This window comes from Kineococcus sp. NPDC059986, from assembly GCF_040702905.1.
In the GTDB taxonomy this organism is placed as follows: Bacteria; Actinomycetota; Actinomycetes; order Actinomycetales; family Kineococcaceae; genus Kineococcus.
In genome coordinates, this window is the sequence record NZ_JBFBND010000038.1 from 1 (window position 1) to 43,649 (window position 43,649).

Here is a 43,649-nt window from a genome sequence, read left to right on the forward strand (position 1 = left end):
GCCTCCGCCGTGCGCCGCAACGTCATCGCCTCCGTCGAGCGCATGACCGGCCTGCAGGTCACCGAGGTCAACCTCGAGATCTCCGACGTCCACCTCCCCGAGGACGACGAGGCCGACGCCGAGAAGAACACCGTCCGGGTGCAGTGAGACCGACCCGTCCACAGCACCACACGGCACAGCACCACCCCGCCGCGCACCGCAGTGGTCGGACCCGTCAGACCACCACCGGCGACCGCCGGTGGGCCACGAGAGAACCCGAGAAGAGGAGATTCCCATGAGCATCGCCGACAAGGCCAAGAACGCCGCCGAGAAGCTGGCCGGCCAGGCCAAGGAAGCCGTCGGGAAGGCCACGGACAACGAGAAGCTCGAGGCCGAGGGCCAGAAGGACCAGGCCGCGGCGTCCACCAAGCAGTTCGGCGAGGACGTCAAGGACGTCTTCAAGCGCTGACGTCTTCGAGCGCTGAGACACCAGCAGCAGCACGGGGGGCCGGACGGGGACGTCCGGCCCCCCGCGGCGTTCCGGTGGGGTCGTGCGGTGGACGATCGGGCGGTGGAAGGTCAGGCGGTGAACGACTCGCCGGTGAGCCGTTCGTACGCCTCGACGTACCGTTCCCGCGTCCGCTCGACGACCTCCGCGGGCAGCGCCGGCGGTTCGTGCGAAGCCTTCCGGTCCCAGCCCGAAGCGGGTGAGGTCAGCCAGTCGCGCAGGAACTGCTTGTCGAAGCTGGGCTGGGCCCGCCCGGGTTCCCACGTCTCGGCAGGCCAGAACCGCGACGAGTCCGGCGTCAGGACCTCGTCGCCCAGCACCGTCACCCCGTCGGCCCGACCGAACTCGAACTTGGTGTCGGCCAGCACGATCCCGCGCTCCCGGGCGATGCCTTCGGCCCGCCGGTACACCGCCAGGGTGAGGTCGCGCAGTTCCGCCGCGGCCTCCGCGCCGACGGTCGCGGCCACGTGCTCGAACGTCACGTTCTCGTCGTGCTCGCCGAGGTCGGCCTTCGTGGCGGGGGTGAAGACCGGTTCCGCCAGGCGCGAACCGTCCACCAGCCCGGCCGGCAGCGGGATCCCGCAGACCGACGAGGACTCGCGGTACTCCACCAGCCCCGAACCCGTGAGGTACCCCCGCGCCACGCACTCGACCGGGAACATCTCCAGCCGACGGCACACCATCGCCCGTCCCGCGACCGCCGCGGGGACGTCCGTCGAGACGACGTGGTGCGGGACCAGGTCCTCCAACTGCTCGAACCACCACAGCGACAGCGCGGTCAGCACCTTGCCCTTGTCCGGGATGGGCGTGGCGAGCACGTGGTCGTAGGCCGAGATCCGGTCGCTGGCGACGACGAGGACGGTCCCGTCGTCCGCGCCGGCGGGCACGTAGAGGTCGCGGACCTTCCCGGAGTACCGGTGGGTCCAGCCCGGGAGGTCGACGGTGCTCACGCGCCCACTCCCGTCGTGCCGTTCGCCGCGGCCAGCGCGATGTCCCGCCGGAACCGGCCCCCGTCGAGGTCGATCAGCTCGAGCGCCTCGTAGGCGCTCGCGCGGGCGGCGTGCAGGTCGCCGCCGACCCCCACGACCGACAGGACGCGGCCGCCGGCGCTGACGATGCCCGTGCCGTCGGGCGCCGGGGCGGTCCCGGCGTGCAGGACGGCGGCGCCACCGACGGCCTCCGCGGCGTCCAGCCCGCGCAGGGTGCCGCCGGTGAGGGGGGCCTCCGGGTAGCCGGGCGAGGCGAGGACGACCGTGACGGCCGCGTCCTCGCGCCACCGCAGGTCGGGCTGGGTGTCGAGGGTGCCCGTGGCGCAGGCGGTGAGGACGGTGCCGAGCGGCGTCGCGAGCCGGGCGAGCACGACCTGGGTCTCCGGGTCCCCGAAGCGGGCGTTGAACTCGATGACGCGCGTGCCGCGCGAGGTGAGGGCCAGCCCGCAGTAGAGGACACCGGAGAAGGGCGTGCCGCGCCGGGCCATCTCGACGACGACCGGCTGCGCGATGCGCTCGACGACCTCGGCCGCCAGTCCCTCCGGGGCCCAGGGCAACGGCGAGTACGCCCCCATGCCGCCGGTGTTCGGCCCTTCGTCGCCGTCGAGGGCGCGCTTGAAGTCCTGCGCCGGGGCGAGGGCGACGACGGACGTGCCGTCGGTGAGGCAGAAGACGCTCACCTCGGGGCCGTCGAGGAACTCCTCGACGACGACGGGGCCGTGCGCCAGGCACGTGCGGGCGTGCGCGAGCGCCGCCTCGCGGTCGGACGTCACGACGACGCCCTTGCCGGCGGCCAGCCCGTCGTCCTTCACGACGTGGGGGGCGCCGAACGCGTCGAGCGCGGCGGCGACCTCCTCCTCCGTCGTGCACAGGTGCGCCATGGCCGTCGGCACGCCGGCCGCGGCCATCACCTCCTTGGCGAAGGCCTTGGAGCCCTCGAGGCGGGCGGCCTCGGCCGAGGGGCCGAAGACCGGGATGCCGGTGGCGCGCACGGCGTCGGCGACGCCGGCCACGAGCGGCGCCTCCGGTCCGACGACCACGAGGTCGGCGCCGAGCCGGACCGCGAGCGCCGCGACGGCGTCGGGGTCGGTGGCGTCCACCGGTTCGACGGGGGCGACGAGCGCGATGCCGGCGTTGCCCGGGGCCGCGACGACGCGGTCCACCCCCGGGTCGTCGAGCAGGGCGCGGACGAGGGCGTGCTCACGAGCACCGGAGCCGATGACGAGGACCTCCACGGGCACCGAGGGTAGAGGTTCCGGCGGGGGCGTCCCGACCGTGCGCCCGCCGCGCGGGTGGGCGCGGGTGCGGCAGGATCGTGCCGTGCCCCGCACGATCCCCTTCGCGCTCAGCGCCCGTCGCCGTGTGCGCACGGGCTGGCAGCGCTGGCAGGGGTCGTGGTGGCAGATCATGCAGTGCGGTCTGGGGGCCGGTGTCGCGTGGTTGCTGGCGCAGGCGCTGTGGGACCAGAGCTACCCCGTCTTCGCCTGCGTCGCCGTCGTCGTGTGCCTGGGGGTGCAGAACAACCAGCGGTTGCGGCGGGTCGGCGAGCTGGGCGTCGGGGTGACGATCGGGGTCCTCTTCGGCACGCTCATCGTGCACCTCGTCGGCCGCGGGCCCCTGCAGATCACCGGGATCGTCGTCGCGGCGATGTTCGTCGCCCGGTTCCTGGACTCCGGGATCCTGCTCGTCAACCAGGCAGCGCTGCAGGCGTGCTTCATCGTCGCCTACCCGCCGATGCCGGGGAGCACGGGCAGCGCCCGCTGGCTGGACGCCATGACGGGGGTGGTCGTCGCGCTCGTCGTCGCGGCGCTGCTGCCGCCGGACCCGCGCCGCGACGTGCGGGGGCGGTCGCGCGCCTACGCCGGGCAGCTCGCCGACCTCCTGGAGGACGCGGCGGACGCCGTCCGCGCGCGGGACGCGAACCGGGCCGAGGAGGTCCTGTCCCGGGCCCGGGGGACGCAGTCCGAGCTCGAGGGCTGGTCGCAGTCGGTGAACGCGGGGCAGGAGGTGCACCGGCTGTCCCCGCTGCGCCGGCGGGGACGCAGCGAGATCGTGCAGCAGAAGAAGCTGCAGGCCGGGATGGACCGCGCCACCCGCAACCTGCGGGTCGCGCTGCGCCGCGTGAGCACGGCCCTGCAGTACGACGAGCAGCTGCCGGACTCCCTCGCGGGCGCGATGGAACAGCTCGCGGCGGCCGTCCGCTCGACGGGCCAGCCGGCCTACCCCGGGGAGACGCTGCCGCCGTCGGTGGCGGGGTTGCAGGAGCTCGCCGTGACCCTCGGCCCGCGCACGCTGGGCGCGGAGTCGCTGTCGGCGACGGTCGTCGTGGCCCAGCTGCGCTCGACCGTCGTCGACCTCCTGCAGGCGCAGGGTGTCGGCGCCGCGGAGGCGCACCGCCTGCTGCCGCACTGAGCGCGCGAGTCGGGGATGATGGTGACCATGAACGCTCCCGCGCACCCGCCCCTCGCGATCGAGTCCGCGAACCCCGCCGAGGCCGGCGGCCCGGTCTGCGGGTACGCCCGCGCGATCGCCGTCCTCGTCCTGCTGCTCGGCGTCCTGGGCGCCGTGCCGGGCATCACCTCGAACTACTCGCAGCTGGGCTTCTACTCCTCCGAGGCGAACCTGTTCGGGCTGTTCCGCACCTCGGCCGTCGTCATCGGCGTGCAGGTGTTGTTCGGGCTGACGGTCCTCGCGTTCTCGGGGTCGCCGCGGCAGGCCCACAAGGTCGTCATCTGGGTGGCGCTGGCCTACCTGGCGGCGGGCATGGGCGGCGCCGGGCTGATGGTCAACGCCTCGCGCACCGACCTCCCCGTCAACGCCGCGAGCAACTGGCTGCACCTGGCGCTGTTCGTCGTGATCCTCGCCGGCGCGTGGCGGACGCGGAAGAAGCACGTCGAGCAGCTGGGCGTGTTCTGAGCCCTCTCCCCCGTCCCGAGGGCGGTCTCGAGGCGGTCGTGCTCGACCTCGACGGGACCCTCTTCGACCACCGCGGCGCCTCGCGCGCCGCGGTGGCGGACTGGGTCGCCTCCGCCGGTCTGGTGCCCACACCCGCCCTCCAGGACGCCTGGCACGACGCCGAGGAACGCCACCACCGCGCGTGGCGCGACGGCCTGGTCTCCCACGAGGAGCACCGCCGCCGCCGGCTGCGGGAGTTCCTGCCCCTGCTCGGCCGTCCGGTCGGCGACGACGCCGCCCTGGACGCGGAGTTCCGCGACGGGTACCTCGCCCGGTACCGCGCGCACTGGGTCGGGTTCGACGACGTCGAGGACGCGCTGGCCGCCGTCGCCGCGGCCGGACTGCGCGTCGCCCTGCTCACCAACGGGGTGCCCGAGCAGCAGCACGCCAAGCTCGACGCCCTGGGACTGACCGGCCGCGTCGGCCCCGTCCTCACCGCCGGTGAGCTGGGTCTGGCCAAACCCCGTCCCGAGGTGTTCCTCGCCGCCTGCGCCGCGGTCGACGCCGACCCCGCGCGCACCCTGCACGTCGGCGACGACCACCCCGTCGACGTCGTGGGCGCCCGCGCGGCGGGGCTGCGGGCCGTGCACCTGGACCGGCACGGCGAGGGGCCGCTGGACGAGGAGCACCGGATGACGTCGTTGCGGGAGCTGGCGGGTTTCCTGCGCTGACGCCCCTGCCAGCTGCAGCCGTCCCCGCTCAGGGGCCGTCCGTTGCGAGCACCTGCCAGCGCGTCGCGGCCAGGGCGTGGCGCACCTCCGCGGCGGCGGCGTCCCCTCCGCCCGGAGAGCTCAGGACGGTGAGCACGACGGGTTTCCCGTCGCGCCGGTGGAGCACGGGCGCCCCGGTCTGCCGGGAGTTCCGCGTCCCCACGTCCACGACGTCACCGCGGGCGGTGGAGCGGCAGCCGAAGAAGCCGTGGTGGTGGACGCCGAGGCCGTCGACCACCACGCGGACCGTCAGCACCCGGGCCAGCGCGACGACTCCCACGAGCGCGAAGCACCAGGCGCCCACGTCCCGCACGTGGTCCGCCGGGAGCAGCGCGGACGCGGTGAGCAGCACGGACGTCGCCGCCGCCGGCCACCGGGCCGAGGGGCGCAGGACCACCGGGTCCGCCAGGGAGGACGTCGAACGGCCGTGCCCGGGCCCTCGCCCTCGACTCCTCACCCGTCCATCGTCCCCCGGGGGGACCGTCGTCGGGGGCGGAACGCGGTGGCCCCCGGGGTCCTCCTCCGGTGACACTGGCCGCGTGGACCCGTTGCGCCGCGCCCGAGCGCGGGCCCTCGTCGGTGACCTGACCCCGGAGGACATGCCCGCCTGGGGCGTCACGGCGCTCGCCCACGGGTACGACAGCCCGCTCCTGCGCAAACTGGCCGGAACCCAGGACGAGCCCCGGACCGTGCGAGACCTGTTCACGGGAGCGCTGGCCGAACTCGGGGCACCGGACCTCAGCGAGCGGCAGGCCTGGTGGGTCATGGCCCACACGTACGCGCGGTCGATCGTCGCCGGACTCGTGCCCCCCGAGGAGGGTGCCGAACTCCTCTGGCAGGTCTCCTCCCGGCTCGACCTGCCGCCGGAACTCCTGGGGATGCTCGACGAGGCCACCGACTGGGCCTTCGCCTGGGAGGTCGACCGTGAGGAGATCCTGCGGGGGATCCTCCGGGAGGCGGAGGAACTGCTGTCCGTGGTGACCCTCGAGACGCTCGACCGAGAACTCCACATCGACCGGGAGCCGCGCTGAGCGCCCCGTCCGACGACGCTGGGAAGCCCTCAGCAGCCGCTCACAACGGCAGGTCGTAGTAGTCCTCCGTCTGCACCCGCCGGAAACCCACCGACGTGTAGAGGCCGAGCGCCCGGTCGTTGTCGACGGCGACCTCCAGGCGCACCGACGTCGCCCCGTCGGCGAAGAACTCCCGGCTCACCCGGCGCAGGACGTCGCGGCCGATGCCGCGACCCTGGAACATCGGCGCGACGGCGAAGCCGTAGATCCCCCCGGACGCACCGTCCCGCGGCCGCCGCAGGGTTCCGACGACGGCGCCCTCGTGCTCGACGGCGACCGTGTCGCCCTCGGCGAAGCTCGCCGCGAGGTGGGTGGGCGGGTGGCCGAAGGCGTCGGCGAGCAGGTCCGCCAGGACGTCGAGGTCCTCGGCGGTGGCCGTCCGCAGGGTCGTCCGCGGGTCCTCGTCGCCGGCGGCGGGCGGGGCGTCCAGGCGCAGGGCGTGCTCGGAGTGCTCCAGGGGGGCGCCGAGCCGCCTCGCCAGGCGGTGCCCCGCCTCCGAGGGCCGCGGCACGATGAGCAGGGCCTGCGCGAACCCGCGGTCGCGACACACCTGCACGGCCGCGTCGAGCAGAACCGTCCCGGTCCCCCGGCCCCGCTCGGCGGGGTCGACCATGCCGACGAGCTCGACGGTGCGCCCGTCCCAGGAGTCGAAGCCGACGTAGCCGACGCCCCGCCCGTCGGGCGCGGTCCACAGGAGGTCGGTGGTCGGCCCTCCGCCCGGGTCGGCCGAGCGGGCGCGCAGGGAGTCCCACTCGATCTTCAGCCGTCCGCCGTCGTGGGCCACGACGCGCTCTTCGAGGTCGGCGACGGCGCGCAGGTCGTCGGCGGTGAGGTGGGTCCGGGGGTGCAGCACCCCGGCAGTCGACCGTGGGCGCGGCGGCGCGGTCAACGCCTTTCCGGCGCTCCCGGTGGCCCCCCGGTCGTCCACAGCGGCGGGAAGTGGTTCGCCCCCGCCCCGGACGTTCCCTACCATCGTCGGCGATGGAGAGCGAACCCACCGTCCTGTCCCGCCGGGGCGAGACGATCACCCTGGACGCCGAGCACGTCGGCGACGTGCACCGGCAGAGCGCCTTCAGCCTGTGGGACGACGCCGACGCCCCCGGGGACAGCGACCCCCGCACCCAGGTGCGGGCCGTCGGCGAGCCCGTCCCGGTGCGCCGCGCGGACCTCGACGACGTCACGCGGGCCGAGACCGAAGCCCTCACGACCCTGGCCGGCGCCGTCGACCACGCGTGCCTGGAACGGCTGCTGCCGCAGGTCGACGTCGAGGACGTGGCCCCCGAGGCGCTCGCGGACTGGCTCGTCGGCGCCGTGCAGGCGGTGAGCGAGGCCTCGGCCGCGGTGGACAGCCCGTCGGCCTACCTCGACGCCGAGCTGCGCCGGTACGCCGGGTTGCGGCTCATCGGCGGTCGCCGTCGCACGGTCGACGCGGGGTGGTGCGAGGCGGACGTGCAGTTCACCTCCCGGCGCGAACGCCCCCTGTACGCCGTCGTGGCGGACGGGCAGCTCGCCGGGCTGCGGGGGTACCTGCAGGTGAGCCTGACGTCGGTGGACTTCGGGACCGAGGAGTTCCTCACCGCCTCGGCCGTGTTCGGCTACTCCCCGCGCATCAGCCTGCACCCGGGCCAGGTGCGCGTGGCCCGCGTCCGCGTCTGAGCCGCCGTCAGGACGTCGGGACGCGAGGCCCCGGGTCGGCCCCGGGCGCCAGGTCCGCGAGCAGGTCGTCGTCGCGGGCGTAGCGCTCCCCGACCTCCTCCAACGTCAACTGCCGCAACGTCTCCGGTGCGTCGAGTTCGTCCCACGTGCGCGGCGCCGCGGCGCACGGCCGCTCCCGCCCGCGCGGGGAGTACGGGGCGACCGTCGTCTTGGCGGAGTTGTTCTGGCTCCAGTCCAGCAGCACCTTGCCGCCGCGCAGCACCTTCGTCATGCGGCTGACGACGAGGTCGGGCCGGTCCCGTTCGAGCCCCTGGGCGAGCCGGTGGGCGTAGGAGCGGAGCACGTCGGCGTCCTGCTCCCCGCTGACCGCGGCGTACAGCTGCATGCCCTTCGACCCCGACGTCACGGGGTGGCACTCGAGCCCGTCGGCGGCGAGCCGTTCGCGGACCGCGAGCGCCACCTCGGCGCACTCGGCCAGGCCCGCACCCTCCCCGGGGTCGAGGTCGACGACGAGCCGGTCCGGCTGCCGCACCCCCCCGCGCGGCCCGACGCGCCACTGCGGCACGTGCAGTTCGAGGGCGGCGAGGTTGACGAGCCACACGAGGCCGGCGAGGTCCTCGACGAGCGGGTAGTGGATCGTCTCCCGGTTCTTCGTGCTGCCCGGGGCGTCGAGTTCGACGGTGCGCACCCACTCAGGCATCCCGCGCGGCACGTTCTTCTCGAAGAAGGACGAGGACGCGACCCCGTCGGGCCAGCGCTTGCGGGTGACCGGTCGGTCGTGGAGCTGGGCCAGGAGGGCCGGCGCCACGGTCGTGACGTAGGTGAGCACCTCCGCCTTCGTCGTCCCGGTCGAGGGGTAGAGGACCTTCTCCAGGCGTCGCAACCGGAGTCGACGTCCGTCGACCTCGACGACGGTGTCCTCGCCCTCGCTGCGTGCGGCCACGTCACTCCTCCCGGACGTCGGACGGGTCGAGGTCGCCGCGCAGTCCGCGCAGCGTGGGCTGGCGCAACCTGCCGCCCGTGGTGCGGCCGAGGTGACGCACCTCGACGACGGCGACGGGTTCGGTGAACGTGGCGCCCGTCGCGTCGACCCGCGGCACGTCCACGACGGGCCGGGGCAGCTCGTGCCCCGCCAGCACGGCGCGCAGTTCCTGCTCCAGCGCACCGCCGAGCCCGCTGCCCGCGCGTCCGGCGTAGCGGAGCCCGCCGTCCGGTCCGGGCACCGCGAGCAGGAGCGCCCCCATCCGCGACGGGGAGCCGGTCACGGGGCGCCACCCCACGACGACGCAGGCCTGGTGGCGCCGGTGCGCGTGCTTGACCCAGTCGGGGCTGCGCCGACCCGGTTGGTACGACGACGACCGGCGCTTGGCGACGACCCCTTCGAGCCCCTGCTCGAGGGTCGCGGCGAGCAGCGAGGCGGCCTCGGGGTAGACCGGCGAGACCTGCCACGCCTGACCGGACGGGGGCAGCCGGTCCAGGGCTTCCCGCCGTTCCTGCCAGGGGCGGGCGGTGAGCTCGACGCCGTAGAGGCGCAGGACGTCGAAGGCCATGAGCGTGACCGGGGTGCGCCGCGCGGCGAGGGCGGCGGACCGCGCGTCCTGCACGTGCATGCGCTCGGCGAGCGCGGCGAAGGAGGGCAGCCCGTCCTGCAGGGCCACGACCTCCCCGTCGAGCAGGACGTCGGGATGGGCCTCCGCGAGCCCGGCGAGGTCGGGGAAGGTGACGGACACGTCGCGGCCGGTGCGCGAGCGCAGCGCGACCCGGCCGTCGCGGACGTCGGCGAGGACGCGCATGCCGTCCCACTTCACCTCGTACGCCCACCGGTCCCCGTCCGTGGGCACCCCGGCGGCCGGTGCGGCGGTCGCCAGCATGGGGAGCACGGTCCCACTCTGCTGGGGTGGCGCCCGCCGGGCCAGTGGGGGCCCGGCGGTTCCGATCGTCCCCAGCATTGGTTAGGCTGTCCTCACATCGAGCGAGGGGTTGTGGGGATGAGCGTGCAGACGGACGAGCAGACGGACGGGCTGCGGGTCGAGCGCCGGGAGGCGGCGCGGGCGACCTACACCCTGTTCCGCGTCCGGGTCGCGGCCACGCAACGGCTCGGGGCCAGCTTCGTCCGACTGACGATGACCTCCCCCGAGCTCGCCCGCTTCGGCGCGGCCGGGGACGACCAGCGCTTCAAGGTCCTGCTGTTCCCGCGTCCCTTCGAGGACTACGGGGTCCCCGAGGGCGACTGGTACACGTGGTGGCGCGAACTGCCCGACGAGGTCCGGCCCGTCATGCGGACGTACACGGTGCGCGCGTTCCGGCCCGCGTCCGCCGCGGCGGACGCCGAGATCGACGTCGACTTCGTCCTGCACGGGGTCGAGGACGGGGCGGGTCACGCCGGACCCGCCTCCCGCTGGGCGGCCGGTGCGGCGGTGGGCGACGAGGTCGTCCTCGTCGGACCGGACTCCCCCGGCACGGGCCGCATGTGGGGTGTGGAGTGGGCTCCGCCCGCCGGGGCCCGCACGCTGCTGCTGGCCGGGGACGAGACGGCGGTGCCGGCCGTGTCCGCCGTCCTGGAGGGGCTGCCGGCCGGCGTCAAGGTGACGGCGCTGCTGGAGGTGCCGACGGCCGGGGACCTCCTCGACCTGCGCTCGGACGCCGACCTCACCGTGGAGTGGTTGCCGCGCAACGGGGTCCACGCCCCGGGGGAACTGCTGCAGCGCCGGGTGCACGACGTCGCGGCCGCCCTCGTCGACGAGGTGCGCTCGGACGACGGTTCGGACCGGACCGGCGAGGGAGACGGCGAGGACGAGGACGGCATCCTCTGGGACGTCCCTGAGAACGCGGAGGCGGCGGGCCCGGAGTGCCTCTACGCGTGGTTGGCTGGGGAGTCGGGTGTCGTCAAGGCGCTGCGGCGCCACCTCGTGCGCGAGGTCGGCGTCCCGCGGTCCTCGGTGGCCTTCATGGGGTACTGGCGCGCGGGGCGCGCCGAGGGTGAGTGAGGAGCGGACCGTGCGCAACCCGTTCAAGCGCAACGCGGAACAGCCGAGCGGTGGCCGTCGCCAGCGGCGCGGGGTGGTGCAGCGCGTCGAACGCCTGACCCCCGAGATGGTGCGCGTCGTCCTCGGCGGCGAAGACCTCGCGGACTTCGCCGTGGAGCAGGCCGACTCCTACGTCAAGCTCGTCTTCCCGCTCCCGGGTGTGACCTACCCCGAACCGTTCGACGTCGCCGCCGTGCGCGCCCAACGGCCGCGGGAGGAGTGGCCCGCCCAGCGCACGTACTCCGTCCGCGCCGTGGCCGACGGCGAGGTGACGATCGACTTCGTCGTCCACGGCGACGAGGGGATTGCCGGCCCCTGGGCGGCCGCCGCGCAGCCGGGCGACGAGGTGTGGATGCTCGGACCGGGCGGGGCGTACACGCCGGCCGCGGACGCCGCGTGGCACCTGCTCGTCGGCGACGCCAGTGCGCTGCCCGCGATCTCCGCCTCGCTGGAACGGGTGCCGGCGGGCGCGACGGCCGTCGCCGTCGTCGAGGTGCACTCCCCCGCCGAGGAACTCCCGCTGACCTCCCCCGGTGACCTGCGGCTGCACTGGGTCCACCGCGCCGCACCGGACCCCGAGGCGCTCGTGGAGTTCCTGCGGACCCTCGACCTGCCGTCCGGCGCCCCGCACGCCTTCGTCCACGGTGAGGCCGACACCGTCCGCGCCGTGCGGCGCTGGGCCCGCACCGACCTCGGGGTCACCCGGGAACTGCTGTCCGCCTCGGGGTACTGGCGTCGTGGCCGCACCGAGGACGGCTGGCGCGAGGAGAAGCGCGACTGGGTCGCGGCGACCGAGACGGACGACGCGAGCGCGGGCGTCTGACCCAGCGGTCAGGGGGAACCCCGGAACACGCCGTCGGCGTCAGCGCCGGCGGCGAACTCCTCCCAGTCCTTGGTATGGGTCGACAGGTCGTCGACCACCGACGCCAGCGCGCGGGCCACGACGCGCTGCTCCTGCACACCGTCGTCCTCCCTCTCCGCCACCAGCAACGGCAGCGCGGGGGTGGCGAACGTCGTCGCGTCCGCGACCACCACCAGCACGTGCGGTGGCGCGGCGGCGGCCACGTCCGACACCGAAGCTCCGTTCCACCGCTGCTGCTCGATCGTGCTGAGGGAGGGCCTGAAACCCTCCGCCGTCGGGGTGTCCACCGTCGTCAGGAGGGCGTCCCACCGTCCCTGGTCGGAGAAGTCCGTGCGGACCAGCAGGGGCCCCCGGTCCGCCGGCAACGCCCCGGAGGCGACGAGGGCGTCGTCCTGCTCGGCCACCTGACGCAACCGTTCCTCGTCCGCACGCTGGGCGTCCTCGTCCGACCACCCCGGGCTCTCCCGGGCCTGAGCAGCGAGCCGTTCCCGGTTCGCCGCCTCCGCGTCCGGACCCCCGTCGCCCGTCCTGACGCAGATCCACGAGTCACCCTCGGCCGCGTCGGGCGGGGGTTCGCACCCCGGCGGGAGTTCCCCCGTCGCCGACGGGGTCGCGGTCACCGGGGTCGGGTCGGAGGCGGACGTCCCGGCCGGGTGGTCCGCACCGCAGGCGGACAGCGCCAGGAGCAACACGGTCAGGGGGACGAGGCGGCGCACACAGCCAGTCTGCCTGGAACCCGTTCCCGGAGCAGGCGAACGCTCACGCCCGCAACAGCGCCTCGCAGACGGCGACGAGCGCGACGCGCAGCGGGTCGGCCCGCTCCGCGAACTCCCGCTGCGCGCGGGCGTACTCGGCCTTGCCCTCGGGCGTCTCGATCGCGACGGGGGTCAACCCCATCGAGGTCACGTCGTAGGGCGAGGCCCGCATGTCGAGGACGCGGACGTCCTTGGCGAGCGCGAAGCAGTCGAGCAGGAGTTCACCCGGCACGGCCGGCGACAGCTTCATCGCCCAGCGGTAGAGGTCCATCGTCGCGTGCAGGCAGCCGGGCTGCTCCTGCGCCGGCTGGTCCTGCCGCGTGGGTTGCAGTTCGTTGAGCGGCACGGCCGTGGGAGTGAAGAACCGGAAGGCGTCGTGGTGGCTGCAGCGGATGCGGTGCGACTCCACCACCTCGTCGGTGCCCGCGTGACCCAGGCGCAGGGGCAGACCCGCGTGCCGGACCTCCTCGGGGCGGGTGCGGTGGACCATCGCCCACTCGTGCAGCCCGAAGCAGGCCAGCTGGGGGGCGCGGCCCCGGGTGGCCACGAGGACGTCGCGGGCGAGGGTGACCGTGGCGCGCCGCCGCGCGACGATCCCGGCCGCGTCGACCTGGACCCCGCCGGGGACGGCGACGTAGTTCGCCCAGTCCGCGCGCTCCTGCGCACCGGCCAGGACGACGCCGACGCCGGGGTGCCAGCGCTGCAGCTTGCCGGGCGCCCACGCGTAGTACGTGTAGAGGAAGTCCTCGACGGGGTGGGTCTCGCCCCGACCCCGGCGGGCGGCCGCGTCGCCGGTCAGGGCCGCCGCGCGGTCCGCGTGCCGGCGCGCGCGGTCGCGCCAGACGTCGGGTTCCAGGACGGCCGATGAATCCTGTGCAGCCACCGGGTCCACCCCGTACCGTGGAACCGAGAGCTCCGGAAGGGGTACGTCATGCCGCGCGCCATCTGGAAGGGCGCTGTGTCCTTCGGTCTGGTCAACGTGCCCGTGCGGCTCTACGCCGCGACCGGCGAGCACGACATCCGCTTCCACCAGGTCCACCGTACCGACGGTGGGCGGATCAAGATGAAGCGCACCTGCTCCATCGACGGCGAAGAGGTCTCGTACGACGAGGTCGCCAAGGGGTACGAGAGCCCCGACGGCAAACTGGTCGTCCTCAGCGACGAGGACTTCGACGAGCTGCCCGTCGCCAGCGGTCACGAGATCGACGTCCTGCAGTTCGTCCCGGTCGACCAGGTCGACCCGATGATGCTGTCCAAGCCCTACTACCTCGAGCCGGAGTCCCGCGCCGCCAAGCCCTACGCGCTGCTGCGCGAGGCGCTCACCGCGACCGACCGGGTGGCCGTCGTGAAGGTCGCGCTGCGTCAGCGGGAGTCCATCGCCCTGCTGCGCGTGCGGGACAAGGCGATCGTCCTGCAGACCCTGCTGTGGCCCGACGAGATCCGGGCCGCCGAGTTCGAGGTCCTGGAGACCGAGGTCGAACTGCGCCCGCAGGAGCTGACGATGGCGGCCTCGCTCGTGGAGTCCCTGGCGGGCGACTTCCGCCCCGAGGAGTTCGAGGACGACTACGCGGTCGCCGTGAAGAAGCTCATCGACGCCCGCCTCGACGACGCCGACGTCGCCCCGGCGGCCCAGGCCGACGAGGGCGCGAGCGACGGCGGGACGCGCGGCGGCGAGGTCGTCGACCTGCTCACGGCCCTGCAGCGGTCCGTCGAACGCGCCCGCGGGGGGTCCGGCACGCCCGCGCCCTCCGAGGTCACCGACGAGGCGGCCGGCGGCACGGCGACGAAGAAGACGGCCACGAAGAAGACGGCGGCCACGAAGACCACCGCGAAGAAGACCGCGGCGAAGACGGCCGCGAAGACCGCGACCAAGACCGCGACCAAGACCGCGGCGAAGAAGACGGCGGCCCGCAAGAGCGCGTGAGCCCGACCCCGCCGCCTCCCCGGCGGCGGGGTGACGGATGCTTGCCCGAGGCCCCCGGCCTCCGGCGTCGCCCAGCGCCGGCCGACGCACGGAAGGACACGTCGTCCTGAGCACCGACCCACCGGACCGGCCCGCGGTGCGGCGTGGTCCGATCCTCGCCTCCCTGCTCGCCGCGACGTTCATGGCGACGATCGACGCGTCCATCGTCAACGTCGCCCTGCCGACGCTCGCCCGCGACCTGCACGCCTCGCCCTCGGACACCGTCTGGGTGACGACGGCGTTCCTGCTGGCGGCGGCCTGCTGCATCCCCGCCACGGCTGCGCTCGGCGACCGCGTCGGCCGACGGCGGCTGTTCCTGGTCGGGGTTCCCCTCTTCACGCTCGCCTCCGTCGCCTGCGCGGCCGCGCCGACGCTGGACCTCCTCGTCGCGGCCCGCGTCCTGCAGGGCGTGGCGTCCTCGCTGGTGCTCGCCGTCCCGATCCCCGTGTTCCGGCGGGTGGTGCCCCCGGAGAAGCTCGGCAGCGTGCTGGGGCTCAACGCCATGACGGTGGCGCTGGGGACGTCGGCCGGACCGGCTCTGGGCGGGGTGCTGCTGAGCGTGGCGTCCTGGCCGTGGCTGTTCCTCGTCAACGTCCCCATCGGGGCGGCGGCCACGGCCCTCGGGTGGCGCTACCTGCCGAGCGTGCCGCCACGGCCGTCGCGGTTCGACCTGCGCGGCGCGCTGCTCGTGGCCGGGGCGATCGCGGCGTTCCTCCTCGGGGTCCGAGGGCTGGGGGCCGTCGCGACGCTTCCGGTCTCGGTGGCCCTGCTGGTCGTGGCGGTCGTCGTCACCGTCCTGTTCGTGCGCGTCGAGCGCGGCGCCGACGAACCCGTCATCCCGCCCGGGTTGTTCACCCGTCCGTTCTCCCTCGCCGTGGTCACCGCCACCTGCTCCTTCTTCGGCCAGGGGACGGCGTTCGTCGCCCTGCCGTTCCTGTTCCAGGAGTCGTTCGGGGACAGCGCCTTGCGCTCGGCGCTGCTGTTCACCCCGTGGCCGGCCGTCATCGTCGTCGTGGCCCCCCTGGCGGGTCGCGCCGCGGACCGCGTCTCGCCCACCCTGCTGGCGTTCACCGGCCTGACCGTGCTGGCGGGCGGTCTCGTCTCCCTCGCGCTGCTGCCCACCGACGCCTCGACCGTCGACATCCTCGTGCGGACGGCGGTGTGCGGGTTCGGGTTCGCGGTGTTCCAGTCCCCCAACAACCGGGACATGATGGGGGCCGCGCCGCTGCGGCACTCGGCCTCCGCCGCCGGCGTCCTCAACCTCAACCGGACCGTCTCGCAGTCCCTCGGTTCCGGCGCCGTGAGCGTCGTGTTCGTCGCGACGGGCGTCACGGCCGGATCGGCGGCCTCCCACGCCGGGGCCGTGACGAGCGTGCTGTACCTCGGGGCCGGCGTCGTCGCCGTCGGCGCGGTGCTGGCGGCAATGCGGTCGCGGCGGGTCCCGGCAGCCTGACCACCCCGGTGAGGTGCCGCCTCGCGCGTCCGGTACAGATGGACCCATGGGGCACGACCGTCGACCGGACCGGCTGCGCCACCTCCTCCCCGGCCGGCAGCGCGGACCGGCCCAGCCCGTCGACGAGACGGGCGACAGCGCGGGCGGTCTGCTCGGGTTCGCGGTCGCCGCGGCGTGCGTCGGAGCCCTGACGGGGCTGACGGCCGCCACCTTCCGGCTCGCCCTCGCCGACGCCGACAGCTGGCGTGAGCGGCTCACCCGCTCCGCACACGGGCACGGTGCCCTGGGTCTCCTCCTCGTCGTGCTCGGCTGCGCGGTCAGCACCGCCCTCGCCGCGGCGCTGGTCCGCCGCGTCGAACCGCACGCGGAGGGCAGCGGCATCCCGCACGTCGAGGCGGTCGTCGAGGGCCGCGCCGGTCCGGGCCGGTTCCGCATCCTGCCGGTGAAGTACGTCGGTGGCCTGCTCGCGATCGGCGGTGGCGGTCTCGCCCTCGGGCGGGAGGGACCGTCGGTGCAGATGGGCAGCACGGTGGCGGCCGTGGTCTCCTCCCTCCTGCGGCGCTCCCGCTCGGACCTGCGACTGCTCGTCGCCGCCGGTGCCGCGGCGGGACTCGCCACCGCGTTCAACGCGCCCATCGCCGGCGGGGTGTTCGTCCTCGAGGAACTCCTGAAGTCGTTCCACCCGCGCGCGACCATCGCGACGCTCGTCGCCTCGGCCGCCGGGTTCGCCGTCGCCGCACCGCTGGCCGGTGGGGCGCCGGACTTCCACGTGCCGCGCATGGACGACCCGTCGCTCGCGAGCGCCCCGTGGGTCCTCGTCGTCGGGCTCGTCACCGGACTGCTGGGGGTCCTCTACAACCGCGCGGTCCTGGCCGGGCTGCACCGGGTGGACGCGAGCCGGTGGCCGCCCGAGGCGCGGGCCGCCGTCATCGGAGCCGTCGTCGGCGCGGTCGCCTGGTGGGGTCCGCACCTCGTCGGTGGCGGTGACCACCTGACGCAGGACGCCCTGCTGGGTCACGGTTCCCTCCTCGTCGTGGTCGGCGTCCTCGCCCTGCGCTTCGTCCTGGGCGTGGTGTCCTACGCCGCCCTGACCCCTGGCGGGTTGTTCGCCCCGATGCTCGTGCTGGGTTCGGACTGCGGACTGCTCGTCGGCCTCGTCGCGGTGCAGGTCTCCCCCGGCACCGCGCCACCACCGGCGGCCCTGGCCCTGGTGGGCCTGGCCGCGTTCTTCACGGCGACGGTCCACGCGCCCGTGACGGGTCTGGTCCTGGCCACCGAACTCACCGGCAGCACGAACCAGCTGTTCCCGATGCTGGGCGCCTGCGCCGTCGCCCTGCTGGTGGCGGTGGTCCTGCGGTCGCGGCCGGTGTACGACCTGCTGACCGACCGGGCGACGGCCCGCGCCGTCGCCTGACGTCCGGGCCCCGGGGGGCCGAACGGGTGAACCCCTGGCCGCCGGCGGGGAGTTCCCCGAGGATGCGCGGTGTGGCCCCCGTCCCGCCGCCGACAGTCCCCCGAGCTGGGCTCGCCCGCTGGCGCCGCGGCACGACACCGCTGCACGGCGCGTTCGTGGCGTGCGACGTGTGCCTGGCCCTGCCGGTCGTCGCGATCGCGGGGCTCGTCTGGTGGTCCGGCGCGCTGCCCTGGTGGGGGACGGCGCTCGCGACGCTGGCGGCCCTCACGTTCGTCGAGACCGCCGTCCGCGAGGTCACCGTCCTGCGGAGAGCGTCGCGGGGCTGACCCGTCCCTCAGACCCCGACGACGAGCAGGACCGCGGCCACGACGAGCCCGACCTCCACGAGCAGCACGAACACGCGCTCGCTGAGCCGGCCGACGATGCGCTTGCCGACCCACGCCCCGGCGAGGGTCGCCGGGGTGAGGGCGAGCCCGTACGCCAGGACCGTCGGCGTCAGCAGATCGCCTGCGCCGTAGGCCAGGAGCTTGCTCACGTGCAGCGTCAGCGCACCGGCCGCCTCGGTGCCGACGTAGGCCGCGCGGGTCAGTCCGTAGGCCAGGAAGAACGGGGCGGTCAGCGGCCCGACGGACCCCAGCAGGGCCGACCCCACCCCCGAGGCGGCCCCCACGGCGACGAAGGCCCGTTCGCTCGGCGGGCGGGGGTGCGGCCGCATCCGGCGCCACACCACGACGACGAGCAGGAACACCCCCAGCACGCGCTGCAGGGCGGTGAGGGGCGCCTGGGCCAGCAGGAACCCCCCGGCGAGGGCGCAGGGGACGGCCCCGAGGGCGAACCGACCGACGAGACCCCACCGGACGTCAGCGCGGTTCAGCCAGACCCGAGACCCGTTGCTGGCCAACTGCGTCAGCGTCAGCACCGGCACGGCGACGCGCAGCCCGAACACGGCCACCAGGACGGGCAGGAGCAGCACGCCGCCGCCGAACCCCGCCACGGCCGACAGCGCGGCCAGCGCGAAGGCGGCCGCTGCGGCCACCGGGAGCGCGGCGACGAGCGGGAGGTCGAGGGGCGCCGGGGACGAGGCGGCCGCGACGGCCAGGGCGTGGACCACGCGGCCAGTGTCCCCGGCGCCGGACTCCCGCCGCCGACCGTCGTGCACAACGAACGGGACGGGGAGGACCACCGACGTGGTCCTCCCCTTCCCGTCCCGCCGATCAGCCCTCGGCCGACCGCCGGTTCAGCGGCGCGGCTGCCCCGAACCGGTCAGCTTCTGGATGATCTTGCCGAGGACGGCTCCCTTGAGGAGACCCTTCAGAAGGCCCATGGTCGTTCTCCCGGTGGTGTCGGCTGTTCTCGGCGGGTGATCCCGCCGGGACGCTGTCGTGGGCATTCGACCAGGCCCGGACCAGCACTGCGACCCGAAAGCTGTTGCTGCAGCAAATGATCAGCCTTCCTCGGTCCTCACCTCGGACCGCGTCCGCCTCGTGGCAGCAGGAGCTCGTCGAGGTCTTCTCCGGGGGACGAGCCCGGGTCCGCGAGCCCGACGACCTCGCGGTCACCCACCCTCGCGAGACGTCACACCCCACGGCGCCGCCGCGTCACCCGCCGCGTGACGCCGGCGGCGACGAGGTCGCTCACCCAGCCACCGGCCGCGAGCATCCCGCCCACGGCGAGGGCACCGCCGAGGGTGTGCCCGTGGTCGAAGAGGTCCTGCGCGACGACGGCGATCAGGAGCGCGACGAGGAGGAGCACCCCGCGCCCGACCCACCGCCTGGTCCGGGAGGGGTGGGGTGCAGGGGGGCCGCTCGACACCCGAGCAGTCTGGGGGTCGCGCCGCTCCCGGGCGCCGGACCCGCCGCGGATCCCCCGTCCGCCGCACGGGTCACCGGTCGTACCGGGACGGCGACGGATCAGCGGAGCGCGGCCGCCGCCTCCCGCAGCTCGGCGAAGGCCGTGGACGTGTGGTCCCAGTAGCGCCCCGCCCGGTCGGCCTCCGCCTCGCTCCAAGCGGCGAAACCCCGCTTGAAGGCGAGGACCCCGAGTTCGCCCGCGAGGTGGGCCTGGGCCTGCGGGACCCCTCGCGCGACGAGCGCGTCCGCCACGGCGGTGGCCAGCCCGACGCTCTTGAGCGCGTCGCGTTCCTGCAGTTCCACGCTCGCCGCGACGGCGGCCTTGAGCCGCGGCCCGAGGTCGCGGTTGGCGGGCCCCATGGCACCGCAGGCGAGTTCGAGCCCGGCCGCGACCGCGTCGAGGGGTCCGGCGCTCGCAGGAGCGGCCGTGATCCCCTCGGTGAGCAGGGCGCTGAGCGTCTTCTGCCCGGCGACGAGGAGTTCCCGCTTGTCGGGGAAGTGCCGGAAGAACGTGCTCTTGGTGACGCCGGCGCGTTCGGCGATCTGCGTCACCGTCGTGGCGTCGTAGCCCTGCTCGGTGAACAGGTCGACGGCGGCCACGACCAGACGTTCGCGAGCTCCCGGTTCCCAACGCGCCACACCTCCAGCCTAGGTCACGGGACCGGAGTCCCGTCGCGACGGGACAAGAGTCCCATCACCCGCTACGGTGCAGTCACGGGACAACCGTCCCGTCACCTGCGACCACGGAGGTCCGCCATGCACGTCCTCGTCACCGGCGCCACGGGCACGATCGGTGCGGCCGTCACGGCCGAACTCCTCGCCCACGGCCACACCGTCCTCGCCCTCGCCCGTTCCGAGGCCTCCGCCGAGGCCGTGCGCGCCGCGGGCGCCGACCCCCTGCGCGGCTCCCTCGCCGACCTCGACGTCCTGCGCGCCGGGGCGGAGGCGGCCGACGGCGTCGTGAACCTCGCGTTCGACCACGCCACTCCGGACGCCGACGCCCTCGCCGCCTCGATCGCCCAGGAGGGCGCGGCCGTCGCAGCGTTCGGCGCGGCGCTCGCGGGCACGGGCAAACCCCTCGTCGTCGTCTCCGGGACCCCCGCCGTGACCGGACGCGCTGCGACGGAGACGGATCCGCTCCCCACCGACGGGCCGGTGGCCGGCCGCAGCCGCACCGTCGCCGCCGCCCTGGCCCTCGCGGGGCAGGGCGTGCGCGTCTCGGCCGTCCGGATGCCGCGCACCGTGCACCACCGCGGGGCCGGCGGGTTCGCCGGACTGCTCACCGACGCGGCCCGCCGCAGCGGGGTCGCGGGGTACCCCGGGGACGGCACGCAGCGCTGGCCCGCCGTGCACGCCCTGGACGCCGCCGTCCTCGTCCGGCTCGCCCTGGAGTCGGCGACGGCCGGGACGGTCTGGCACGCGGTCGCGGACGAGGGTGACGCCGTGCGCGACATCGCCGCCGTCGTCGGCCGGCGGCTCGGCCTCCCCGTCCGGCCCGTCCCCGCCGAGGAGTTCGGTCCCTTCGGCCCCGTCTTCGCCGCGGACCAGCCGGCCACCAGCGCCCGCACGCGGGCGGTGCTGGGGTGGGAACCCCGCCACCCCGGGCTCCTCGAGGACCTGGAGAACCTCGAACCCTGAGGGACGGGCCGGCCCTCACGGGACGGCGGTGGACCACCGGGGTGCGACGGCGGCCCACCGGTCCCGTGACCGTCAGGCGTCGATCTCGACGTCCCCCAGGGGACGGCTGCAGCAGATGAGCACCTTGCCCGCGGCGACCTCGCGGGGGCGGATGCCCCCGTTGTGCTGCATGTCCACCTCGCCCGAGAGCAGCACCGTCTTGCAGGTGCCGCACATGCCCTGGCTGCAGGAGCTGGGCGGGGACATCCCGGCCCGGAACGCGGCGTCGAGGATGTACTCGTCCGGGCTGCACGGGAAGGTGCGGCCGGACTTCGCCATCGACACCGTGAAGGTGCCCGGGTCGGCACCGGCCGGGACGTCGGCGCCGATCGTGCCGACGTCGACGGGGTCGGTGTCGGCGAACGCCCCCTGCGGCAGCGCCTCGAAGGTGAAGGTCTCCTCGTGGTGGTGGGCGAGGTCGAACTCGAGCTCGGTGAGGATGTCCCGGACGGCCGCCATGTACCCGTCCGGTCCGCAGACGAACACCTCGCGCTCGTGCAGGTCGGGGGCGATCTCGGCCAACGCCTCCCGCGTCAGCCGACCCTTCCAGCCCCACCACTCCTGGCCGGGGCTGTCCCGGCTGCACACCTGGACGACGTTCACCGTGGGGAACTGGGTCGGCATCCCCAGCAGCTCGGGCCGGAAGATGATGTCCGCCGGGCTGTGCGCGGAGTGGACGAAGACGACGTCGACGTCGGAACCGAGGTCGACGAGCGTGCGGGTCATCGAGATGAGCGGCGTGATGCCGGACCCCGCCGACAGGAACAGGTACTTGCGGGCGGGGTGGTGCACCATGCTGAACGCCCCGAGCGGCGGGGCGGCCGTGATCCGGTCGCCGACCGCGAGGTTGTCGTGCAGCCAGTTCGAGACCAGTCCCCCGGGTTTGCGCTTCACCGTGATGGCGAGCCGGTGCGGCCGGGTCGGCGGGGAGGAGATCGTGTAGGAGCGTTCGACGCGCTGCCCGTCGACCTCCAGGTGCAAGGTGACGAACTGGCCCGGGTCGAAGTGGAAGACCTGCGGGCCGACGGGTTCGAACCAGAACGTCTTGACGTCGTGGGTGATCTCCCGGACACCGCCGCACACGAGTTCGGCGACGTCGACGTCGTCGCCCCAGGCGGTGATCTCGCCCGGGTGCGGAACGCCCTGCGTGTCGGTGATCGTCACGCGATCGCCTCCCGCAGCCGCGTCACGTACCAGTTCACGAACGCCTCGACGTCGTCCTCCACCATCGAGTACGGCCCCGGCACGTACCCGGGGTTCGTGCAGCCGACCTGCGTCCCCGCCACGAGCGCCCGGTCCTGGTCGTTGGTCGCCCGCCAGACCGCCGTCAACGCCTCCAGGTCGTAGTCGACCCCCTCCACCGCGTCCGGGTGCACCAACCACGTCGTCCGCAACGTGCTCGTCCCCGTCGACGTCGGCAGGACCGAGAACACGACCGCGTGGTCGGACAGGAGGTGGAACCACGAGTTCGGCTGCATGTGCAGCGACAGGTCGCCGAACGCCGCGTCGCGCACCGACCCCAGCAGCTTGGTGCACACCGCCGCCCCGTTCGGCGCGAACGACTTCCCCTCCCCGTCCAACGGCAGGTGCGACAGCTGGAACCCCACCTGCCGCGTGTCCAGCTCGCGGTGGTCCCGCAACGGCAGACCGTGGTCGGCCCGGACCTTCGCCAGCGCGTCCGCCGCCTTCACGTACCGGTCGTACAGCGGCTTCAACCGCGGCGTGATGTCCTCGGCCTCGTAGGCGAACAGCGGGAAGTACGCCGAGATCAGCTCCGGGTGCCCGTCGCAGTGGTAGCACTCGCGGTTGTTCTCGATGACCAGCTTCCAGTTCCCCGCCTCCGGCAGGTCGTTGGTCACCGCCACCTTCGCCTTGTCCAGCTCGTACGGACGCAGGTGCGGTTCCAGCACCGCGGCCACCGCGTCGAAGTCCTCCGGCGCGTCCTGCGCCAGGCAGATGAAGACCAGACCCGCCAGGTTCCGCACGTGGACAGACCGCAGCGAGAAGCACGACTTGTCGAACGTCGGGGGCTGGGACTCGGCGAACAGCAGCTTCCCGTCCACCCCGTACGTCCACTTGTGGTACGGGCACACGATGTTGCCGACCGACCCCTGGCGCTCGGCCAGCAGCTGCGACCCCCGGTGTCGGCAGACGTTGTGGAACGCCTGCACCTGCTCGTCGTCGTCCCGGACCAGGATGACCGACCACTTCCCGATGTCCACCGTCACGTAGTCGCCCGGTTCCGGGATCTCCGCCGCCGCCGCCACGAAGATCCACTGCCGCCCGAAGACCACGTCCAGGTCCCGCTCGTACACCTCCTCGGACGTGTAGAACGGCGCTTCCAGGCTCATCCCGGGCACGCGCCGGCGCACCAGGTCGTCGACGTCCTCGCGGGCGTCCAGGGCCTCTCGGGAGCTGCCGGGGGCGACGGTGTGAGCGGTCATGCTGCTCTCCCTCTCGAGGAGTCGGGTCCGGGTCAGAACAGTTGCGCATGGTGGAACGGGTGCCTCATCGCGGAACGAGTCTGAGACCGCGGAGAAGGCCGTGTCAAGCAGGGACCCGGCTCCGCTGACGGGGCCGCTGGACGGCGGCGAACCCGCCGGGCCCCAACGACTTCCCGCGAAACACAGCAGAAACACGGCAGGGTCCCGAGTAGGGTCGGCAGGTGCCCCCGACGCCCGCTCCGCGCGACGCCACGGTCCAGTCCGTCGACCGGGCGGTCTCGCTGCTGCAAGCACTGGCCCGGCGCCGGTCGGCGGGGCTCACGGAACTGGCCACCGACGTCGGGATCCACAAGTCCACGGTCTTCCGGCTGCTCGCGACGCTCGAGGCGCGCGGGCTCGTGGAGCAGGACGGTGAACGGGGCAGGTACCGGCTCGGTCAGACCGTCCGCTGGCTGGCGGCGGGCGCGGCCGGTGGTCTCGACCTCACCGCCACCGCGCGACCCGTCGCGACGGACCTGGCCGCCGAGGTCGGGGAGACCGTCAACGTCGTGGTGACCGACGGGCACGAGGTCACCACCGTGGACCAGGTGACCGGGCCGGCGATCGTGACGAGTTCGGACTGGGTGGGACGCCGCGGTCCCCTGCACGCCACCGCGGCGGGCAAGGTCTTCCTCGCGGCCATGGGTCCGGCCGAACTCGACCGGGCCGTGGCGGCGGACCTGCCCCGGTACACCGAGGCCACGATCACCGACGCCGCCGCGTTGCGGGCCGACGTGGCCGCCGTCCGGCGCCGCGGGTGGGCCCAGGTCGCGGAGGAGCACGAGGTGGGACTCGTCGTGGTGGCCGCTCCGCTGCAGGATGCGACCGACGCCGTCGTCGGCGCGCTCACCGTGGGCGGGCCGAGCTACCGGGTCAACGCCGAGACGGTGCCCGTCCTCGTCGAGGGCCTCGTGGCGGCCGCCCACCGCATCTCCTGGCGCCTCGGCCACCTGAAGACAGGCTGACCCCCGCCCACGCGGGCGGAGGTCAGCCTGGTCGGGGCGGCCCGACGGTCAGTCGTCGACGGGAACCCGCTCGTGGCCCCCGACCTCCGCCGGGACGCCGTCCCGCGTCACGTCCACCTGCACGGGCCGCGCGCTCACGGGACGCATGAGCCGGTCGGACCGGATGTCCTTGGTGATGGCCACGCAGAGGGCGACCATCACCACGAGGAACGGCGTCGCCGCGATGATCGTGACGTTCTGCAGGGCCTGCAGACCGCCGGCGTACAGCAGCACCACGGCCACGGCACCGGTCAGGACACCCCACAGGGCGGTGAGCCACCGGCGCGGCTCGTCGTCGCCGAAGCTCGACAGGGACGCCATGACGATGCTCGCGGCGTCGGCCCCCGAGACGAAGAAGATGGCCACGAGCACCACCACCATCACCGAGGTCACCCCCGCCAGGGGGAACTGCTGCAGCAGCGTGAACATCTGGGTGTTCTGGTCCGGGCTGGCCAGGACGTCCAGCGCGCCCGTCAACTGCTCGTGGATCGCGGTGCCGCCGAAGACGGAGAACCAGATGAGGGAGACCAGGGTCGGGATGAGCATGACCCCGACGACGAACTCACGGATGGTCCGGCCGCGCGAGATCTTCGCGAGGAACGCGCCCACGAAGGGCGTCCACGAGATCCACCACGCCCAGTAGAAGATGGTCCAGCCCGACAACCACTCCGAACCGCCGTACGCCCCGGTCCGGACGGACATCTCGGGCAGGTTCGCCAGGTAGTTCCCGGCCGCGTTCGGCATGAGGTCGAGGATGAACACCGTCGGGCCCACGACGAACAGGAACAGCAGCAGCAGACCCGCCAGCACCATGTTCGTGTTGGACAGGATCTTGACGCCCCGCTCGATGCCGCTGATCGCCGAGATCACGAAGCACACCGTCAGCACCGCGATGATGCCGACCTGCCAGCTCGTCCCGCTGCCGGCGCCGAAGACCTGCGACAGACCCCCGTTGATCTGCGCCGCGCCCAGTCCCAGGCTGACGGCGGAACCGAAGATCGTCGCGAAGATCGCCAGCACGTCGATGGCGCGGGCGGCGCCGGCCCCGCGGCGACCGCGCAGCAGCGGCGCGAACGCCGCCGAGAACCCGCCGGTGCGGCCCTTGCGGTAGCTGGAGTACGCCAGGGCCAGCCCGACGACCGCGTAGATCGCCCACGGGTGCAGGCCCCAGTGGAACAACGCGTAGTTCATGGCCTCACCGGCCGCGGCGTCCGTCCCCGGTTCGATGCCCGCCTCCGGGGGCGTCATCAGGTGGGTCACCGGTTCGGTCACGCCGTAGAACATCAGCCCGATGCCCATGCCCGCCGAGAACATCATCGCGATCCAGGACGCCCGCGAGTGCTCGGGACGCTCGTCGTCCGCCCCCAGCCGGATGCGGCCCACCCGGCTGAACGCGAGCACCAGCGCGAACACGACGAACCCGGTGGCCGCCAGGACGAAGGCCCACCCCAGGTTGGCGGTGATCCACGACAGGGCCGCTCCGCTGCCCGAGGCCAGTCCCTCCGGGACCGTGACCCCGACCACCAGGAGCACCGCCACGACCACCAGCGAGACGACCAGCACCGGGACGTCGAGCGGGCGCCCCCGGGTGCTCTCCACATGCTCTTCGTCGATCACGAGAGGTCCTCTCCGGACGGGGGTGCAGAGCACCCGGGAAGTGGGAGTGACGCTGCGGCAACGTACTGCGGTTGTTGCGCGGTGAGCAACGGATTCACCAGAACGAAACACAGGGGGAACAGGGACGGAACACAGGACCCCGGCCACCGCACGCCCTGCTGCGCCACGACCGGCCGCCGGTGGCAGCATCCGGAGGGACGCCGCACCGCACGAGGCGCACGACACGAGGGGGACGAGGGGCGATGACGGGAACGCGGTTGGTGGTCTGCCCGGTGAGCGACCTGCCGCCCGGGGAGGTCGTGCGCGTGGACCGACCCGGGCTCCCGGGCGCGGTCTCCGTGTTCAACGTCGACGGCGAGTTCTTCGCCATCGACGACAGGTGCACGCACGCCGACGAGTCCCTCGCCGAGGGCTGGGTCGAGGACTGCGCCGTGGAGTGCCCGCGGCACGCGTCGGCCTTCGACCTGCGGACGGGAGTCCCGTCGAGCCCGCCGGCCCTCACGCCGGTGCGGACGCACCTCGTCGAGGTCGTGGACGGTGACGTCGTGGTCGAGGTGGGGACACCCCGCCCCGCCTGAGGCGGACGAGCCGTCCCGGAGCCGCGGTCCGGGCGAGTGCTCGCACCGCGGGACGGTTGGACTGATATACCAGTGGCGAGCCTACGGAGGTCGCTGTGCGTCGTCAAGGGACGACCCGGTAACCTCGTCCGCGGAGTGCCGGGAAGTCTGGTCGGCGGTCGCTGCGGCGATCTCGTCCTCCATCGACCCCGGAAGGCCCCTCCGTGGACACCTCCACCCCCCGTCGCACCCTCTTCTCCCGCGGCAGCTGGACCGAGACGCAGCGCATCACCGAGCTCCTGCGCCGCGAGACCGTGGGCGGGGCGCTGCTCGTCGTCGCCACCGTCCTCGCCCTGACCTGGGCGAACTCCCCCGCCTCGGGGTCCTACGCCGGCCTGCGGGACACCGTCGTCGGCCCGCACGCCCTGCACCTCGACCTGTCCCTCGGGCAGTGGGCGGCCGACGGCCTGCTCGCGATCTTCTTCTTCACGGCCGGTCTGGAGCTCAAGCGCGAGTTCGTGGCCGGGGACCTGCGCGACCCGCGACGGGCGGTCGTCCCGGTCCTGGCCGCCGTCGGCGGGATGGCCGTGCCGGCCGCGCTCTTCGCGGTCGTCAACGCGGGCGGAGGGGACGCCCTGCGCGGCTGGGCCATCCCGACCGCCACGGACATCGCCTTCGCCGTGGCGGTGCTCGCCGTCGTCAGCAGCCACCTGCCCACGGCGCTGCGCACCTTCCTGCTGACCCTCGCCGTCGTCGACGACCTGCTGGCCATCACGATCATCGCGGTCTTCTACACCGACCAGCTGTCCGTGGGACCGCTGCTCGGTGCCGTGGCGGTGATCGCCCTCTTCGGGGTCCTCGTCCAGCGCCGGGTGCGGACCTGGTGGCTCCTCGTACCACTGGCCGTCGTCGCGTGGGCGCTCATGCACGCCTCGGGCGTCCACGCCACGGTCGCCGGGGTGCTCCTCGGCTTCACGGTCCCCGTCCTGCGCTCGCAGGCCGCCGGCGGACCGGAGGCGGGTCCCGGGCTGGCCGAGCACTTCGAGCACCGGTGGCGTCCGCTGTCGGCGGGCTTCGCGGTCCCGGTCTTCGCCTTCTTCTCCGCCGGCGTCACCGTCGGCGGGCTCTCGGGCCTCGTCAGCGCGCTGCAGGACCGGGTGGCGCTCGGGATCGTCGTCGGTCTCGTCGTCGGCAAGGCCGTCGGGATCCTCGGGGCCACGGCCCTGGTCTGCCGCTTCACCCGCGCGCGCCTGGACTCCTCGCTGTCCTGGTGGGACGTCCTCGGCGCCTCGCTGCTGGGCGGCATCGGCTTCACGGTCTCGCTGCTCATCGGCGAGCTCGCCTTCGGCGCGGGGAGCCTGCGCGACGAGCACGTCAAGGTCGGGGTCCTCACCGGGTCCCTGGTGGCGGCCGCCCTCGCCACGGTCGTGCTGCGCCTGCGCAACCGCACCTACCGGCGACTGCACGAGCTGGAGCAGGTGGACGAGGACGGCGACGGCGTGCCGGACGTCTACCAGCGACCGGCCGGCTGAACCGGGACCGTCAGGCGCGCCAGCCCAGGGCGGTCGACGCCCGGTCGGCCGCCGCCACCACGGCGGGGACGACCTCCTGGAGGCGCTGCGGGGTCAGGCGGTAGGACGGCCCGGAGACGCTGATCGCGGCGACGACGGACCCGTCGGGACCGCGCACGGGGGCGGCGACGGCGTTGAGCCCCACCTCGAGCTCCTCCGCCGTGGTGGCGAAACCGTCGACGACGACCTTGTCCAGGACGTCCTCGAGGTCGCGCCGTCGGGTCGTCGTCGCGTCCGTGAAGCGCCGCAGCCGCCCCGCCGTCCCCGCGGCCCGCACGGGCGGGCAGAACGCCATGAGCACCTTGCCGCTCGAGGTCGCGTGCAGCGGGGTCCGCTCGCCCACCCAGTTGTGCGTGACGACGGAGGACGCCCCGCGCACCTGGTCGACATTGATGGCCGCGTCCCCGTCGGGGAGGGCGACGTTCACCGTCTCCCCCGTCGTGGCGGCCAGCTCCTCGCACGCCGGGCGCGCGCGACGCGTGACGTCGAGCTGGTCGGTGACGGCCCCCGCCAGCCGGACGACGGCCATGCCGAGCCGGTACTTGCCGCGGTCGCCCACCTGCTCGACCAGCCCCCGCGCCTCCAGCGCAGTGACCAGGCGGAAGGCGGTCGACTTGTGGACGTCCAGCCGGTGCGCGATCTCGGTGACTCCCCCCTCGCCGAGCTCGGCGAGGACCTCGAGGACCGTCACGGCGCGGTCGACGGACTGCACCGGTGAGGTGCGTGCGTCCGGGGTGCCGCTCATGCCGCCATCGTCGCAGGGGCCAGTGCGACCCGCGCGCGCCGGGTGAGGTGCGCCTCACCCGTGGGCCGACCGGCGGAGTGGACGACGGCTGGTTCAGGACTGGTGTACCAGAGGTCGCGTAGGATGACCCGGTGAGCGCGCTGACGACCTTCGACGACGTCCCGTCGGCTCCCGCGGCCCCGCCGTCCCTGGCGGACGTGGCCTACGAGCGGCTGCGGGACCGCCTCGTGGTCCTCGACATCCGCCCCGGCGAACCCCTCAACGACGACCTGCTCGCCAAGGAGTTCGGCGTCGGACGGACACCGGTCCGCGAGGCGCTCAAGCGCCTGGAGGTCGACCGGCTCGTCGTCGCCTACCCCCGGCGGGGCACCTTCGCCACGACCGTCGACATGACCGACCTGGGCCACATCTCCGAGGTGCGCCGGGCCCTGGAGCCCGTGGCCGCCGCCGCCGCCGCCCGCCGGGCCGGCCCCGCGGCGCGCGAGGAGCTGCGGTCCCTCGCCCGCACCGTCGCGCTGCTGCCCGACGCCGCCCACGGCGGGGAGCTCACGCAGCGCGAACTGATGAAGCACGACGTCGAGGTGCACCGGAGCATCTACCGGCACAGCCAGAACGCCCACCTGGAGGACGTGCTGGTCCGTCTCGACAACCTCGCCACCCGCATCTGGTGCCTCGTGCTGGACCGGCTCCCGACCTTCGCGGGTCACGTCGGGGAGCACGTGGAGCTGCTCGAGGCCATCGCGGCGGGCGACGCCGACCGGGCGGCGGACCTGGCGCGGGAGCACGTCACCGGCTTCGAGGAGTGCGTGCGTCAGGTCCTCTGACGCCCCGCCGCACCCCCGCCGGGTGGCGCGGTGCACAGGAGCCGCACACCTCGGTGGGCACATTGTCCGCCGGAGTTGGCACGCCATGCGTCAAGATGTCGTCCGTGCGCCGCCTCGACTCCATCGATGCCCGGATCCTGCTCGCGCTGGACGAGGATCCGCGCGCGACCGTGCTCGGCCTCTCGCGCCTGCTCGGCCTGGCCCGCGGCACCGTCCAGGCCCACCTCGAGCGGCTCGAGTCCGACGGTGTGCTGCACCGGTTCTCCCGGCGGCTGGCGCCCGCCGCCCTGGGGTTCTCGGTCTCGGCGTTCGTCATGATCGAGATCCACCAGGGCCAGCAGGAGGACACCCTGCGCCGGCTGCGCGAGACCCCCGAGGTCCTCGAGGTGCACGGCATCACGGGTGACGGGGACCTGATGTGCCGCATCGTCGCCCGCGACGCCGACGACCTCTACCGCGTCGGCCAGGAGGTCCTGTCCATCCCCGGCGTGGTGCGGACGAGGACCTCCCTGGCCATGCGCGAACTGGTCCCCTACCGCGTGGACCCGCTGCTCACCGACCTCGCGGACTGACCCCGGGCCGCGCTCTGCCCCCTCGGGCCGGCGGCAGGTGGTCGGCCGGCCGGCCGCGCCGGAGCGCCGGCGGCCGTCCACCCGGGGCCGGCCCCGGGGCCAGGCGCGGGAGGCCCGACAGCGCGTCCGGTCCCTGCCACGGTCGCGGACCGACCGCGGCGGGTGGGCTCGTCGTGGTCCCGGTCGGGGTGGACCGGGGCAGGTCGAGGACCGCGGCACCCGCTCGCACGCCCGTTCCACCGTTGCGCCGCAGCGGGTCCGGGACTCCGAGGGGTTCGGAGTCCACCGCGGTGTCGAGCAGCGCCACGGTCGTCGCGACGACCGGTCGACGGCGACGGACGCGGGCCGCGAGGATCGCGCCGACGCCGAGGAGGAGCAGACCGATCCCGGCCCCGAGCGGTCCGAGGTCGGCGCCGGTGCGCGCCAGCCGTGTCACGACGGCCGCCTTCACCGCGGTGGCCGACCCCGACGCCGCCCGGGCCGTGGTGGCGGAACCGCTGACGGGTCGCGCCACCGTCGCCGGGGACGGCGAGGTCGCGGCGGTCGGGCTGCCCGCGGCCGTCCCGGGGGCGGGGGCCCCCGGAGCCGTCGGCAGGGCCGGGTCGGTCGGCAACGGCGCGCCGGCCGCGGTCTGCGGGACGACGAAGCTGCGGACGTCGCTCGTCCCGACGGCGGTCCCGTCGGCGAGCGTCTGCACGGCCCGGACGGACGTGGTCCCGACGGGCAGCGGGCTCGCCGGCACCAGGCTCCACGACCCGTCGGCCGCGACGAGCGCGACGCCCAGGACGTTGCCCGCGGAGTCGAGGACGGTGATCGTCGCCCCCGGCTCCCCGGTCCCGGTGATGGTCGGACGGTTGCCCGCCAGGACCTGGCCCTCCGTCGGTGTGAGGACCACCGGCGGTGCCACGAGCGGCGTCGCGGAGGCGGCCCGCAGCAGCCGGACCGTCTGCGACGTCGAGCTGACGGTGGTCGTGTCCCCGTCGGCGAGCAGCGTCGCCGAGCGCGTGGACAGCAGCTGAGCCGTCCCCCGCTCCTGCGGCGTGGCCGGGGTCCGGCCCGCACCGGCGGTGCTCTTCGTGACCATGCCCGGACCCCACACGACGTCCTGGAAGGCGACGACGTAGCGCATGCCCTGGTCGATGTCGACGTGGTCGGCGCGCCAACGGCCGTCCGCGCCCACGAGGAGCTGACCGAAGTCGTGGTCGGTGGCGGAGTTCGTCCACAACCGGACGACACCACCGGGTTCACCGGTGCCGGTCACCGTCTCGTGACCGGTGGCGCTCACCGTCAGGTCGAAGGGGGCGTCGATCTCGACCGGAGCCGGAGCGTTGGGGTCGACGGTCACCGTGGTCGTGTTCGAGGTCTTCGCGACCCCGCCCGCGACCTGGGTGGCCACGACGGTGGTGTCCCCCGTCGGCAGGTCGAAGCCCGCGGGGACGACCCAGCCGCCGGTGGACGGGTCCGCGCTGCTCGCCACGGCGAGCGCCGTCCCGACGACGCGGCCGTCGAGCGTGCGGAGCGTCACGGTCGAGCCGGGGGCCGCCGTGCCGGAGAACGTCGGACGGGTCCGCGGCGTCACGGTGCCCGTGATGGGCGAGGTGATGACGGGCCCGACGCCGGCCGCCGCGCTGATCGTCAGCCGGTTCGTGCTCGACGTCGCGCGCTTGCCGTCGGCGCTCACCTGGGTGGCCGTCAGGGCGTGCTGGCCGGTGGTGAACGCGCTGGTGGGCGCGATGGTCCACATGCCGTTCGCGTCGGCGACGACGGTGCCGAGGACGGTCGCGCCGTCCTTGACGATGACCGTGGTGCCCGGGGCCGCACGACCGCGGACGAGCTGGTGGCCCTGGGCCGTCACGTAGCCGTCGGCGGGGACGAGGATCGAGGGCCCCTGCGCCGCCGGGGTGGCCGGCGCGGTGGGCTTGGTCACCGACGGGGTGCTCGTCGGGGTGACCGTGACCGTGACGGTCGGGGTGACCCCCGGAGTGCTCGTCGTGCCCGGGGTGTTGGTGGTGCCCGGGATGCTGGTGGTCGGCACGGAGGTCGGGCACACGAGAGCGCCGAGGAGGTCGCAGAGCGTCCCGGTGGGCGTGCCCGAGGGAGTGCCCGAGGGAGTGCCCGAGTCGGTGGGGACACCCGTCGGAGTGGTGGGGGTGGTCGTCGGGGTGGTCGTCGGGGTGGTCGTCGGGGTGTCCGTCGGGCACAGCAGTCCGCCGAGCACCGGGATCGCGCAGCCCACGCCGCTCGTCGTCGGCGACGCCGTCGCGGTCGGGACGTCCGTGACGGTGGCCGTCGCGGACGGGCCGGACGTCGTCGTGTCCGTCGGGGACGCGGTCGTCGGGGTGTCCGTCGGGCACAGCAGCCCACCGAGCACCGGGATCCCGCAGACGGCGCCGCTGGTCGTCGGCGACGCCGTTGCGGTCGGCACCTCGGTGGCGGTGGCCGTGGTGGTGGCCGTCGCGGTGGAGGTGGCGGTGGCCGTCGCGGTGGGCGTGGCCGTCGGCGCGGGGGTGGTCAGGGGGCCGGCCGAGACCTGCAGCCCGAGGGAGGGCGCGGAGGTGTTCCCGGCCGGGTCGGTCTGCCGCACGGTGACGACCGTCAGGACGCTGACGCCGGTGCCCTGCACGGTCCACGCGCCCTGGGCGTCGGCGTCGGCCTCGCCCACGACGGTGCCCGTCAGGGTCCGCACGACCACGTGGGCCAGCGGTTCGGCGGTCCCGGAGAACGTCCCGCGGCCGGTGGTGTCGACGAGCGCCGACGTGACGACGGGCGGCAGCGCCACGGTGTCGGTCGTGAACGACACGGCCGGGGACGCGGCGGAGACGTTGCCGAGGGCGTCGGTCTGCACCGCGGTCAGCGTGTGCGCGCCGTCCGCGAGCGCCGAGCCGGGCTGGGCGACCCAGGTGCCGTCGGCGGCCACGGGCTCGGCGGGCAGGGCGGTGCCGTCGAGCGTGACGACGACGGAACCGTTGGGCTCGGCGGTGCCGCTGAGCGCGGGGCGCGTGTCGCGGGAGGTGGTCCCGTCGGCCGGGGTGGTCACGACGGGCGGCGCCGCGGAGGTGTCCACGGTGAGGTGCACGGCCTCCGGGGCGGAGACGTTGCCGGCCCGGTCGACCTGCACGACGCTCACGGTGAGGGGTCCCTCGGTGGTGCCGGTGGGCAGGGCGGTGGGGCCGGTCGCGAAGGTGCCGTCGGTGGCGGCGGGGGTCGTCGCGAGGACGCTGCCGTCGGTGGCCAGGAGCTGGACGGTCGCGCCGGGTTCGGCCCCGGCGCCGGTGACGGCGGGCACGGTGTCGCGGACGGCGACCGTCCCCAGGGGGGACGCCACCGTGAGGGCGTCGGGGTCGGTCGTGTCGTTGGTCCAGCTGACGCTGGTCGGCGCGGAGGCGCGACCGGAGCCGTCGACCTGCTGGGCGGTGGCGGTGTGGCGGCCGTCGGGCAGGGTGCTGGGCGCGATCGACCAGTCCCCCTGGGCGTCGGCGGTGGCGGTGCCCAGGACGAGACCCAGCTCGTCGCGGACCGTGACGGTCGCGCCGGGCTCGGCGTCCGTCCCGGAGACCGTGGCGGTGCCCTGCAGGGCCGCGTCGGCGGCGGGGGCCGTGATGGTCACGGGTGCCGGCGGGAGGGCGTCGACCGTGAAGGAGACCTGGACGTCGGAGGAGTTGCGACGGTAGGGGTCCACGGCACTGGCGTGGACCGTCACCGGCCCCTCGAGCAGTGCGGAGGTGACGACGGCGAAGGAACCGTCGGTTCCGGTCAGGCCCGAGCCGATGGTCTGGCCGCCGACGGTGAGCGTCACGGTCGAGCCGGGTTCGGCGGTGCCGGTGACGAGCGGGGTGGACGTCGTGACCGTCGTGCCGGCGGCCGGTGCGGTGACCACCGGGGCGTCGGGACGCGTGGAGTCGACGGTCAGCAGCACGGGGGCGCTGGCGTCGGACGTCTGGGCGCCGCTCGTGTGGGTGGCGGTGACGACCCAGCCGCCGTCGCCCAGGGTCACGGGCGCCTCGAACGCGCCCGTCGCGGGGTCGAGGGTGGCCGAGAGGGTGCGGGGGCTGCCGGAGGTGCCGGCCGCGGGCGTGACCGTGACGGCCACGGTGTCGCCGGGCAGGACACCTGACACGCTGCCGCGCACGGTGTTCGCGGCCGTCAGGGACGTCCCGGCGGGGTCGGCCACGACGGGCACGCTGACGGCGTTGGCGGGGACGACGATCCGGTACCCGACGGTGGTCGGCGCGGAGGTGTTCCCCGCGGCGTCGGTCTGCGCGACCGCGACGGAGTGGGCGCCGACTCCGGAGGGCAGGGTGCCCGTGACGGTCCAGCGGCCGGCGCTGTCGACGACGGCGGTGCCGAAGGTCGCCCCGTCGACGACGACGGCGACGGTCGCGCCGGGTTCACCGGTGCCGGTGACCGAGGTGGCGGGCACCGCGGCGGACGACCCGTCCTGCGGGGTGGTCACGCCGGGTGCTCCGGGGGCCTGCGTGTCGACGGTGACGAGGACCTGGGCCGAGGAGCTCTGGTTGCCGGCCCCGTCGGTGGAGACGGCGTAGAGGGCGGAGGGGCCCTCGGGCAGCGCACCGGTCACGGTGAGGCTCCACCGGCCGGACCCGTCGGCGGTGGTCGTGCCGAGGACCGCGCCGGCGGCGGTCATGACGGTCACGGAGGTCCCGGCCTCGGCGGTCCCGGAGACGACGGGGGTGGCCTGACGGGTGACCGTCCCGGAGGCCGGGGCCGTGACGACGGGCGCCACCGGAGCGGTGGTGTCGGCGGTGATCGTCCACCCGGCGGAGGCGGGCGAGACGTTGCCGGCGGCGTCCTTCGCCGTGGCGGTGAAGGTGTTCGGGCCCTCGACGAGGGTGACGAGGACGGTCCAGGTGCCGCCGGTGGCGGTGACCGGCCCGAAGGTGTCCGCCCCGCGCGAGACGGTGACGGCGCTGCCCGCCTCGGCGGTCCCGGTGAGCTGGTACGTCGCGGTGCGTGTGGGGGCCGTGGGCACGGGCGAGGTGATCACCGGCGCCGCGGGCGGGGTGCTGTCCACGGTGAGCGCCACGGCGTTGGAGGCGCCGGAGGCCTGCGACCAGGCCGTCTGCGTCGCGGTGAGGGTGGTCGCGCCGTCGGGCAGCGTGGCGGTGGTCGTCCAGGTGCCGGCCGGGCCGACGGTCGAGGTGCCGACGGTGGTCGTGCCGCGCTTGAGCGTGACGGTCGCGCCCGGGACACCCGTGCCGGCCACGGTGACGGCGCCGGAGGTGTGGACGGTGCCGTCGAGCGGGGCCGTGATGACGGGCGCGGGGACGGTGCAGTCGACGCCGCCGGCGGGAGCCGCGACGCGGGTGTCGAGGGGGAAGAGGTCGACGGTGGTGGAGGCGACTCCGAGGACCTTGACCGACACGGTGAGCAGACCGGGGGTCGTGACCGAGGCGGAGCGACCGTCGCTCGGCTGGACCTTGGTGGCGCCGTTGTACGTGATGGCGAGCGTGGTCCCCGGGACCGGGGTGATGGTCCGGGAGGTCCCCTTGGCCAGGGGGACCGGTGCACCGCCGCCGACGCTCACGGTCGCGGGGTTGTCGGAGAAGTTCGCGACGGCGCCACCGGCCGTCCCCGACGCGGAGACGGACGCCGTCTGGCTCGGGACGTGCACCACGACACCGCCGGTCAGCGACACGTCGACGGACTGGGTGGTGGCTGCGCCCCGCACGCCCACGCGGCGGGAGGCGTCCGCCGCGGTGAAGCCCGAGCTCGTCGACGAGCTCAGAGCGCCCGTGCTGACGAGCCCCGTCACGGCGAGACCCGCGGTGCTCGTCGTGGTGCTCGTCAGGTCGTACGCGTTCGGCAGGCAGACGGCGTCGCCGGCCCAGCGGGCGCCGGCCGTGCCCTTGACGGCCTGGACGGTGAGCAGTCCGCCGGAGACCCCGACGCCGGCACCGTTCCCCGCGGGCGTGGGGTTGTCCCCCGGGCCCTCCTGGTGCGCGACGGAGACGGGCACCCCGAGCCCGGCGACGTTCGCGGCGAGGGTGTTCACGTCGGCCACGACGCGGCGGGGGGAGCTGGAATCGGCGGTCCCGACGGCGGGGCCCACGCCGAGGGTGGCCAGGTTGGCGCCCACCGCGGTGATGCCGACGGTGGCGAGGGTCGCGCCGCTGCTCGCCGACCACAGCGAGGAGACCGGCGAGGCGGCGGCGACGGGCGCGAAGGGCCCGCCGAGGAGGCCGACGCCGATCGACAGGGCGACGAGACCCGCGAGGGCGTGGCGGCCCCGGGCGGCGACGACCGACAGCGCGACGTGCGGGACGCGGGGGCGCGACAGCACCACGACCGAGACGGGGCGCGACTGGGACACCCGGACCACCTCACTTCCGACTCCACCGCGCCGGCGGGCGCAGCATCTAGAACTTCTAGACGTGGTTCGGACGACGACCGACCGGACTGGAGCGACGCGGAGCCAAGAACCTTCTAGAACGTCCGGATCCACCCGTTCGGCGCATCAAGCGCCCACCCCGAGCCCCCCGGCGCGGACGGGCGGCCGTGGCGGGTACGGCAGAATCGGGTACGTGTTGCGCTGGCTGACCTCAGGTGAATCGCACGGCCCCGCGCTGGCGGGCATCCTCGAAGGCCTCCCCGCGGGGGTCGAGGTCGACAGCGCGCAGATCCGGCGGGCCCTGGCCCGTCGCCGCCTCGGTCACGGCCGCGGTGCCCGGATGGGCTTCGAGCAGGACGAGCTCGAGGTCATCGGCGGCATCCGGCACGGCCTGACCCAGGGCGGCCCGATCGCCCTGCGCATCGGCAACAGCGAGTGGCCCCGCTGGCAGGAGGTCATGGCGGCCGACCCGGCCGACGCCGACGGCCGCCGCTACGACGAGCCCGGTCGCATGCCGGCCCGCGGCCGCGCGGCGGCGCTCACCCGCCCCCGCCCCGGCCACGCGGACCTCACGGGCATGCAGAAGTACGGCTTCCCCGACGCGCGTCCCGTCCTCGAACGCGCCTCGGCCCGCGAGACGGCGACCCGCGTCGCGCTCGGCGAGGTCGCCCGCGCGTTCCTGGCCCAGACGGTCGGCGCGGAGGTCCTCTCCCACGTCGTCTCGATCGGCACCCAGGCGGTCGCCGAGGGGACCGTGCCGGCGCGCGGGCAGCGCGACGCCGTGGACGCCGACCCGGTGCGCTGCGCCGACCCCGAGGCGAGCGCCCGGATGGTCGCCGAGATCGACACCGCCCACGGCGAGGGCGACACGCTCGGCGGGGTCGTCGAGGTCGTCGTCCACGATCTGCCGCCGGGGCTGGGGTCCTACGTCCACTGGGACCGCAAGCTCGACGCGCGACTGGCCGCGGCGCTCATGGGCATCCAGGCCATCAAGGGCGTCGAGGTGGGCGACGGTTTCGAGACCGCCCGCCGCCGGGGTTCCGCGGCCCACGACGAGATCGAGCGCGTGGACGGCGGTGAGGGCACGGAGGGTTTCACCGTGCGCCGCCGCACCGACCGCGCGGGCGGCCTCGAGGGCGGCATGACGAACGGCGAGGTCCTCCGCGTCCGCGCCGCCATGAAACCCATCTCGACGGTCCCCCGCGCCCTCGACACGGTGGACACCGCGTCCGGCGGTGCGGCACAGGCGATCGCGCAGCGGTCGGACGTCTGCGCGGTCCCGGCCGCCGGGGTCGTCGCCGAGGCCATGGTCGCGCTCGTGCTGGCCGACGCCGTCGTGGAGAAGTTCGGCGGCGACAACGTCGAGCAGGTCCGCGCGAACGTCCGCAGCTACCTCGACGGCCTCGAGGTCAAGGTCGCCCCGACGCCCTGACCCGACCCGTGTGGTGCGCCGGACTCACTGCAGCGCAGCGGTCAGACGCATGACGTTGTCGAGGTAGCGCTGCCGGTACGGGCGGCGCGCCCACTCCTGCGCCGTGAGTTCCACCGACCGCGCGCGGTAGTCGTCGACGACCGCGGCGAGGTCGGTGACGAACTGCGGTTCCAGGCCGAGCAGCGACACCTCGTAGTCCAGGTTGAACGAGCGGATGTCCATGTTGCTGGACCCGATCACGGCTCGTTCGCCGTCCACCACGAGGACCTTGGCGTGCAGGACGGTGGGCGCCGGCAACTGGTGGATCCGCACGCCCGCGCGCAGCAGCGAGGAGTAGTACGACCGCTGCGCGTGGTGGACCATGAACTGGTCGGCCTTCTCCGAGACGAACAGTTCCACCTCCACCCCGCGGTAGGACGCGGTCGTGATGGCCTGTTCCAGTCCCTCGTCGGGGACGAAGTACGGGCTGACGATCGACACCCGCCGCGTGGCGGCGTGGATGAGCGCGCAGAACATCCGCAGGTTCGGTTCCGTCGGGTACCCCGGCCCGGAGGGGACCACCTGGAACGCACCGCTGGAACCGCCGGGGGAACTCTGCTCGGCCGCCGAGGAGACCTCGTCGAGGACCTCGCTCGTCTCGGCGTACCAGTCCGTCGCGAACACCTCCTCCAGCGACTGCACGACGGCGCCGGTGAGTTCCACGTTGAGGTCGACCCACCGCCGCCCCGCGCGGACGTGCCGGGGTTTGAGGTAGCCGGGGTCGATGAGGTTCTGCGACCCGACGAACCCCGTCCGGCGGTCGACGACGACGAGCTTGCGGTGGTTGCGCAGGTCCGGCCGGCGCCAGCGGCGGCGCAGCGGGTCGATGGGCATCATGCGGTGCCACTCGACCCCGTCGGCCGTGAGCCGTTCGTTCATCCGCACGTGCCCCGGGTACCCGCGGGCGCCGAGGTGGTCGTAGAGGAACCGCACCCGGACCCCGCGGGCGACGGCCCGGCGCAGCGCGTCGAAGAACGGTTCCGTCGTGGGGTCCAGGGCGGCGATGTAGAACTCGACGTGGACGGTGTGCTCGGCGCGGTCGACCGCCCGCACGAGGGCGGGCACGAGTTCGTCCTCGGCCAGCAGCCGACGGTGGTCGCCGACGACGCACGGCAGGTACGTGAGCCGGCGGTTGAGTTCCAGCAGCGACCGCAGGTGCTCGTCCACCACGACGCCGTCGGGGATCGACGGCAGGTCGACGACGCTGTCGGCGATGACCTGGTTCGCCAGCTGCTGCACGTGGTGGCGCCGCCCGGCGACGTAGGGACTGCCGAAGAGCAGGAACAGCGGCAACCCGACGACGGGCAGGAAGAGGATGAGCAGCAGCCAGGCCGAGGACGACCCCGGCCGCCGGTCCTCCGGCACCGTCCCGATGGCCCACACCTTCACCGCGTAGTCGACGACGACCAGCAGTTCGCTGAGCACCGCGATCCAGCTCACGCGCGGGACGCCCTGCGCGGCAGCAGGGACCGCCGACCCGTCTCGAGGAGCATGCGGCGCAGGTCCTCGTCGGGGATGTCGCGGCAGGACTCGTCCCCGAGGGGACCGACGAGCCCGGAGAGGAAGAACACCACCGCGACGCGACGCTCGGCGTCGGCGTCGGGACCGGCGAGCAGTTCCCGCATCCGGTCCCCGATCTCCCGCATCCGGGGGTAGTGCTCGTGCAGGTGGGCGATGACCGGGTCGAAGGCCGCGACGACGTAGAGGTGCCGGACGTCGACGATGAGGTCGACGAGCCCGGTGAGGAGGACCTCGACCTGCGCCCGCCGCCCGCGCCGGGCGCGCGCCACCTCGAGCACGTCGAACAACCGGTCGATGAACGGCGCGACGACGCCGACGACGAGGTCGTCCTTCGTCCGGTAGTGGTAGTAGACGGCGGCCTTGGTGACGCCGACCTCGTCGGCGATCATCTGCAGCGACGTGCCGCTCACGCCGTGCTCGGAGAACAACCGCAGGGCCGCCTCGTGCAACCGCTGCCGCCCGGGCCCGGCGGGCCGAGCCTCGCCGGCCGTCGTCGTCATGCGTCTCCTCGTCAGCACCTGTGAGCTGGGCGCCCGTGAGCACTGTATCCGCGCCGCCCTCCCGCGCCCGGTGACCGCCGCCGGTACGACTTCCGGGGGATCCCGCACCCCGTCAGCACTAGCCGATCGACTAGCGCCGAACCGTTGGCGACGGCCCCGGTGCCGGGGTACCGTCGACTGGCCGGACAGCACGTTCCTCGTCGCCACCGCAGTCGACGGACCCCTCAGATCCCTCGACGGTCCCGCCCCGTCGCCGTCACAAGGAGCCCGCCCGTGGCCACGCTGCTCTACCGACTCGGGCGCTTCAGCGCCCGTCGCCACTGGCTGGTGCTGGCCGTCTGGGCCGTCCTGGTGGCCGCCCTCGCGAGCCTGGCGTTCGGGCTCAAGCAGACCGCACCGCAGGACACGAGCTTCTCGATCCCCGGCACCCAGGCCAGCGACGGCCTGGACCTGCTCGGGCAGAAGTTCTCCAGCGGGGCGGACAACGCGACGGCGACCGTCGTCTTCCAGGCCCCGCAGGGGCAGACCCTGACGGCCGCGAACGCCACGGTCGTCGAGGGGGTCGTCGCCGAGGTCGGCCGCCTGGACGGGATCGCGTCCGTCACCGACCCGTTCGCGCAGCAGAGCCCGATGGTCTCGCGCGACGGGCGCATCGCCGCCGCCCGCGTCACCTTCGACGGCACCGCCGGCGACGTCACCGCCGCCCAGGAAGCCGGGCTGGAACGCGTGGCCGACCGCACCGTCGACGGGGTCCGCGTCGAGGTCACCTCGCAGGTCCAGCGCAGCGAGGCGGGCCACACGAGCGAGGCCATCGGGGTCGCCGTGGCGGCCCTCGTCCTCCTGCTGACGTACGGCTCGCTCGCCGCCGCGGGCGCGAACCTGCTCACCGCCGGCCTGGGGGTCGGTGCGGGCATCCTCGGCATCACGGCGCTCGGCAAGGTCGTCTCGCTGTCGACGACGACTCCCGCCCTCGCCGGGATGCTGGGCCTCGCCGTCGGCATCGACTACGCCCTCTTCGTCTTCGCCCGCACCCGCACCGAACTGCGGCGCGGCGCGGAGCTCGACCTCGCGATCGCCAAGGCCGTCGGGACGGCCGGGACGGCGGTCGTCTTCGCCGGCACCACGGTCGTCATCGCCCTCGTGGGGCTCTCGGTCGTGAACATCCCGTTCCTGACCCAGATGGGCCTGGCCGCCGCCGGGACCGTCGCGATCGCCGTGCTCGTCGCCCTCACCGCGGTGCCCGCGTTCCTCAAGGTCCTCGGGATGCGCGTGCTGCCCAAGAAGGAGCGCGGCCGCGACCGCGCGGGCCTGCGGGCCGTGGCCGACAGCGACGACTCGTTGGTCGACAGGGGCACGATCGACCTGGCCGGCCGCGGGTTCCTCGGGCGCTGGGTCCGCGGGGTCACGGGCCACCCCGTCGTCGCCCTGCTCCTGGCCGTCCTGGCCGTCGGCGCCATCGCGATCCCCGTCGCCTCGATGCGGACGGCGCTGCCGTCGGCCGAGAACGCCGACCCCGCGACGTCGCAGCGGCAGGCCTACGACCTGCTCGTCGAGGGCTTCGGCCCCGGCTCGCAGTCGACGCTGCTGGTCCTCGTCGACGGCACGGACGCGTCGTCCGTCGCGACCGCGGCCGGCCGCGTGGCCACGTCGGTCCAGGGCCTGCCGGACGTCGCCGCCGTCGTGCCCGCGATCCCCTCCAAGGACGGCACCGCGCAGCTCATCACCGTCGTCCCGGCGTCGGGGCCGACCGATGAGAGGACGAGCACCCTGGTGCGCGCCATCCGGTCCGCGACCGCGGACACGGACGGGGCGCGGGTGCTCGTGACGGGCCAGACGGCCCTCGACATCGACGTCACGGACTCCCTCAACGACGCCCTGCCCGTCTACATCGCGATCATCGTCGTCCTCGCGCTGTTCCTGCTCGTCATGCTGTTCCGCTCGCTGGCGGTGCCGCTGCTGGCGACCGTCGGGTTCCTGCTCTCGCTCGGCGCGGCCCTCGGCTCCGTCGTCGCGATCTACCAGTGGGGCTGGTTGTCCGACGTCTTCCGCATCGCCCAGCCCGGGCCCCTGCTGAGCTTCATGCCGGTCCTCGTGGTCGGAATCCTCTTCGGGCTCGCGATGGACTACCAGATGTTCCTCGTCTCGGCGATCCACGAGCAGCACGCCCACGGCCGCAGCCCGAAGGACGCGGTGCTGGCCGGGTTCCGCCGCTCCGCGCCCGTCGTCGTGGCGGCCGCGCTCATCATGTCGGGCGTCTTCGTCGGGTTCGCCACGAGCGGGGACCAGGTCATCGGCTCGATCGGCATGGCGCTGACCGTCGGGGTGCTCGCCGACGCCCTCGTCGTCCGCATGGTGCTCATGCCCGCGGCCCTCACCCTGATGGGCCCTGCCGCGTGGTGGATGCCGCGCTGGATGAGCCGGCTCGTGCCCAACGTCGACGCCGAGGGCCGCGGCCTGGAGGCGCTGCTGGCCCGGGAAGCCGGGACGGCTGCGGTCGCCACGGGCACGGCCGACGACACCGCCCCCTCGGCCGCGGGTGACCTGCCCGCACCGCGGGAGGAGCGTCGCCACGCCGAGGACACCCCGGCCGGACCGCCCGCGGGTCTGCCGGCCGAGGAGCGCGTCGCGCGGGTCCTCGCCGACCTGCCCCTCGGCGTCGTCGGCCTCGTGACCGACCCGGCCGGGCGCGCGCTGACGGGGGCCGTGCTCACGGTCACCGACCACTCCGGCCGCCAGCTCGCCCGTGCGCACGCCGACGAGGTCGGGTTCTTCTCGCTGCCGCTCGAGGCCGGCGGGACCTTCGTCCTCATCGTGGCCGCGGCGGACGCGCGGCCCGTCGCCCACCTCGTCCCGGTCGCCGGGCGCACCGTGCGCCACGACGTCCGCCTCGTCGGCAGCGCGGCCCTGCACGGGGTCCTGCGCAGCGCCGACGGGCCGGTCGCGGGGGCGGTGCTGACGCTGCTGGACGTGCAGGGCGCCGTCGTCGCGACGACCCGGACCGACGACGACGGCCGGTACCGCGTGGGCGACCTCGTCGCGGGCAGCTACGTCCTCAGCGTGCTGTCCTCGCAGTTCCGCCCCGTGGCCCAGAACCTCGTCGTCGAGCACGGCCACGACCTCGAGCTGGACGTCGCGCTGAGCGCCGGCGGGCGGCTCGTGGGGACGGTCGCCACCCCCGACGGCTCCGCCGTCGCCGAGGCGTCGGTGACCCTCGTCGACGAGGGCGGGTCGGTGGTCGACACCGCCACGACCGACGTCGACGGCACGTTCGCCTTCGACGACCTCACCCGCGGCCGGTACACCCTGACCGCGGCGGGGTTCCCGCCCGTGGCCACCCACGTCGAGGTGCGCGACGGCGGCCACCGCGAGGTCGAGGTCCGGCTCGGGCACAGCACCCAGCGCGACCCGGACGGCGCCACCCGCGCCTGACCCACCCACCTCGCGGAAAGCACTCTTTCCGCCCTCACGAGCTGCTTGGAGTCAAGCGGTCCCTGCAACATCCCTGTCCCAGGAGGGGTGTGCGAACGATGCGAGGACGGCCACGCAAGCTACGTCGGGTGGAGATCGT

Annotated in this window: 37 protein-coding genes and 2 pseudogenes; 21 read left to right on the forward strand and 18 right to left on the reverse strand. The window is 74.5% G+C overall.

The annotated features are described in order from the left end of the window. Together AB0637_RS20930 and AB0637_RS20935 are read left to right on the forward strand one after the other, a co-directional pair. Positions 1 to 147: pseudogene (locus tag AB0637_RS20930) on the forward strand (Asp23/Gls24 family envelope stress response protein); the annotation flags it as partial. A 127-nt stretch (positions 148 to 274) separates the two neighbouring features. Beyond that, a complete protein-coding gene (locus AB0637_RS20935; protein WP_366174625.1) occupies positions 275 to 448 on the forward strand; it encodes a CsbD family protein in 174 nt (57 codons plus the stop codon). A gap of 110 nt (positions 449 to 558) precedes the next feature. Here the strand turns inward: AB0637_RS20935 and AB0637_RS20940 are convergent, their stop codons facing one another. Continuing rightward, complete coding sequence (locus AB0637_RS20940; RefSeq protein ID WP_366174626.1) at positions 559 to 1,437, reverse strand: phosphoribosylaminoimidazolesuccinocarboxamide synthase; 879 nt, start codon at positions 1,435 to 1,437, stop codon at positions 559 to 561. Continuing rightward, on the reverse strand, positions 1,434 to 2,711 hold the full coding sequence (purD, locus tag AB0637_RS20945; RefSeq protein ID WP_366174627.1) for a phosphoribosylamine--glycine ligase: 1,278 nt from the start codon (positions 2,709 to 2,711) through the stop codon (positions 1,434 to 1,436). Before purD ends, AB0637_RS20940 begins: the two co-directional genes overlap by 4 nt. Before the next feature lie 85 nt (positions 2,712 to 2,796). On the opposite strand from purD, the gene AB0637_RS20950 reads away from it, so the two are divergent. From AB0637_RS20950 to AB0637_RS20960, 3 genes are read left to right on the forward strand one after another with little or no spacing between them, the layout of a single operon-like run. Next, on the forward strand, positions 2,797 to 3,888 hold the full coding sequence (locus AB0637_RS20950) for an FUSC family protein (RefSeq protein ID WP_366174628.1): 1,092 nt from the start codon (positions 2,797 to 2,799) through the stop codon (positions 3,886 to 3,888). A gap of 27 nt (positions 3,889 to 3,915) precedes the next feature. Continuing rightward, a complete protein-coding gene (locus AB0637_RS20955; protein ID WP_366174629.1) occupies positions 3,916 to 4,392 on the forward strand; it encodes a DUF4383 domain-containing protein in 477 nt (158 codons plus the stop codon). A 38-nt stretch (positions 4,393 to 4,430) separates the two neighbouring features. Continuing rightward, the gene (locus tag AB0637_RS20960) at positions 4,431 to 5,102 is read left to right on the forward strand and encodes an HAD family hydrolase (protein ID WP_366174630.1); all 672 of its coding nucleotides are present in this window, start codon (positions 4,431 to 4,433) and stop codon (positions 5,100 to 5,102) included. 28 nt (positions 5,103 to 5,130) lie between these two features. On the opposite strand, the gene AB0637_RS20965 is transcribed toward AB0637_RS20960, so the two are convergent. Then, positions 5,131 to 5,598, reverse strand: coding sequence for a hypothetical protein (locus AB0637_RS20965; protein WP_366174631.1), 468 nt, complete (start codon positions 5,596 to 5,598; stop codon positions 5,131 to 5,133). A gap of 82 nt (positions 5,599 to 5,680) precedes the next feature. Between AB0637_RS20965 and AB0637_RS20970 the strand changes: the two genes are divergently transcribed. Then, entirely contained in the window at positions 5,681 to 6,172 is a 492-nt protein-coding gene (locus AB0637_RS20970; protein WP_366174632.1) for a hypothetical protein, read from the forward strand. Positions 6,173 to 6,212: 40 nt separating this feature from the next. Here AB0637_RS20970 and AB0637_RS20975 read toward each other — a convergent pair whose 3' ends face one another. After that, a complete protein-coding gene (locus tag AB0637_RS20975; protein WP_366174633.1) occupies positions 6,213 to 7,064 on the reverse strand; it encodes a GNAT family N-acetyltransferase in 852 nt (283 codons plus the stop codon). Positions 7,065 to 7,192: 128 nt separating this feature from the next. Between AB0637_RS20975 and AB0637_RS20980 the strand changes: the two genes are divergently transcribed. Continuing rightward, on the forward strand, positions 7,193 to 7,867 hold the full coding sequence (locus AB0637_RS20980; RefSeq protein ID WP_366174634.1) for a hypothetical protein: 675 nt from the start codon (positions 7,193 to 7,195) through the stop codon (positions 7,865 to 7,867). Between the two features lie 7 nt (positions 7,868 to 7,874). On the opposite strand, the gene ligD (AB0637_RS20985) is transcribed toward AB0637_RS20980, so the two are convergent. Both ligD (AB0637_RS20985) and ligD (AB0637_RS20990) read right to left on the reverse strand, forming a co-directional pair. Further along, the gene (gene ligD / locus AB0637_RS20985) at positions 7,875 to 8,810 is read right to left on the reverse strand and encodes a non-homologous end-joining DNA ligase (protein WP_366174635.1); all 936 of its coding nucleotides are present in this window, start codon (positions 8,808 to 8,810) and stop codon (positions 7,875 to 7,877) included. 1 nt (position 8,811) lies between these two features. Further along, entirely contained in the window at positions 8,812 to 9,738 is a 927-nt protein-coding gene (ligD, locus tag AB0637_RS20990; RefSeq protein WP_366174659.1) for a non-homologous end-joining DNA ligase, read from the reverse strand. 117 nt (positions 9,739 to 9,855) lie between these two features. Here ligD (AB0637_RS20990) and AB0637_RS20995 point away from each other — a divergent pair, with 117 nt between their 5' ends. Together AB0637_RS20995 and AB0637_RS21000 are read left to right on the forward strand one after the other, a co-directional pair. Then, positions 9,856 to 10,854, forward strand: a complete 999-nt coding sequence (locus tag AB0637_RS20995) for a siderophore-interacting protein (protein ID WP_366174636.1) — start codon at positions 9,856 to 9,858, stop codon at positions 10,852 to 10,854. A 76-nt stretch (positions 10,855 to 10,930) separates the two neighbouring features. Next, on the forward strand, positions 10,931 to 11,716 hold the full coding sequence (locus AB0637_RS21000) for a siderophore-interacting protein (protein WP_366174660.1): 786 nt from the start codon (positions 10,931 to 10,933) through the stop codon (positions 11,714 to 11,716). 8 nt (positions 11,717 to 11,724) lie between these two features. On the opposite strand, the gene AB0637_RS21005 is transcribed toward AB0637_RS21000, so the two are convergent. Together AB0637_RS21005 and AB0637_RS21010 are read right to left on the reverse strand one after the other, a co-directional pair. Continuing rightward, on the reverse strand, positions 11,725 to 12,471 hold the full coding sequence (locus AB0637_RS21005) for a hypothetical protein (protein WP_366174637.1): 747 nt from the start codon (positions 12,469 to 12,471) through the stop codon (positions 11,725 to 11,727). A gap of 43 nt (positions 12,472 to 12,514) precedes the next feature. Continuing rightward, the gene (locus AB0637_RS21010; protein ID WP_366174638.1) at positions 12,515 to 13,393 is read right to left on the reverse strand and encodes a 3-methyladenine DNA glycosylase; all 879 of its coding nucleotides are present in this window, start codon (positions 13,391 to 13,393) and stop codon (positions 12,515 to 12,517) included. Positions 13,394 to 13,441: 48 nt separating this feature from the next. Here AB0637_RS21010 and AB0637_RS21015 point away from each other — a divergent pair, with 48 nt between their 5' ends. The 4 genes from AB0637_RS21015 (at position 13,442) to AB0637_RS21030 (ending at position 17,666) form a co-directional block, all read left to right on the forward strand. After that, the gene (locus AB0637_RS21015; RefSeq protein WP_366174639.1) at positions 13,442 to 14,434 is read left to right on the forward strand and encodes a Ku protein; all 993 of its coding nucleotides are present in this window, start codon (positions 13,442 to 13,444) and stop codon (positions 14,432 to 14,434) included. 136 nt (positions 14,435 to 14,570) lie between these two features. Beyond that, positions 14,571 to 15,926, forward strand: a complete 1,356-nt coding sequence (locus AB0637_RS21020; protein WP_366174640.1) for an MFS transporter — start codon at positions 14,571 to 14,573, stop codon at positions 15,924 to 15,926. Positions 15,927 to 15,972: 46 nt separating this feature from the next. Further along, the gene (locus AB0637_RS21025; RefSeq protein ID WP_366174641.1) at positions 15,973 to 17,340 is read left to right on the forward strand and encodes a chloride channel protein; all 1,368 of its coding nucleotides are present in this window, start codon (positions 15,973 to 15,975) and stop codon (positions 17,338 to 17,340) included. A 71-nt stretch (positions 17,341 to 17,411) separates the two neighbouring features. Next, the gene (locus AB0637_RS21030) at positions 17,412 to 17,666 is read left to right on the forward strand and encodes a hypothetical protein (RefSeq protein WP_366174642.1); all 255 of its coding nucleotides are present in this window, start codon (positions 17,412 to 17,414) and stop codon (positions 17,664 to 17,666) included. 8 nt (positions 17,667 to 17,674) lie between these two features. Here the strand turns inward: AB0637_RS21030 and AB0637_RS21035 are convergent, their stop codons facing one another. The 3 genes from AB0637_RS21035 to AB0637_RS21045 all read right to left on the reverse strand — a co-directional run bounded on the left by AB0637_RS21035 (position 17,675) and on the right by AB0637_RS21045 (position 19,829). Continuing rightward, positions 17,675 to 18,451, reverse strand: coding sequence for a sulfite exporter TauE/SafE family protein (locus AB0637_RS21035; protein ID WP_366174643.1), 777 nt, complete (start codon positions 18,449 to 18,451; stop codon positions 17,675 to 17,677). Between the two features lie 464 nt (positions 18,452 to 18,915). Then, complete coding sequence (locus AB0637_RS21040; protein ID WP_366174644.1) at positions 18,916 to 19,092, reverse strand: hypothetical protein; 177 nt, start codon at positions 19,090 to 19,092, stop codon at positions 18,916 to 18,918. Positions 19,093 to 19,250: 158 nt separating this feature from the next. Then, positions 19,251 to 19,829, reverse strand: a complete 579-nt coding sequence (locus AB0637_RS21045) for a helix-turn-helix domain-containing protein (protein WP_366174645.1) — start codon at positions 19,827 to 19,829, stop codon at positions 19,251 to 19,253. A 117-nt stretch (positions 19,830 to 19,946) separates the two neighbouring features. On the opposite strand from AB0637_RS21045, the gene AB0637_RS21050 reads away from it, so the two are divergent. Beyond that, positions 19,947 to 20,828, forward strand: coding sequence for an NAD-dependent epimerase/dehydratase family protein (locus AB0637_RS21050; RefSeq protein ID WP_366174646.1), 882 nt, complete (start codon positions 19,947 to 19,949; stop codon positions 20,826 to 20,828). A 72-nt stretch (positions 20,829 to 20,900) separates the two neighbouring features. Here AB0637_RS21050 and AB0637_RS21055 read toward each other — a convergent pair whose 3' ends face one another. Both AB0637_RS21055 and AB0637_RS21060 read right to left on the reverse strand, forming a co-directional pair. Next, positions 20,901 to 22,031 (reverse strand): hybrid-cluster NAD(P)-dependent oxidoreductase, encoded by a 1,131-nt coding sequence (locus AB0637_RS21055; protein ID WP_366174647.1) that lies wholly within the window; start codon positions 22,029 to 22,031, stop codon positions 20,901 to 20,903. After that, positions 22,028 to 23,311 (reverse strand): aromatic ring-hydroxylating dioxygenase subunit alpha, encoded by a 1,284-nt coding sequence (locus AB0637_RS21060; RefSeq protein WP_366174648.1) that lies wholly within the window; start codon positions 23,309 to 23,311, stop codon positions 22,028 to 22,030. The genes AB0637_RS21055 and AB0637_RS21060 overlap by 4 nt, the downstream gene beginning before the upstream one ends. 221 nt (positions 23,312 to 23,532) lie before the next feature. Here AB0637_RS21060 and AB0637_RS21065 point away from each other — a divergent pair, with 221 nt between their 5' ends. Then, positions 23,533 to 24,315: an IclR family transcriptional regulator gene (locus AB0637_RS21065; protein WP_366174649.1), complete on the forward strand. Its 783-nt coding sequence runs from the start codon at positions 23,533 to 23,535 to the stop codon at positions 24,313 to 24,315. Positions 24,316 to 24,363: 48 nt separating this feature from the next. Here AB0637_RS21065 and AB0637_RS21070 read toward each other — a convergent pair. Further along, positions 24,364 to 25,917 (reverse strand): annotated as a pseudogene (locus AB0637_RS21070) (BCCT family transporter). A gap of 296 nt (positions 25,918 to 26,213) precedes the next feature. On the opposite strand from AB0637_RS21070, the gene AB0637_RS21075 reads away from it, so the two are divergent. Together AB0637_RS21075 and nhaA are read left to right on the forward strand one after the other, a co-directional pair. Continuing rightward, complete coding sequence (locus AB0637_RS21075) at positions 26,214 to 26,549, forward strand: bifunctional 3-phenylpropionate/cinnamic acid dioxygenase ferredoxin subunit (protein WP_366174650.1); 336 nt, start codon at positions 26,214 to 26,216, stop codon at positions 26,547 to 26,549. Between the two features lie 203 nt (positions 26,550 to 26,752). Then, positions 26,753 to 28,060, forward strand: a complete 1,308-nt coding sequence (gene nhaA / locus AB0637_RS21080; RefSeq protein ID WP_366174651.1) for a Na+/H+ antiporter NhaA — start codon at positions 26,753 to 26,755, stop codon at positions 28,058 to 28,060. A gap of 10 nt (positions 28,061 to 28,070) precedes the next feature. On the opposite strand, the gene AB0637_RS21085 is transcribed toward nhaA, so the two are convergent. Next, entirely contained in the window at positions 28,071 to 28,844 is a 774-nt protein-coding gene (locus AB0637_RS21085) for an IclR family transcriptional regulator (RefSeq protein WP_366174652.1), read from the reverse strand. Positions 28,845 to 28,984: 140 nt separating this feature from the next. Between AB0637_RS21085 and AB0637_RS21090 the strand changes: the two genes are divergently transcribed. Together AB0637_RS21090 and AB0637_RS21095 are read left to right on the forward strand one after the other, a co-directional pair. After that, the gene (locus tag AB0637_RS21090; protein ID WP_366174661.1) at positions 28,985 to 29,668 is read left to right on the forward strand and encodes a GntR family transcriptional regulator; all 684 of its coding nucleotides are present in this window, start codon (positions 28,985 to 28,987) and stop codon (positions 29,666 to 29,668) included. Positions 29,669 to 29,763: 95 nt separating this feature from the next. Continuing rightward, a complete protein-coding gene (locus AB0637_RS21095; RefSeq protein ID WP_366174653.1) occupies positions 29,764 to 30,240 on the forward strand; it encodes an Lrp/AsnC family transcriptional regulator in 477 nt (158 codons plus the stop codon). Here AB0637_RS21095 and AB0637_RS21100 read toward each other — a convergent pair. Beyond that, a complete protein-coding gene (locus AB0637_RS21100) occupies positions 30,221 to 36,571 on the reverse strand; it encodes an Ig-like domain-containing protein (protein ID WP_366174654.1) in 6,351 nt (2,116 codons plus the stop codon). The genes AB0637_RS21095 and AB0637_RS21100 overlap by 20 nt on opposite strands. Positions 36,572 to 36,782: 211 nt before the next feature. Here AB0637_RS21100 and aroC point away from each other — a divergent pair, with 211 nt between their 5' ends. Continuing rightward, on the forward strand, positions 36,783 to 38,021 hold the full coding sequence (gene aroC, locus AB0637_RS21105; protein WP_366174655.1) for a chorismate synthase: 1,239 nt from the start codon (positions 36,783 to 36,785) through the stop codon (positions 38,019 to 38,021). 24 nt (positions 38,022 to 38,045) lie between these two features. Here the strand turns inward: aroC and cls are convergent, their stop codons facing one another. Together cls and AB0637_RS21115 are read right to left on the reverse strand one after the other, a co-directional pair. Beyond that, a complete protein-coding gene (cls, locus tag AB0637_RS21110; protein WP_366174656.1) occupies positions 38,046 to 39,500 on the reverse strand; it encodes a cardiolipin synthase in 1,455 nt (484 codons plus the stop codon). Beyond that, positions 39,497 to 40,081 (reverse strand): TetR family transcriptional regulator, encoded by a 585-nt coding sequence (locus AB0637_RS21115; RefSeq protein ID WP_366174657.1) that lies wholly within the window; start codon positions 40,079 to 40,081, stop codon positions 39,497 to 39,499. Before AB0637_RS21115 ends, cls begins: the two co-directional genes overlap by 4 nt. Positions 40,082 to 40,354: 273 nt before the next feature. Here AB0637_RS21115 and AB0637_RS21120 point away from each other — a divergent pair, with 273 nt between their 5' ends. Then, positions 40,355 to 43,510, forward strand: coding sequence for an MMPL family transporter (locus AB0637_RS21120; RefSeq protein WP_366174658.1), 3,156 nt, complete (start codon positions 40,355 to 40,357; stop codon positions 43,508 to 43,510). The last annotated feature ends 139 nt before the right edge of the window (positions 43,511 to 43,649 follow it).

Excerpts from the sequence above, each read along its gene's own strand:
- AB0637_RS20935 (WP_366174625.1), top strand. The coding sequence starts at position 275 with ATGAGCATCGCCGACAAGGCCAAGAACGCCGCCGAGAAGCTGGCCGGC.
- AB0637_RS20955 (WP_366174629.1), top strand. The coding sequence starts at position 3,916 with ATGAACGCTCCCGCGCACCCGCCCCTCGCGATCGAGTCCGCGAACCCC.
- AB0637_RS20980 (WP_366174634.1), top strand. The coding sequence starts at position 7,193 with ATGGAGAGCGAACCCACCGTCCTGTCCCGCCGGGGCGAGACGATCACC.
- ligD (WP_366174659.1), bottom strand. The coding sequence starts at position 9,738 with ATGCTGGCGACCGCCGCACCGGCCGCCGGGGTGCCCACGGACGGGGAC.
- AB0637_RS20995 (WP_366174636.1), top strand. The coding sequence starts at position 9,856 with ATGAGCGTGCAGACGGACGAGCAGACGGACGGGCTGCGGGTCGAGCGC.
- AB0637_RS21015 (WP_366174639.1), top strand. The coding sequence starts at position 13,442 with ATGCCGCGCGCCATCTGGAAGGGCGCTGTGTCCTTCGGTCTGGTCAAC.
- AB0637_RS21025 (WP_366174641.1), top strand. The coding sequence starts at position 15,973 with ATGGGGCACGACCGTCGACCGGACCGGCTGCGCCACCTCCTCCCCGGC.
- AB0637_RS21050 (WP_366174646.1), top strand. The coding sequence starts at position 19,947 with ATGCACGTCCTCGTCACCGGCGCCACGGGCACGATCGGTGCGGCCGTC.
- AB0637_RS21060 (WP_366174648.1), bottom strand. The coding sequence starts at position 23,311 with ATGACCGCTCACACCGTCGCCCCCGGCAGCTCCCGAGAGGCCCTGGAC.
- AB0637_RS21075 (WP_366174650.1), top strand. The coding sequence starts at position 26,214 with ATGACGGGAACGCGGTTGGTGGTCTGCCCGGTGAGCGACCTGCCGCCC.
- AB0637_RS21085 (WP_366174652.1), bottom strand. The coding sequence starts at position 28,844 with ATGAGCGGCACCCCGGACGCACGCACCTCACCGGTGCAGTCCGTCGAC.
- AB0637_RS21095 (WP_366174653.1), top strand. The coding sequence starts at position 29,764 with ATGTCGTCCGTGCGCCGCCTCGACTCCATCGATGCCCGGATCCTGCTC.
- AB0637_RS21115 (WP_366174657.1), bottom strand. The coding sequence starts at position 40,081 with ATGACGACGACGGCCGGCGAGGCTCGGCCCGCCGGGCCCGGGCGGCAG.